The 57,671-nt window shown below is 33.4% G+C and carries 60 protein-coding genes and 7 pseudogenes (1 of these 67 cut by a window edge); 53 read left to right on the top strand and 14 right to left on the bottom strand.

Features of this window, described 5'->3' with window-relative positions; genetic code table 11:
• The first annotated feature begins 16 nt into the window (after positions 1 to 16).
• Together DT250_RS00900 and DT250_RS00895 are read left to right on the top strand one after the other, a co-directional pair.
• Positions 17 to 1,213, top strand: a complete 1,197-nt coding sequence (locus DT250_RS00900; protein ID WP_097889845.1) for an MFS transporter — start codon at positions 17 to 19, stop codon at positions 1,211 to 1,213.
• Positions 1,197 to 1,397 carry an NETI motif-containing protein gene (locus DT250_RS00895; RefSeq protein ID WP_000166305.1) on the top strand — a complete coding sequence of 67 codons (201 nt, stop codon included), beginning with the start codon at positions 1,197 to 1,199 and terminating at the stop codon, positions 1,395 to 1,397. Before DT250_RS00900 ends, DT250_RS00895 begins: the two co-directional genes overlap by 17 nt.
• 105 nt (positions 1,398 to 1,502) lie before the next feature.
• Here the strand turns inward: DT250_RS00895 and DT250_RS00890 are convergent.
• A pseudogene (locus tag DT250_RS00890) lies at positions 1,503 to 1,904 on the bottom strand (DUF4279 domain-containing protein); the annotation flags it as partial.
• 365 nt (positions 1,905 to 2,269) lie between these two features.
• Here DT250_RS00890 and DT250_RS00885 point away from each other — a divergent pair.
• The gene (locus tag DT250_RS00885; protein WP_149212334.1) at positions 2,270 to 2,728 is read left to right on the top strand and encodes a VOC family protein; all 459 of its coding nucleotides are present in this window, start codon (positions 2,270 to 2,272) and stop codon (positions 2,726 to 2,728) included.
• 139 nt (positions 2,729 to 2,867) lie between these two features.
• On the opposite strand, the gene DT250_RS00880 is transcribed toward DT250_RS00885, so the two are convergent.
• Complete coding sequence (locus DT250_RS00880) at positions 2,868 to 3,950, bottom strand: S-layer homology domain-containing protein (RefSeq protein ID WP_149212333.1); 1,083 nt, start codon at positions 3,948 to 3,950, stop codon at positions 2,868 to 2,870.
• Between the two features lie 366 nt (positions 3,951 to 4,316).
• On the opposite strand from DT250_RS00880, the gene DT250_RS00875 reads away from it, so the two are divergent.
• From DT250_RS00875 to DT250_RS00780, 18 genes and pseudogenes are all read left to right on the top strand, one after another.
• Complete coding sequence (locus tag DT250_RS00875) at positions 4,317 to 4,739, top strand: hypothetical protein (RefSeq protein WP_149212332.1); 423 nt, start codon at positions 4,317 to 4,319, stop codon at positions 4,737 to 4,739.
• Between the two features lie 26 nt (positions 4,740 to 4,765).
• Entirely contained in the window at positions 4,766 to 5,071 is a 306-nt protein-coding gene (locus DT250_RS00870) for a WXG100 family type VII secretion target (protein ID WP_149212331.1), read from the top strand.
• A 22-nt stretch (positions 5,072 to 5,093) separates the two neighbouring features.
• Positions 5,094 to 5,813, top strand: a complete 720-nt coding sequence (locus DT250_RS00865; protein WP_149212330.1) for a DUF5081 family protein — start codon at positions 5,094 to 5,096, stop codon at positions 5,811 to 5,813.
• Complete coding sequence (locus DT250_RS00860) at positions 5,813 to 6,139, top strand: hypothetical protein (protein ID WP_048544634.1); 327 nt, start codon at positions 5,813 to 5,815, stop codon at positions 6,137 to 6,139. Before DT250_RS00865 ends, DT250_RS00860 begins: the two co-directional genes overlap by 1 nt.
• Positions 6,140 to 6,172: 33 nt before the next feature.
• On the top strand, positions 6,173 to 8,044 hold the full coding sequence (locus DT250_RS00855) for an ADP-ribosyltransferase (protein WP_149212329.1): 1,872 nt from the start codon (positions 6,173 to 6,175) through the stop codon (positions 8,042 to 8,044).
• A 17-nt stretch (positions 8,045 to 8,061) separates the two neighbouring features.
• On the top strand, positions 8,062 to 9,036 hold the full coding sequence (locus DT250_RS00850) for a hypothetical protein (RefSeq protein ID WP_149212328.1): 975 nt from the start codon (positions 8,062 to 8,064) through the stop codon (positions 9,034 to 9,036).
• A 16-nt stretch (positions 9,037 to 9,052) separates the two neighbouring features.
• On the top strand, positions 9,053 to 9,508 hold the full coding sequence (locus tag DT250_RS00845; RefSeq protein WP_149212327.1) for a DUF6630 family protein: 456 nt from the start codon (positions 9,053 to 9,055) through the stop codon (positions 9,506 to 9,508).
• 663 nt (positions 9,509 to 10,171) lie between these two features.
• Positions 10,172 to 10,870, top strand: a complete 699-nt coding sequence (locus DT250_RS00835; RefSeq protein WP_149212326.1) for a DNA/RNA non-specific endonuclease — start codon at positions 10,172 to 10,174, stop codon at positions 10,868 to 10,870.
• Positions 10,871 to 10,875: 5 nt separating this feature from the next.
• Positions 10,876 to 11,364: an antitoxin YezG family protein gene (locus DT250_RS00830; protein ID WP_000410097.1), complete on the top strand. Its 489-nt coding sequence runs from the start codon at positions 10,876 to 10,878 to the stop codon at positions 11,362 to 11,364.
• A 583-nt stretch (positions 11,365 to 11,947) separates the two neighbouring features.
• Positions 11,948 to 12,055 (top strand): annotated as a pseudogene (locus DT250_RS00820) (recombinase family protein); the annotation flags it as partial.
• Positions 12,056 to 12,239: 184 nt separating this feature from the next.
• Positions 12,240 to 14,003, top strand: a complete 1,764-nt coding sequence (locus tag DT250_RS00815; RefSeq protein WP_149212325.1) for a VaFE repeat-containing surface-anchored protein — start codon at positions 12,240 to 12,242, stop codon at positions 14,001 to 14,003.
• A gap of 276 nt (positions 14,004 to 14,279) precedes the next feature.
• The gene (locus DT250_RS00810) at positions 14,280 to 14,555 is read left to right on the top strand and encodes a hypothetical protein (RefSeq protein ID WP_149212324.1); all 276 of its coding nucleotides are present in this window, start codon (positions 14,280 to 14,282) and stop codon (positions 14,553 to 14,555) included.
• Positions 14,556 to 14,650: 95 nt separating this feature from the next.
• Positions 14,651 to 15,220: an imm11 family protein gene (locus DT250_RS00805; RefSeq protein WP_097858636.1), complete on the top strand. Its 570-nt coding sequence runs from the start codon at positions 14,651 to 14,653 to the stop codon at positions 15,218 to 15,220.
• Between the two features lie 142 nt (positions 15,221 to 15,362).
• Positions 15,363 to 15,797, top strand: a complete 435-nt coding sequence (locus tag DT250_RS00800) for an SMI1/KNR4 family protein (RefSeq protein WP_149212323.1) — start codon at positions 15,363 to 15,365, stop codon at positions 15,795 to 15,797.
• A 102-nt stretch (positions 15,798 to 15,899) separates the two neighbouring features.
• Positions 15,900 to 16,370 (top strand): Imm30 family immunity protein, encoded by a 471-nt coding sequence (locus tag DT250_RS00795; RefSeq protein WP_064459726.1) that lies wholly within the window; start codon positions 15,900 to 15,902, stop codon positions 16,368 to 16,370.
• Positions 16,371 to 16,624: 254 nt separating this feature from the next.
• Positions 16,625 to 17,080: a YrhA family protein gene (locus DT250_RS00790; protein ID WP_088122636.1), complete on the top strand. Its 456-nt coding sequence runs from the start codon at positions 16,625 to 16,627 to the stop codon at positions 17,078 to 17,080.
• Between the two features lie 59 nt (positions 17,081 to 17,139).
• The gene (locus tag DT250_RS00785; RefSeq protein WP_097858638.1) at positions 17,140 to 17,637 is read left to right on the top strand and encodes an ankyrin repeat domain-containing protein; all 498 of its coding nucleotides are present in this window, start codon (positions 17,140 to 17,142) and stop codon (positions 17,635 to 17,637) included.
• 91 nt (positions 17,638 to 17,728) lie between these two features.
• Positions 17,729 to 18,202 carry an Imm30 family immunity protein gene (locus tag DT250_RS00780; RefSeq protein WP_097858639.1) on the top strand — a complete coding sequence of 158 codons (474 nt, stop codon included), beginning with the start codon at positions 17,729 to 17,731 and terminating at the stop codon, positions 18,200 to 18,202.
• A gap of 184 nt (positions 18,203 to 18,386) precedes the next feature.
• Here DT250_RS00780 and DT250_RS00775 read toward each other — a convergent pair whose 3' ends face one another.
• Positions 18,387 to 18,641, bottom strand: a complete 255-nt coding sequence (locus tag DT250_RS00775; RefSeq protein ID WP_000900621.1) for a SunI/YnzG family protein — start codon at positions 18,639 to 18,641, stop codon at positions 18,387 to 18,389.
• Between the two features lie 313 nt (positions 18,642 to 18,954).
• Here DT250_RS00775 and DT250_RS00770 point away from each other — a divergent pair, with 313 nt between their 5' ends.
• Together DT250_RS00770 and DT250_RS00765 are read left to right on the top strand one after the other, a co-directional pair.
• A complete protein-coding gene (locus tag DT250_RS00770; RefSeq protein ID WP_149212322.1) occupies positions 18,955 to 19,287 on the top strand; it encodes a DUF3895 domain-containing protein in 333 nt (110 codons plus the stop codon).
• A gap of 96 nt (positions 19,288 to 19,383) precedes the next feature.
• Complete coding sequence (locus DT250_RS00765; protein WP_149212321.1) at positions 19,384 to 19,740, top strand: Imm3 family immunity protein; 357 nt, start codon at positions 19,384 to 19,386, stop codon at positions 19,738 to 19,740.
• A gap of 252 nt (positions 19,741 to 19,992) precedes the next feature.
• Here DT250_RS00765 and DT250_RS00760 read toward each other — a convergent pair whose 3' ends face one another.
• From DT250_RS00760 to DT250_RS00750, 3 genes are all read right to left on the bottom strand, one after another.
• Positions 19,993 to 20,376 (bottom strand): DUF1433 domain-containing protein, encoded by a 384-nt coding sequence (locus tag DT250_RS00760; protein ID WP_149212320.1) that lies wholly within the window; start codon positions 20,374 to 20,376, stop codon positions 19,993 to 19,995.
• A gap of 76 nt (positions 20,377 to 20,452) precedes the next feature.
• Entirely contained in the window at positions 20,453 to 20,836 is a 384-nt protein-coding gene (locus DT250_RS00755; RefSeq protein ID WP_149212319.1) for a DUF1433 domain-containing protein, read from the bottom strand.
• Between the two features lie 73 nt (positions 20,837 to 20,909).
• The gene (locus DT250_RS00750) at positions 20,910 to 21,296 is read right to left on the bottom strand and encodes a DUF1433 domain-containing protein (RefSeq protein WP_088122631.1); all 387 of its coding nucleotides are present in this window, start codon (positions 21,294 to 21,296) and stop codon (positions 20,910 to 20,912) included.
• A 60-nt stretch (positions 21,297 to 21,356) separates the two neighbouring features.
• On the opposite strand from DT250_RS00750, the pseudogene DT250_RS00745 reads away from it, so the two are divergent.
• The 6 genes and pseudogenes from DT250_RS00745 to DT250_RS00720 all read left to right on the top strand — a co-directional run.
• Positions 21,357 to 22,537: pseudogene (locus tag DT250_RS00745) on the top strand (alpha/beta hydrolase family protein).
• Positions 22,538 to 22,549: 12 nt separating this feature from the next.
• The gene (locus DT250_RS00740) at positions 22,550 to 22,933 is read left to right on the top strand and encodes a hypothetical protein (RefSeq protein ID WP_000968638.1); all 384 of its coding nucleotides are present in this window, start codon (positions 22,550 to 22,552) and stop codon (positions 22,931 to 22,933) included.
• Between the two features lie 187 nt (positions 22,934 to 23,120).
• A pseudogene (locus tag DT250_RS32605) lies at positions 23,121 to 23,299 on the top strand (pentapeptide repeat-containing protein); the annotation flags it as partial.
• 195 nt (positions 23,300 to 23,494) lie between these two features.
• Positions 23,495 to 23,953 carry a toxin-antitoxin system YwqK family antitoxin gene (locus tag DT250_RS00730; RefSeq protein ID WP_149212318.1) on the top strand — a complete coding sequence of 153 codons (459 nt, stop codon included), beginning with the start codon at positions 23,495 to 23,497 and terminating at the stop codon, positions 23,951 to 23,953.
• Positions 23,954 to 24,137: 184 nt separating this feature from the next.
• Positions 24,138 to 24,626, top strand: coding sequence for an SMI1/KNR4 family protein (locus DT250_RS00725; protein WP_149212317.1), 489 nt, complete (start codon positions 24,138 to 24,140; stop codon positions 24,624 to 24,626).
• Positions 24,627 to 24,686: 60 nt separating this feature from the next.
• Positions 24,687 to 24,908: pseudogene (locus tag DT250_RS00720) on the top strand (hypothetical protein); the annotation flags it as partial.
• Between the two features lie 234 nt (positions 24,909 to 25,142).
• Here the strand turns inward: DT250_RS00720 and DT250_RS00715 are convergent.
• Entirely contained in the window at positions 25,143 to 25,760 is a 618-nt protein-coding gene (locus tag DT250_RS00715; protein ID WP_098069137.1) for a DUF4241 domain-containing protein, read from the bottom strand.
• A gap of 663 nt (positions 25,761 to 26,423) precedes the next feature.
• On the opposite strand from DT250_RS00715, the gene DT250_RS00705 reads away from it, so the two are divergent.
• The 11 genes and pseudogenes from DT250_RS00705 (at position 26,424) to DT250_RS00650 (ending at position 32,180) form a co-directional block, all read left to right on the top strand.
• Entirely contained in the window at positions 26,424 to 26,729 is a 306-nt protein-coding gene (locus DT250_RS00705; RefSeq protein WP_048544712.1) for a hypothetical protein, read from the top strand.
• Between the two features lie 78 nt (positions 26,730 to 26,807).
• Positions 26,808 to 27,047 (top strand): annotated as a pseudogene (locus tag DT250_RS00700) (DUF7021 domain-containing protein); the annotation flags it as partial.
• A gap of 50 nt (positions 27,048 to 27,097) precedes the next feature.
• Entirely contained in the window at positions 27,098 to 27,589 is a 492-nt protein-coding gene (locus DT250_RS00695) for an SMI1/KNR4 family protein (RefSeq protein ID WP_149212316.1), read from the top strand.
• Positions 27,590 to 27,747: 158 nt separating this feature from the next.
• Positions 27,748 to 28,986 (top strand): suppressor of fused domain protein, encoded by a 1,239-nt coding sequence (locus DT250_RS00690; protein WP_149212315.1) that lies wholly within the window; start codon positions 27,748 to 27,750, stop codon positions 28,984 to 28,986.
• Positions 28,987 to 29,149: 163 nt separating this feature from the next.
• Positions 29,150 to 29,347: a SecY-interacting protein Syd gene (locus DT250_RS00685; protein WP_000833060.1), complete on the top strand. Its 198-nt coding sequence runs from the start codon at positions 29,150 to 29,152 to the stop codon at positions 29,345 to 29,347.
• Positions 29,348 to 29,371: 24 nt separating this feature from the next.
• Positions 29,372 to 29,926 carry an SUKH-4 family immunity protein gene (locus DT250_RS00680; RefSeq protein ID WP_149212314.1) on the top strand — a complete coding sequence of 185 codons (555 nt, stop codon included), beginning with the start codon at positions 29,372 to 29,374 and terminating at the stop codon, positions 29,924 to 29,926.
• A 64-nt stretch (positions 29,927 to 29,990) separates the two neighbouring features.
• On the top strand, positions 29,991 to 30,254 hold the full coding sequence (locus tag DT250_RS00675) for a hypothetical protein (protein ID WP_149212313.1): 264 nt from the start codon (positions 29,991 to 29,993) through the stop codon (positions 30,252 to 30,254).
• A gap of 105 nt (positions 30,255 to 30,359) precedes the next feature.
• Complete coding sequence (locus DT250_RS00670) at positions 30,360 to 30,905, top strand: hypothetical protein (RefSeq protein WP_149212312.1); 546 nt, start codon at positions 30,360 to 30,362, stop codon at positions 30,903 to 30,905.
• A gap of 4 nt (positions 30,906 to 30,909) precedes the next feature.
• A pseudogene (locus tag DT250_RS32040) lies at positions 30,910 to 31,058 on the top strand (SecY-interacting protein Syd); the annotation flags it as partial.
• Positions 31,059 to 31,086: 28 nt separating this feature from the next.
• Entirely contained in the window at positions 31,087 to 31,509 is a 423-nt protein-coding gene (locus tag DT250_RS00660) for an immunity 22 family protein (protein WP_002203540.1), read from the top strand.
• A gap of 209 nt (positions 31,510 to 31,718) precedes the next feature.
• Positions 31,719 to 32,180, top strand: coding sequence for an Imm30 family immunity protein (locus tag DT250_RS00650; protein ID WP_149212311.1), 462 nt, complete (start codon positions 31,719 to 31,721; stop codon positions 32,178 to 32,180).
• A 67-nt stretch (positions 32,181 to 32,247) separates the two neighbouring features.
• Here the strand turns inward: DT250_RS00650 and DT250_RS00645 are convergent, their stop codons facing one another.
• On the bottom strand, positions 32,248 to 32,955 hold the full coding sequence (locus tag DT250_RS00645) for a DNA alkylation repair protein (protein WP_149212310.1): 708 nt from the start codon (positions 32,953 to 32,955) through the stop codon (positions 32,248 to 32,250).
• 290 nt (positions 32,956 to 33,245) lie between these two features.
• Here DT250_RS00645 and DT250_RS00640 point away from each other — a divergent pair, with 290 nt between their 5' ends.
• From DT250_RS00640 to DT250_RS00625, 4 genes are all read left to right on the top strand, one after another.
• Positions 33,246 to 33,584, top strand: a complete 339-nt coding sequence (locus DT250_RS00640; protein WP_149212309.1) for a DUF4064 domain-containing protein — start codon at positions 33,246 to 33,248, stop codon at positions 33,582 to 33,584.
• A gap of 101 nt (positions 33,585 to 33,685) precedes the next feature.
• Complete coding sequence (locus tag DT250_RS00635; RefSeq protein WP_088122616.1) at positions 33,686 to 34,015, top strand: hypothetical protein; 330 nt, start codon at positions 33,686 to 33,688, stop codon at positions 34,013 to 34,015.
• Between the two features lie 56 nt (positions 34,016 to 34,071).
• Positions 34,072 to 35,028, top strand: coding sequence for a DUF3994 domain-containing protein (locus tag DT250_RS00630; protein WP_149212308.1), 957 nt, complete (start codon positions 34,072 to 34,074; stop codon positions 35,026 to 35,028).
• A gap of 155 nt (positions 35,029 to 35,183) precedes the next feature.
• Complete coding sequence (locus DT250_RS00625) at positions 35,184 to 35,642, top strand: hypothetical protein (RefSeq protein ID WP_149212307.1); 459 nt, start codon at positions 35,184 to 35,186, stop codon at positions 35,640 to 35,642.
• A 144-nt stretch (positions 35,643 to 35,786) separates the two neighbouring features.
• Here DT250_RS00625 and DT250_RS00620 read toward each other — a convergent pair whose 3' ends face one another.
• Complete coding sequence (locus tag DT250_RS00620) at positions 35,787 to 37,037, bottom strand: MFS transporter (RefSeq protein WP_149212306.1); 1,251 nt, start codon at positions 37,035 to 37,037, stop codon at positions 35,787 to 35,789.
• A 224-nt stretch (positions 37,038 to 37,261) separates the two neighbouring features.
• Here DT250_RS00620 and DT250_RS00615 point away from each other — a divergent pair, with 224 nt between their 5' ends.
• Positions 37,262 to 37,843, top strand: a complete 582-nt coding sequence (locus DT250_RS00615; protein WP_088064006.1) for a TetR/AcrR family transcriptional regulator — start codon at positions 37,262 to 37,264, stop codon at positions 37,841 to 37,843.
• Positions 37,844 to 37,924: 81 nt separating this feature from the next.
• Here DT250_RS00615 and DT250_RS00610 read toward each other — a convergent pair whose 3' ends face one another.
• Positions 37,925 to 38,371 (bottom strand): DUF7832 domain-containing protein, encoded by a 447-nt coding sequence (locus DT250_RS00610; RefSeq protein WP_063220963.1) that lies wholly within the window; start codon positions 38,369 to 38,371, stop codon positions 37,925 to 37,927.
• Positions 38,372 to 39,008: 637 nt separating this feature from the next.
• Here DT250_RS00610 and DT250_RS00605 point away from each other — a divergent pair.
• The 3 genes from DT250_RS00605 (at position 39,009) to DT250_RS00590 (ending at position 44,365) form a co-directional block, all read left to right on the top strand.
• On the top strand, positions 39,009 to 40,790 hold the full coding sequence (locus DT250_RS00605) for an S-layer homology domain-containing protein (RefSeq protein ID WP_149212305.1): 1,782 nt from the start codon (positions 39,009 to 39,011) through the stop codon (positions 40,788 to 40,790).
• A 331-nt stretch (positions 40,791 to 41,121) separates the two neighbouring features.
• Positions 41,122 to 41,892, top strand: a complete 771-nt coding sequence (locus DT250_RS00595) for a DnaD domain-containing protein (RefSeq protein WP_149212304.1) — start codon at positions 41,122 to 41,124, stop codon at positions 41,890 to 41,892.
• An 82-nt stretch (positions 41,893 to 41,974) separates the two neighbouring features.
• The gene (locus DT250_RS00590; protein WP_149212303.1) at positions 41,975 to 44,365 is read left to right on the top strand and encodes a penicillin acylase family protein; all 2,391 of its coding nucleotides are present in this window, start codon (positions 41,975 to 41,977) and stop codon (positions 44,363 to 44,365) included.
• Positions 44,366 to 44,593: 228 nt separating this feature from the next.
• Here DT250_RS00590 and DT250_RS00585 read toward each other — a convergent pair whose 3' ends face one another.
• The 3 genes from DT250_RS00585 to DT250_RS00575 form a co-directional block, all read right to left on the bottom strand.
• Positions 44,594 to 46,381 (bottom strand): helix-turn-helix transcriptional regulator, encoded by a 1,788-nt coding sequence (locus DT250_RS00585; RefSeq protein ID WP_149212302.1) that lies wholly within the window; start codon positions 46,379 to 46,381, stop codon positions 44,594 to 44,596.
• A gap of 114 nt (positions 46,382 to 46,495) precedes the next feature.
• Positions 46,496 to 47,074: a sensor domain-containing protein gene (locus tag DT250_RS00580; protein ID WP_149212301.1), complete on the bottom strand. Its 579-nt coding sequence runs from the start codon at positions 47,072 to 47,074 to the stop codon at positions 46,496 to 46,498.
• A 202-nt stretch (positions 47,075 to 47,276) separates the two neighbouring features.
• Positions 47,277 to 48,602 (bottom strand): erythromycin esterase family protein, encoded by a 1,326-nt coding sequence (locus DT250_RS00575; RefSeq protein ID WP_149212300.1) that lies wholly within the window; start codon positions 48,600 to 48,602, stop codon positions 47,277 to 47,279.
• 359 nt (positions 48,603 to 48,961) lie between these two features.
• On the opposite strand from DT250_RS00575, the gene DT250_RS00570 reads away from it, so the two are divergent.
• Complete coding sequence (locus tag DT250_RS00570; protein WP_088063999.1) at positions 48,962 to 49,843, top strand: CPBP family intramembrane glutamic endopeptidase; 882 nt, start codon at positions 48,962 to 48,964, stop codon at positions 49,841 to 49,843.
• Between the two features lie 744 nt (positions 49,844 to 50,587).
• On the opposite strand, the gene DT250_RS32600 is transcribed toward DT250_RS00570, so the two are convergent.
• Positions 50,588 to 50,764: a SpaA isopeptide-forming pilin-related protein gene (locus DT250_RS32600; RefSeq protein WP_157835323.1), complete on the bottom strand. Its 177-nt coding sequence runs from the start codon at positions 50,762 to 50,764 to the stop codon at positions 50,588 to 50,590.
• A gap of 752 nt (positions 50,765 to 51,516) precedes the next feature.
• Between DT250_RS32600 and DT250_RS00555 the strand changes: the two genes are divergently transcribed.
• From DT250_RS00555 to hblA, 4 genes are all read left to right on the top strand, one after another.
• Entirely contained in the window at positions 51,517 to 52,746 is a 1,230-nt protein-coding gene (locus DT250_RS00555) for a helix-turn-helix domain-containing protein (protein WP_088063998.1), read from the top strand.
• A gap of 1,355 nt (positions 52,747 to 54,101) precedes the next feature.
• Positions 54,102 to 55,421 carry a hemolytic enterotoxin HBL lytic component L2 gene (gene hblC / locus DT250_RS00550; RefSeq protein WP_149212299.1) on the top strand — a complete coding sequence of 440 codons (1,320 nt, stop codon included), beginning with the start codon at positions 54,102 to 54,104 and terminating at the stop codon, positions 55,419 to 55,421.
• Positions 55,422 to 55,483: 62 nt separating this feature from the next.
• Positions 55,484 to 56,704 carry a hemolytic enterotoxin HBL lytic component L1 gene (gene hblD, locus DT250_RS00545; protein WP_002128070.1) on the top strand — a complete coding sequence of 407 codons (1,221 nt, stop codon included), beginning with the start codon at positions 55,484 to 55,486 and terminating at the stop codon, positions 56,702 to 56,704.
• A 36-nt stretch (positions 56,705 to 56,740) separates the two neighbouring features.
• On the top strand, positions 56,741 to 57,671 hold the 5' portion of the coding sequence (hblA, locus tag DT250_RS00540) for a hemolysin BL binding component B (protein ID WP_000591974.1). It continues 197 nt past the right edge of the window; only the first 931 of its 1,128 coding nucleotides appear in the window; its start codon is at positions 56,741 to 56,743; its stop codon lies beyond the right edge, outside the window.

Below are 57,671 nucleotides of genomic sequence, written 5' to 3'. Positions count from 1 at the left end.
AAGGAGAGGGAAAAGGATGTCGATGCGTTTTACTTTTTGGATTATGGTTGGAATTGTAGCAATCTCGGGTTTGTCACAAGGGATGCTTTTACCGGCCATTGCAATGATTTTTGAACAAGAAGGGGTAAGTTCAAGTATTAACGGTATTCATGCGACGGCATTATACATTGGGATATTAGTTATTTCACCGTTTCTTGAAAAACCGATGCAAAAGTTTGGAATGAAGCCAATTATCGTTATTGGTGGGTTTCTCGTTATTATTTCATTATTCTTTTTTACACAAACTTTTTCATTTTGGGTATGGTTTATTCTTAGATTTCTAGTTGGAGTCGGAGATCATATGCTTCATGTCGGAACACAAACATGGATTACGACAACATCAGACCCGAGTAAAATAGGGAGACAAGTATCGATATACGGTGTATTCTTCGGAATTGGTTTTGCCGTTGGTCCGTATTTAGCAAGCACTGTGCAGTACGGTCTTGCAACACCATTTATTATATCTACTATACTTTGCTTAATAGGTTGGCTATTATTACTTCCAACGAAAAATGCATTCCCGGCGCAAGATGAAAGAGAAGTGGAGAGTGAATCATCATTTTCTCGTTATAAACAAGTTGTTGGATTAGGTTGGATTGCATTACTAGGACCACTTGCATACGGCGTACTGGAAGCAATGTTAAATAGTAACTTGCCAGTATACGCGCTTCGTAAAGGATGGTCTGTATCAGATGTATCCTTCTTATTACCAGCGTTCGCAGTTGGGGGCATTATTACACAAATTCCACTCGGTATATTAAGTGATAAATACGGAAGAGATCGTATTTTAACGTGGACGTTCAGCGTAAGTACGGGCATTTTCCTACTTGCAGCAGTATTTGATCACTATTACTGGATCGTCTTTGCCTGTATGCTGTTAGCGGGTATGGTCATTGGATCATGCTTCTCACTAGGTCTTGGATTTATGACAGATTTATTACCGAGACATTTACTACCAGCAGGTAATATATTATCTGGAATCGCCTTTAGTTTAGGAAGTATTATGGGACCTGTATTAGGAGGCGTATTTATAGAAAAAATACAGTATACAAGCTTTTTTATTGCGGTTATGATTATAATGGGAATTCTCGCAATGGTATATATGGTCTACATGAAGAATCAATTCGCATCAAGAAAAATAGAAAGTAGGTTAGGGCATGACAAAACAACCTAATAAAAAGAAATTTGAAGTACTCGAAAACGAAACAATTACAGACTGCTTAGCACGTATGGAACAAGAAGGCTATGCACCGTCTCGTCGTATGGAAGAACCAATCTTTCATGAAGTGAAGAAAAACGGCAAAACAGAAGTTGAACCGTGCGGTAGAAAGATTGTCTTTGAGGGGAAATTGAAGTAATAAGTTATATAAAAAATTACTTTCAGGTACAAATAAGATAAAACAAATAGTTACATGAAAAAACGCTGTTGATGCCAATATCAATAGCGTTTTTGTTTTTAGGAAATATATATCAAAATGAATTTCTGCTTGAATGAAACTAGCAAAGTCAATAATGTTTTTTTGTAAATACATTGCCGGTGATTCGTTATTCTCCACTTGAATCACTATCATAAAAAGAAAATGTAAACCATACTTCTTCTTGAGATGTTTTAATTGCTCTGTTTTTCCTTCAAGGGATTTTAGAATAACTTGCAACTGATTATTTATATCGTATGATTCTTGATAGCCGGTGCTGAAAGTCCAATTAGTTTCTTTTCTATATAGGGTTTTGGTGGATACAAGATTCGGATTATCACGTTTTGCAACAACATCACCTTTTTTATAAGTTCTTGTAGGCTCGATACTTAGGGCGTCGGTAATTGCTTCAACAGGGAATATATTACCCGTTGCACTAAAATAAGCCATAACTTTGGTTTTATCCAGAGTGGCTCCTCCTCTATTATTAAGATGTTAATCTTATTACATTATAAAAATTTATGAATGTAAATAGAATTTTTATCCTGCTATTTGTGGGCAGTAAAACTTCTAATGGGAGGAAATTAGGTGAGAGCCAATTATCCATAAAAGTATGATTAGTGTGGGAGGAATAAAACCTCACTAGTTTCATTGTATTAAATTCCGGCGTTGGGATATTAGTTAAAGATGGATACCTATACATTTGTAGGACAGAACAATTATACAAAAGTAGGATGCTTAAAAATATAAATATTTGTATGATAAAAACAAAATATATTTTAAAAATCAGAATGTAGAGGAGAGGGCAATATATAATGATACAAAGCATATATGAAACTCATTTACATGTAAGAAATTTAGAAAAGGCGATAGATTTTTATCAAAATAAGTTAAGCTTAACAGTAGCAAAAAAATTATCGGAAAGACGAGTTGCGTTCTTTTGGGTAGGAGAAAGTAAAGAGCAAATGCTCGGGTTATGGGAAGTACATACGAATGAAGAGTTTGAGATGAAACATTTCGCTTTTCGTGTAGATTTAGAGTTTTTAAATGCTTCAAAAGTATGGTTAGAGAAGCGTGGAATAGAGGTAGTAGGGAGTCAAGGGAAAGGAAATCGAGAACCAATTGTCCAAAGGTGGATGCCAGCTGCAAGTGTATATTTTCTAGATTGTGATGGAAATAAATTAGAGTTTATTTCTATGTTACATGATGATCCAGATGAATTAGAATATGCAACGTATTTAAGTGAATGGGATGCGGAGCATCAAGAAAAATAAAGTTTAAACAGTAGGAGTTATATAGTTTTGGATTATATTAAATAGATAGAGACAAATAAAATCCCTCAAGAAAAAGCATGTTCTTGAAGGATTTTTTATGCTTTATATATTTTATATATTTTATATTGCTTGTAACTTATTAATTGTATTTATTTTTAGATATTTCAGCGCGTTGAATATAACCATCAGAGAAGCTAAAATAAAGAGAATAGCTTCCTCGATTATATATAAAGCCTTTACTAGTCATATCCTCTCCGATTCCATCTGGTTCACCAAACCACTCTTTTAATTCATTGATAGTAATATCCATTTTTACCCATATATATCTAGCGTCCGAAGGGTACATGTCAATATTATAATCTCCGTATACTGCTGTATTAGGTGCATCACATTCTGTACATGGTGCTTGCTTCCAAACATCAGGTACTCCAAATTCTTTTTTCACCTCAGATATATCTTTACCCAATGCATTTAATTTAAATGGACCAAACGTCCCATCCTGTAAAGCTGTTGTTAACATTTGTTTCATTTCTTCTTTTGTATTGATGTTGAAATTATAATCTCTGTTTTTTGCTATTGCATTATATAAAAATTGTGCATACTCCTCACGTTTCACAAGCATGTTGCCATTGTAATTACCTGCCTCATCACCGTAGGATATTCGGTTACTACGTAGCGTATTTACAAATTCATAGGCCCAATGATCTTGAGGTACATCTTTAAAGTTACTTTGTCCTTTTGATTGTAATTGAAATGCTTTTTGTAATACTACTGCCATTTCATAACGAGTTAATGCATCATCTGGACGAAAAGCACCTGTTCCATCACCTGTCATAATTCCAGCCTGTACAATAGCTTTAATATCCTTTTCAAACATATGATTTTTAATATCGTTAAACATATTGCTCTGTTCATTGTTGGCTGTTAAACCTAAATGACGAGCAATTAAAGAAGTTACCTGGCCTCTAGTAATATTATCCCCAAAACCAAATTTTCCATTTCCATATCCGTTAAAAAGTCCTGCTGACGCTAAGTAATCAATAGCACCTTTTGACCAGTGGTCCTTTGGTACATCTGTAAATACAGTGTTCGCATTGCCAGCTACCTTAAAGTTATTCGTAGTTGTTTGTGCGTTTGCTGTGCCTACCATCATTGTAGTTGTTAGTGCTGTGGTGATTAAGAATCCGAAAATTTTTTTAGCTTTGCTTGTTTTCTTGCCCATTTGAGAAAGCCTCCCCAGTTTAATTTAACTTTATTAAATATACGTATTACACATATACATTTAATACAATTAAATGTATACATCGCAATTATAACATGTAAATGATGGTTATTTGTCATTCATTTCCTTAATGTGGATAAAATTTCAATAATCTATATGAAGCTATAATTTTTAGATGATAAATATTCATTGCTATTTAATTGAAGAAAAATGCGAAACCTTTTTATAAAATATGGAAATGTTAAAACCCCTTTGATAAAATAGCAATATGCAAAAATAATTATTTATAAATTCTCAATGTAATGAATATTCATGTTTAAATATACGAATTTAACTACATAGTTATTGTAATAAAGGGGGAGAAAGATGTTAGATGAATTGTATAATGCTTTTTTAAATGCATCCGGTTTTACAGAAAGCGCGAGGAAACGAGATCAGTATGATAAATTACATGATTATTTAAAAGATCAAGAAAGAGAATTAAAGCAATACATTCAAGAGGCTGAATCAGCGAAGAGAGATTATGAGAGTAAAAGTAATGGCTTAGAAGCAAATAAAATTCCAGCAGTGGAATTTGAACAAAAACGTCATGAAAAGGATGAAGACTTACATACAGTATTATCCTATTTTAAAAGTGCATTAAGCGAGGTTGGATCTGCGATAGGTACAGCTTATGCAAAGTATTTGGAATATAAAGCGAAAGCAGAAGCGGAGAAAGCGTCAGCATACGCTGCCGCGACCAAAGCTTTTGAAGAAAAGAAAAAGGAATTTGAAAACTTTATCCATTAAGCATACGAAGAATGGAGGGAATCCACATGAGTGGTAAAGAGGTTGAAATTATAGGAAGTAACACAGCAAGTGCCATTTCTTACGCACAAAACATAGAGAACGGCATGAAGGATTCTTTAAATCAAGCGAAAAACTTAAAAGCATACGTTACATGTGCGAACTGGAATGGAAAAACGAGAGATGCCTTTTTAAGTTATCTAGATTTAATCATTCAATATAACTCAGAAATGGTAGAGGCATTTGAAGGACATACGAAAGCTTTGAAAGAGTTAGATAAAAGTATTCAAACGTACGGCGATATATCGGAAGTAAGGGCGATAAAACAGTTGTGATGGAGAAATGAGGGATAAAAGAATGAGAAAAGAAATAAATTTTGCACCTGCTGAATTATATGTTCTCGCAGGTGCAGCTGGGGTTACGGATATATTTGGATTGCCAAATCGTGACGTAATTATTTTACTTGATGAAGAATGTGTCACGAAAGCAACTGCGAGTTTAAAAGAAAAAGGCTTACTTACAAGTGAAAATGGAATTACCCCTGCAGCTTTTCAAATGATTGAGCTATTAAAAGAATATGAAAATTGTCATGAATACACGAGAATGAATAATGTATTAATTGGATTTTTAAAAGAGGATAAAGACCGAGTGGCTGTATTAACGGAAATTGAGCCAAATAAAAAATACGAGATCGACTACATACCAAAGCCAGACGTATATTTTTCCTTATTAACACGCATCCCTTTCTTATTGAGAGAACCGAGGGACATAGAAGATACATTTTTCTCAAAGAGAATGACAGAAACAGAACAACAAACATTTGAGGAAAAAGATTTATCAAATAAAGATGTTATAGCGATAGAAACGTATAAGAGGCCTCGTAGTAATAGAGGAGGAAAATGGGAATGTTTCTTATATTTCACTGAAGGAGAAGATTACGTTCAAATAGATGTAGAACGTAATCGATATGACTGGGTGAGCCTCTATGCGGTGAATAAGAAATTGTATGACGTGTTAAAAATGCCGTATAAAAAATTAGTTGATCCGAGACAATTTTCGTTAGGAGGTATTGAATAATGCAAGTATCAATGGGAGACGGTGGTTCTGGTGGTGGAGAAGAAGTATTAGTTAATTTTCAAGAACTACTTGATATAGTAATGAAATTAGAAGATATATATAAAATCCATGTAGACGTCATTGGAACGAATATTGAGAGTTTATTAAGCAGTGATTTTTATCAAAAAGGTGAAGCGATGAGAGTAATTGAAAAATATCCTGATATATTACACAAAACACTTGAATTTGCTGAACACTATTCTAGGTCGGCGACACTTGTAAGGGTCGCATGTGTAGAAATGCTTGAAAAGGACGAACAATTACGTGAAATATTAAGTAAGTTGTAGAAATCACCATACGGCTGGGGGGATGAAAACGAAATGGATGTGAAATATAGACCTGAACCATGGCAAAACATGGGGGATGGTATGAATCGAATTACAAAAGATACACTCATAAAATTACAGCGCGCAAATGAATTATTGAAAAAAATTGATGGAAGAATACGAGATTTAGACTCAGATGGCAGTATACATTTTAACCCAAAAGATCAATCGCAAAAAATCGGGGAATTACTTGATAGCTATTCGACATTACAAAGATATTGCGGAGAAGCAGGGCGATTGGTCTCTGAACATATAGATAAACCTTTTTTAGTAGAAATGGATAAATTTGCTCAAAAAATGAGAGATACATCTATTCTTAGCTTCGAAACAAATAACCGAATTGGCTCTACAACAACGACAGTATTACCAGATGCGCATGCAGGGTACGGAAGTGTACCACAAACAATTAAAACAAAAAAAGATAAAATAACAGTAGAAGATATTTTTAAAGATTCACCTGCATTTGATAACGTACTTAAAGAAGAATACAAAGAACTAAAAAAACAAAATCCAGATGCAAAACTAAATTATGAAGAATATAAGAAAGTAGTCCCATCCACACGAGGATTTGAATACAAATCGATAGAAGATGAACAGAAAAAACTAGAAATGGTGCGAGATATAGGAATAGGTCTAGGAATCATCATCACAACAATCCTTTGTCCACCACTCGGAACCGCTGCGGCAGTTGTATACGGCGCTGTACAAATCAAAAGTGGTATCGACGGAGAAGACTGGGGAACACATAGGAAATTGAGCCAAGAAGAGCGGGTAGGAAACATCATTTTTGGCGGATTAGATGCAATCCCAGTTGTTGGAGCAGTAGGAAAAGGAGTAAAAGCATTCAAAGGCACGAGTGAATTAGCTGATTTAGCGAAATTATTAAAATTCAAAGAAGGAATGCCTGGTTTTAATCCAAATTTGGGTAAAAATGTGGTACAATCGCTTAAGGAAAATAATCTATTAAAAAATTTAAAAATACAAGGCTGGAAAACCGTAGATAAGATTAATGATGCAGACTACTTCATTAAAGGTCTAGTGGCAAAAGGTGTGGACTCCGTAACCCCATTCGCTAAAGGTGTAGAAATACTGCCAGATGGAAGTGTCGTTAGATCTGGAACGAACTATAGCGGAAAATTCCAAGAAGCCCATGATGCCTCAAAGGCGAGTATTCAGAGTAAGATCTCGAATTTGGAGAGTGGTGGGGTTAAGGGTACGGGGAAAGTTGGTTATGGCAGTAACATTTCAGACAATATCTCAAAAGAAATTAAAGAGTTAGATAAAGAAATAAATAGATTGAAAATAGAGGGAAATGACAAAGAAGTCAAAAGATTAACGCGAGAAAAAAATAAATTGGCCAACAAGTTGGATACGAAAGATGTTATTAGTGATCATTATGACTTGAAGGTTGCAAAGGAGTATGAAAGAAAAATCGATAATTCTAAATATTTTTCTCATGATAAAGGTGATTTTGGGGAAGAAGTGACAAAAATAGTAGCTAGAGACAGTGATTTAGGTAAAGATGTTTCCGATCTGTTCCAAGTGGGGAGAAATGGTATAGATGCAGCATTCCTATCGAAAGGGCCGCCGCCAAAGTTAACTATTATTGAATCAAAGGCATCAGATTCCGCTAGTTTTAGTTACTCGGATAAACAGAAAAAGGGTGGAGATACTTATTTTCAAGACATGGTTAACAGCGATGATCCTAGGTATGCTAATTTTAGAGATAACTTAGAGAATCTGATGGAGGAGAGTCCGGATCTACAATTCGATTTTATTAGAGTTGAAACAGATATAAAGATTACTGATACTGGATTCGGTGTTGATGAGTTAAAGGTAAAGGACTGGAATAAGAAAATAGATTAATTCATAGGGAGGATGCAATGATGAACCCCAAAAAGTTAGAAATGGCTTTTAAAAGATATAGCAAAAATTTTGTGGATGGAATCAAATTTGAAGATGTTAAAGATAAATATAATGTCAGTAGAAGTAAGGTTGAGAAAATTGTTGAGCAAAATGAAACAGAGAAAGATCATATCCTACTAATAAATTTAAGCAAAATTTTCTCATATCACTTGTCACTATGGAAAAACGATGTATTGATAAGCGGTGGAAACAATGTAGAAGGATTAAAGAACATGCAGAAAGTCTTATTTTACCAGTGCATGGGACAAGATCTTTATAAAATCAGATATCCAAAGATGATTTTGGGGTATACGTTTAGAGAAGTCGTTCTCACATTAGTTCATTTTGCAATGTATGGATGGGAGAAAGAAGAAAATATATTATATGATTTTATGGTTCATCACTTCGGTGGACATTTAATAGATGCTAATGAAGAGAATAGACATATTTGGTTTTTGCTAGAACTATACTCGCAGTATAGAAATAAAACCATCATGGGGACAAATGAAAAATTGCATCTAGTCGTGAAAAGTAAGTTTAAAGAAGCTGAACTGCGATGCGATTTAATCCCTGAAGACCTAAATATATATGATGAAGTGTTAGGACGTTGGTCGACTCGTGACTTAGAAGAAATAGAATATCTAATTTCGATAATGTCTCAGTATCATTCTGCGTTAGCTTCTGAAATCGGACAGCTAGGTGAATTTGGTGATTTCAGATACGGATTTTATCCTTTTGAAATATTATTTTTAATCCATGTAAGGAAACAACTAGGGTTGCCAGTACCTACTCAAATCGATAATTTTCTGATGAATACTCCAGAAGCTAGAATGGTATTTGGGGAACATGAGTCATATCCTGAATGGGATCCCGTACTTCAGATGATTGATCAATTTTATCGTGAAAACTATCCGGAATATATTCCTAACAAGCATGGAGAATTATTTCAATAAAAGGGAGGAAGCTAAGATGCCTGATCAAGGGATAGCGCAGATTATATTTCCTGATAGCAAGGATTTGGAAACATTTTTGAAGGAACAAGGAGGTTATGACTTACATGAAGACCTATTAAAATATGGATTGACAACGAAACAGTTTTTATACGTTGACTATAAAGGTGAGCAATACCAAGAAATTGTCAATTTTATTCTTGATTACGAATTTGCCCACCAAATTGAATTAGCAACACAAGAAGAACTTGAGAGATTAGAAGCATTTAATTATGAATTTTTACCCGATAAGATCAAGATGGCCAACAAAATACTGTCACCAAAGGGATATGGTCTGTTGTTATATCCAAATTCGGGCGACTTTTATGCATTATTCATTGGGAAAATAGAGAATATAACAAAAATCCTGCAAGAAGAGGTGTTGCTTGATGATAGAATTCCTTTTCAAGAAAGGTGTATCAAATATTATAGATAGACCTAAGGATTGTATGCCTTCACCCTTGAATCCGATCAAGATTTTCTTATAAGTTAATATCAAGATTGCATAACCATCTAGAATGTGCTATTTTTGGCCACGTACAATTTTAATAACACCATGTGTTACTACAAATGCTTTTAAACTTTTCACCTCCTGAATTCGAAATAATAAAAATGTTTTGGATTTGGGAGGGTTGATAATAGAGATAGAAAAATAAATTGAGAAATGTGCCTATTTTGTTGGTTACTTGGACGCTGACAAAGGTACATGATTAGTAAAGGAATTCAATGGCAACGTTAGGAGAACGTAGTGGCTATTGAATTTTTTATTTTTACAACTGTATTAGAAAGAAAAGCGTGAGAATTAGGCGAGATGATATTTTATTGAAAAGACATGGAAAGGACACAATAATAATGACCTCGTAAGTATTAATATATTACTTGTTACCATATAAAAAGGTGTCATAATACTGTTACTACAAAATTTACAAATCTAATGCTACTTAAAACAGATGAATTTAAAGCACTTGATTGTCAACTAAAGGAAACAAGTGCTTTTTTAATAGATAAGCATGCTATAAATTTATAAAAATTATTTTTGTGAATTAAGGCTAACCCAAATTACTGGTATTATATAATTGAAAATACATTAGCAAAAGGTGTGGACTCCGTAACCCCATTCGCTAAAGGTGTAGAAATAATGCCAGATGGAAGTGTCGTTAGATCTGGAACGAACTATAGCGGAAAATTCCAAGAAGCCCATGATGCCTCAAAGGCGAGTATTCAGAGTAAGATCTCGAATTTGGAGAGTGGTGGGGTTAAGGGTACGGGTAATCCTCCTAAGATAACGGAAATACAAGAGGGGGACCTTGGGAAGCACATTATTAAAGGGAAAAATGGAAGAAAAGAACTGGCACCAAACGTGCGTTATGTTACCGAGGATGGTTATAAATATACAACAGATGAGCTTGGTAGAATAGTAGATGTTGAGGCAGGAGAATTAATACTTCAAAAAGGAAAACGAAACAAAGGAATGCAAGTGGCAGCAGGCCGTGAAGATAGGTTACCTGATGATGATGATGATGGTGGCCACTTGATAGGAACTCAATTCCATGGTTCTGGAGATATAGATAATTTGATTGCTCAAAATAGACAAATTAATCGCTCTGGTGGAGAGTGGTATAATATGGAGCAAGAGTGGGCTAATGCGTTAGGTGGAAAGCCTCCTAAAAAAGTAACAGTAAAGATTGAACCAGTTTATCAAGGAACGTCATTAAGACCAAATTATTTTGAAATAGTTTATGAAATAGAAGGAAAAGGGATATTTGAGAAAACGATTAGAAATCACGCAGGAGGTTGATTAAAGTGGAAAAAGAAATGAACAAGTTGTATAGAGAAATAGCTGAAACGGTTAATGAAATGATTCCAGAAGAATGGGAGAAATTTTATTTTTATGCTCAGATATCGGAAACTGGAGGGGGAACGTACTTTTTTTATAATACACCTGAAAATAGACAATGCTTTAATTATAGTGTGAAAATCCCATTTAACTATGCTATTGATAAAGAAGAATTTAAAAAAAATAAAAGAAAGCTGTTTGAGTTGAGTGATGAACTAAGAAATGTTTTTAAAGATAATCAGCAAGAACTTTGGTATTCCTTTACAATGACTCTTGAGAGTAGTGGGAAATTTAAGATGCATTATGATTATACAAATTGGTTCGATACAGAATATGGTTTTAGTGACCAAATGATTATTTGGAAAAATAAATACTTAGGAGAAGTACCAAATGATGGAGAATATAAAGCGTTAATCGATAAATATCATAGTGAATTTCCGAATAATCCTATTTAACTAAATGAAAGACAGAAAAAATAATAGGGCGTTTGAAAATAGATACTCCATGATGGTTGTACCATCATAGAGTGTTATGTGCAATGATTGAATAGAAAATAAAGTACGAGCTTAGGCGAGATGACATTTTATTGGGCGATGAATATAAACACATGGAATGGGTATGAAACTAACGAACTCGTACAAACTCGTAAGTTTTAACGTAGTAGTTGTCACGACATATAAAAGGTGTCATACTGTTACTATAAAACTTACAAATTTATGCTACTTAAAAACATATGAACTTAAAGCACTTGATTGTCAATTAAAGGCAACAAGTGCTTTTTTGCGTTTTAGCGTAGAAATTTAACAGAGCAATATACTTTTATAAGTGCATTAAGTGTTAAATTTTTATTGTGGTTTTATAGACTGTAGTGGCTATGTACAGTATACGACGATAGTAGAGGAAAAAATAAAGGGTTGTGTTACTTTTTGAAGTCATCGTAAAGTACGTTTTAACGGATGGACGTTATGCACACGTTATCCGCAAAAAACGGATAAACGTTACAGGGATTGTAATTACTGTAACGGGAGAGGACTCAATATGGAAGAGAAAGTAGTGGGTTATGTACGAGTTTCAACGGAAGGACAAGTGCGTGAGCGGGACTGTAAAGAGAATGAACTACAGCTGCTTCATATATCCGAAGATAAAGAACTAGTAGTTAATCGCTTTATGTCACAACGAATCATTGGCAAATCCCTATAATTAAAATTCGGAAAATTAAAATAAAATGTTAAAGTATGTAATTATTTGTTTTATAATGGAATTGTTGTTTGGTAAGACTATTTTAAATATTGAATTGTTTGTAATCTAAATCAAACAGGAGGGTGTAAATATGGGGAGGAAATATGTAATTAGGATTCTAGCTTTACTCTCTGTCATATCTCTTTTCTTTAACTTAATGTTACCAAAGGCTAGCGCAGAAATTGAAAAGATTCCATCATTGAAAACAACAGCTACAAACAAAGCGGATGGCGGAAAAGAGATGCATGCAAAGGAGTCTATCACGATCCAAGACAAAGTAGAGTACACTAACTTAGTTGTTGGTAAAGAGTACACTGTAAAAGGTAAACTAATGAACAAAGTTATTAACAAGCCATTATTAATTGATGGAAAAGAAGTAACAGCTGAAACTAAGTTTACAGCAAAAGAAACGAATGGTTTTGTAACATTAGACTTTCCTTTCGTTGGTGCAGAGCAGCAAGGAAGAGAAGTGGTAGTGTTTGAAGAACTATATGAAGATGGTGTTTTAGTGGCAACTCATGCTGACATTAATGATGTAGGGCAAACGGTTCGATTTGTAGAACCAACAATCAAGGCAACAGCAACAAATAAGGCGGATGGTGGAAAAGAGATGCATGCAAAAGATTCCATCACGATTCAAGATAAAGTGGAATACAAAGATTTGATCGTAGGAAAAGAATATGTTGTAAAAGGTAAACTAATGAACAAAGTTACGAACAAACCATTATTAATAGATGGAAAGGAAGTAACAGCAGAGACTAAGTTTACTGCAAAAGAAAAGAACGGTTTTGTAACATTAGACTTTCCTTTCATTGGTGCAGAGCAGCAAGGAAGAGAAGTGGTAGTATTTGAAGAGGTATATCAAGACGGTGTTTTAGTGGCAATTCAATCTGACATTAACGATGTGGGGCAAACGGTTCGATTTGTAGAACCAACAATCAAGACAACAGCGACAAACAAAGCAGACGGTGGAAAAGAGATGCATGCAAAAGATTCCATCACGATTCAAAATAAAGTGGAATATAAGGAATTGATCGTAGGAAAAGAATATGTTGTAAAAGGTAAATTAATGAACAAGGTTATGAACAAACCATTATTAATAGATGGAAAGGAAGTAATAGCTGAGGCTAAGTTTACAGCAAAAGAAAAGAATGGTTTTGTAACATTAGACTTTCCTTTCGTAGGTGCAGAACTACAAGGAACAGAAGTAGTAGTGTTTGAAGAGGTATATCAAGACGGTGTTTTAGTGGCAATTCAATCTGACATTAACGATGTAGGGCAAACAGTTCGATTCGTAGAACCAACAATCAAAACAACCGCAACAAATAAAGCGGATGGTGGAAAAGATATGTATGCAAACGAATCTGTCACGATCCAAGATAAAGTGGAATACAAAGACTTAATTGTAGGAAAAGAATATGTTGCAAAAGGTAAACTAATGGATAAAGCAACTAAGAAACCTTTACTAGTAAATGGTAAAGAAGTAGCAGTAGAATCTAAGTTTACGGCAAAAGAGAAGAATGGTTCTATCACACTTGATTTCACATTTAATGCATCTAAACTACAAGGTAAAGAAGTAGTAGTATTTGAAAAACTATATCAAGATGATATTTTAGTAGCAATCAACGTTGATATTGAAGATGCGGGCCATACAGTGAAGTTCAAAGCGGAAAAATTAGGAAAACCGCAACAGGAAAAGCCGCAATTAGATCAACCTAAAACAGGAAAAACATCAAAAGCTGGAACATTACCAGCTACAGGTGGAAATACGTCCTTTATGTGGTTCTCAGTCGGAGCCGGTCTTTTGTTATTAACTCTTGGAGCAATATTATTTATGAAACGTAGAGATGCATAATAATTAACTAGTCTTTTAGACAGAAGATATGGATAGGAAATATAGTCATAAAGAAAGGCTCTCTTTTGATTCGTTTTTTCAAAAGAGGGTCTTTTCTTAGTGACATACTGGTTGGTAAACGAAATGTTACTAAGGAATATATGTATAGAATTAGATACAAGTAATAGTTGAGGAAAGGCCATTGTTGGAGTGTGGAAAATAGAGTTATCCAAATAATAGAATACTATTGAACTGATAATGGAAATAAAATTTGTGCTAATTAAATAGGAGGACATAGTGAAGAAGAAAAGGCAGTTAATTCAACAAGTAAAAGTCGTGATACATAAGTTGGAGAAAGACTATGTGAAAGATATTAATAGTGTTATTTTACAATTAATATATAAAAGATATAAGAAAGCGTTAGAAATATTAGAGAATAACGAGGATATTAAGGGAATAACCATTGTGGGTGGTGTACGTGCATATATGGACAGTCACAATGATTATCCACATGCATTATTAGAGGAATTATATAAAGCTGAAACAATCGCCAAAGAATTAACTAACAGATAGTGATAGAGGAAAAACAAGAAGTGGTAAAATAAGGGGGAGTTTTTATGAAAAGCAAAATATAATTCTTGTAATGCTTGAGAATAAGGAGAGCTATTATGAAGATATGGCAACTTACAAATTTATTAGGCAATGATGAATTAACTACGTGTAATAAAAATGGACAAGAAGTATTTGAAGATGGATTTAAAGGTATACCTATGCTTAGTACATGGAAACCTATTCAAATGAAAACATATAAACATATGGAAAAAGCTGATTTGTTAAGTTTTGAGGGAGAGTCATTTCCTACCCCACCTATTTTTACAAAAAAAGCTATACATATTTTAAATGATTTAATAGAGGATCAAGTAGAGTGTTTACCGCTATTACATGAGACATATAGTTGTTATGCTGTAAATGTAACGAATATTTTTGAGTGTGTGGATCATAAAAAATCGCTTCCTACTAAATATGGTGGTTACGATGAGTTTGTCTTTATCCTAGAAAAAGTGGAAAATCAGCATATATTTCGCAATAGCGACACGCAACATTCGTTAGGAGATTGTCCTATTACATCTGTCGAAATATTTGTATCAGATGCTTTTAAAGAAAGAGTTACAAATAGTGGATTGAAAGGATTTCGTTTTAAATTAGTATGGGAATCTGATGAGAAAAATGATGAATAAGAAATAGAAAATAATCCAATGATACGCCCAACGTCAATAGAAGATTTTAAAACACATATTCAGTAGCATTTGACTTTAATCGAGAGAATACTTGTAAATAAAATAGAATTCAGCCTTTTTTCTAGTATAAGGGGGATAGTTTGTGGGAAAAGATGAAATTGCAAACTTATTAGACAGTATGTTAGATAAAGAATTAGAGGGTTTAGATTCCCCTTCAGATAATGATTGGAGGGAACTGGAGAAAAAATTTGGATGTCAATTTCCTAAAGAATTTAAATGCTTTATTGAACTAATGTCTGAATATGTATTTCCAGGGGATATTTTAAATGTTTCTAGTGGTAAAACGAACGGAAATGATACTATTGAATTTATTTATGATTATGAAATGAAAGAAGGTTTTTGGAAAAACGAACTAATCCCTTTTTATAGTATAGGTAATGGAGATTACTTTTGTCTTCATTCAAAAGAGGGCCAGCAAACGGGAGTTTACTTTTATTTTCATGAAGAACATGGTGTAACTAAGGAAGCGGATAATTTTAAAGAATGGTTAAATCAATTACCAACCTATTTGAATTAATAACTAAAGATAGATTTGTATTCTAGAAGTTAATTCTTGTATTAAACTATAAATTTTTTGAAACTCTTCAATAAACTCTACTCAAAGTATGGAGGGAAATAAATGTCATTAGAAAAAAAGATATTTATTTTAAAAAGAATACGTTTTCTGGATCATGAAGATGATAGTATTGAGCTATTTGAGGAAATCTTAAATGAAATATTGCAAATGGCAGATAATAAAGTAATTATTGATTTGTGCAGTGTATTTCATGATGAAATAGATGAACCTTCGATTGTTGGTGATTTAATTGAATCGATTTTTTATATAATCGAAAAAAATGGAGTTGAAGATGGTTTAAGTAAACTGATTGAAGGGATAAGCATTGTTTTGCCACAAGCTAAATATTGTGCTAAAAGATTCTATAGAAGTCTTCTAGCTTCAGATGATTTTATTATTCCATTTATTAATGTATTGAAGAAGGCTAAAACTACAAATAAAGAAGACGTTATTAAAATTTTGAAAGAAATAAGTGAGAAACAACCACAACAATATTTTGAAAAAGTTGATTTGATTTGTAAAGAGGTTATTTAATACTTTAATTATAATATAACTCTAAAGTTTGCGTGTAGGATCATGAAAATAGCTTTAATATATTTCATTAAAATATCAATCTAGATAAATCATATGGTTAATACTAGCTAGAGTGGCTTCCAAAAATATTTGAATAGCACGCCAAAAGCAATGGGCAATTTGAAACCAATCCTTGTAATGGGACGTACTATTGAGGATAACTTTGTGTAATTCTAGCCTAAAAAAGGATTGAATATTTATTAGAAGGTGAAGTTATGTGGAGAGAGAAGATTAGTCATATATCCAAAATAGGAAAGAAACGAAATCGAAAACTCAATTTACCTATCAACGAAAAGGAGTTATCAAAATTTCGTAAATCTGTAGTAGAAAAATTTGGTGAAGATGTCCTGCCACAGCAGTACTATGAATTTTTACAAACAGTTAATGGAATTGAATTTAATGGATTAATAATATATGGGATTGACCAAAGTTTTTTAGATTTTAAGCCAATAAATCAGGTAGATAGTTTTTTTGATGCTAATGAAATATGGGAATCAATTAAAGACGAAGATGAACTGATTTTTTTCGGAGATTCAGATATAGCTTGGTATTGTTATAATGTTTCCAAAAAGAAATTTGTTGAACTAGACAAGCCTTCAGGCGAGCATATGGAAACTTTTTGCGATTTTGATACTATGCTTAAATCTGCTCTCTCAGCAGCACTTAGCTAAATGTATCGTAGTCAATGTCTAACTGTTTAATCTAGATGAAAATAGTGCAGGGGGATTCTATGGAAAGTAAGGGAAAAGCGATAAAAATCTATGATTTCATTAAAAAAGGGGCTATAGAACAAGCGAAAGAGATCATTATTACTGATAAAAGTTTGCTTGATTTTGTAACGCCTTATGGAACGTGGCTACATGCTGCAGCTAGAGCTGGTGAACTGGATATGATAAAATTTCTTGTTGAATCTGGTATGGATATTAACCTTAATGAAGGTGTACCAAAGTCAGCGCCTATTGCACATGCAGCTAGTGAAGGTGAAATTGGTATTGTAGAGTACTTATTTGATAATGGTGCAATATTAGATGTTAGTGACCCAAATAGAAATCCTCTATTCTCAGCGATTTATGGTGGGCATCTTAATATTGTAAAGTATCTTGTTCAGAATGGTATTGATAGTACTGTAAAGTATACAGGGGATACTATGAAAGAGATGGGAGCTTACGAATTTGCTATTGAAAGAGGAGAAGTAGAAATTGCTGAATATTTAAAAATGTACACTTGAGATGGAAGCCATATATTGATGTAATAGAAAAGTTGAAAACTAATGATCATATTAATTTAATTATCCAATTCATTTAAAAGGAGAAATTTATATGGACTATCAATCTGAGGTTAAGAGATTATATAGTTGTAGATTTTTAAAAAATCAATCGGAATGTGAAGAGTTTGACAGTGTATTAGAAAACTTAGCAGATTGTGATGATGAGAAGCTTATTAAAGAGTTGTGTATAGTATTTGAGGATGAAACACAAGAGGAAGAAGTTATGTTTGGTCTAGTTCATTTTATTGAAGATTTTGAAATGGGAAAATATCTAACAGAGATGCCTAAAGCTTTACCAAAAATGGTTGAGAGTGCAAAAGAGTGGGCAATGCTACTAAACATAAGAATTTTAAATAATGATTTATATAGAAGTGAGTATGCTAAAGTCCTTGTAGGAATGAATCATGATATACAACTAACGATAATTAATTTACTTAATGAAATTATTGCTGATAACCCTAAAAGATTTGAGAGGACTGCCAATGAGGTTCTTAGTCAATTACAAGGAGTTCATAAAAATAAATAAGAAGTGTAGAAATACTGTATTATAGATAAAACTAAGAACACCCTAGCGAAGAGCTAGGGTGTTTGTGTTATATAGTTTCACCATATGCTTCCGAATTAGGAGCAGGAGTAATCAACGAACCTTTTGTAGCGTTTCCTATAATAGAATGTAGGTGTTTAACATTTAAATATAGGAAGAAAAACAATTAAGCTTTTATTTTATTTAAAATGGATACTCTATTAGTAGTGAATAATAAATAATTTTGTTTTACTGTCTTAATTAAAATACGATCAGTTGTACCATATGCTGTTCCAATTCGGATTGTGCTTTTTTCTTCAACACCAGCATATGTATTATCTTCCGTTACCTCAGTGATTTCACATAATGGAATATGAATTTTAGAGAATTGCCATGAAATAATTAGTTCATCTTTTGTTTTTTCAACATGAATACCTAACATATTACCAGAACCTTTCTATAATAAAATTTTACTCTTTTTATTTTATTATACAAATTTATAGATTCTATTTCTATTTTTTTACAGGGGGGATACAACTAACAACGAGAAAAATGTTCATAATTACTTTCATTCCTATTATAACGAATTCTACAATAGAAAACAGAACGTATATTTGGTATAATCAAAATATACTATATGAAACGATGTACATGAGTTTGAGATTTTTGAAAAAAGGTAAGTAATACATAATAATACATACGCTATAGGATTCAGTTCATGTTATACAAATCAATCGTTAGAAAGGAAAAGAAGTATGAATCAAATTTCATTCGAAGATTTATTTGAAGAAGAAAATAAACCAGAAAAGGTGGAGGTAGCTGAGATTCCCGTACCTTTATCGCCCTTACAAAAGGATATTTTAGAGTTAATTAATTGTGAAGAAATAAGTGCACTTGAGTTATGCGAACAATTAATACGAGCTGGTAAAATATCAGATGAAAGATTCACAACGAATAAGCCTAAAGCATATGGGCAAGTATGCTTACTATTAGAAGGTTTTGTTAAAGAAGAAAAGCTTATTTTTGTCAAAAGTGATGAGAAAAGAGATAGAGTATATAAATTGAAATACGAAGATTCTAACGAATAAAATGTATAAAGTATAGTAATGAAATGAGGAAGTCCTCATATTTGTGTTGAAAGATTATTTTCACATAAGCGTGGGGATTTTTTTGAGGGAGGATGTATGAAAGATTGGGAGTATAATGAATTATTTCATGCAATTCGGGAGGTGTATGAAGAGTTATTAGATGAAGAGAGAGGGTATCGATATGCTATAGCAAAACTAGCGGATGAATTTAATAATTTAGGAAAGATTGAAGATGTTATCGTTGATACTGCCATAGGAGAAATAGCAGTCGATCATCATATGGTCTTTGTTGGGCGTATTAAAGGTATAACAAAGAGGCTAAGTATGTTTAACCTTCAAGAGGCAGAAGGTGAATTGACAGTAGAGGAAATAAAAGATTTATCGATAAGAATAAATAATGTAATAGAAGGATTAAAAAATGTAAAGAGTGATTATAAATCTTCGGTTGAATAATTCATGTTTCTGCAAATGTAAGAGACATAGCTAAACAAGAGAATAGAAATCGCTGCATACATAAAACGTAAGATGGATGAGAGATAATAAAGGTTGGAAAAAGAATAAGACTAAAATAAAGAGATTAATAGGCATATGGGTATCAAACATAAAAAAATTTATCTTATAGATAGTTAAGGGGTTATTACTATATTACAAATAACCAACTTTTGTTTTATTTTTTATAGGAGAACAAAAGAGTAATCGTAAAGACTACTCTTGGATTTTTTTCTTTTCTTCATTTTCAATTTCGGAAACGGATTTTTCCGGTTGTTTTATAAGCTGTCCAAGTTCTCCAGAACGCCCAAAATCATCTTCAAAATTCTCTGTAGTACTAATATGAGCTATAAACCATAAATTTTCATCTTTATTGATATACCCTTTTAATTTAGGAACACCCATTGGACTTACACTGTCTTCTTTAAATGTAATGGATTTAACATCTTGAATATTGTAATGAATATACTTTTCTACACGTGCCTTTTGTGCCTTCCAGAAAATTTCTTCTTGTTCTTTTTGTTTTAAGTATTCCAAAGTGAAAAATCCTCCTGCTATGAGCGCCACAACAGATACGACCAAAATAATTACTTTCTTCATTGGAAATCTCCTTATGAACAATTTACGATTGCATTCTTCTTAAAATGGGATAGGCAAGATAAGAGGAGTGCAGAGACTATTCTTTTTTCTTTTCCTTCTCTTCCTTTTCAATTTCGGAAACGGATTTTTCCGGTTGTTTTATAAGCTGTCCAAGTTCTCCAGAACGCCCCAATTTCCTTTCGGAATTATCATTACTATTAAGACCAGCATCAAACCATAATTCTTGATTATCATTTATATATCCTTTTATATGAGGAACGCCCATAGGACTAGTTTCGTGTTCTGTAAATGTAATAGATTTTACATCTTTAACATTATAATGAATATATTTTGCCACTCTTGTTTCTTGTACTTTCCAAAACTTTTCCTCTTCTTCTTTATGTTTTAAGTATTCCAAAGTAAAAAATCCTCCTGCCATGAGTAACAAAGCAGATACAATCAAAATAACTACTTTCTTCATTAGAAAATCCCCTTATAAAAAAATTACCAATGTATTATTCTTAAAAATGGGATAGGAAAGAGTAGTACGAAGACTACTCTTTTTTCTTTTCCTTCTCTTCCTTTTCAATTTCAGATACCGATTTTTCCGGTTTTTTCACATATTTATCATATAGTTCTCCAGAACAAGTGAATTGGTCTTCAAAGTTTTCAGTTGTACTTACACGAGCTATGAAATCTAATTCTTTATTATTATTTATATAGCCTTTTAATCTTGGGACTCCCATAGGACTTACACTCTTTTCTGTAAACGTAATAGATTTTACATCCTGAGTATTATAACGAATATATTTTTCTACTCGTGCTTCTTGTACTTTCCAAAACTTTTCCTCTTCTTCTTTTTGTTTTAAGTATTCCATTGTAAAATACCCTCCTGCTATAATACAAATAATGGATATAAAAATTATCAACTTTTTCTTCATAAGAAATCCCCTTATATTTAAATATAGTTAAAATATACCATGAAATGAGTTGAGAAACATATGAATGAATTTAAAAGGAATACCATTGCAACAGATAAAGATTATTTCGAACTATCAGATCAAGTTTATGATGACCAAGTTTTAGAAAAAGGTAAACTAATAAAAACTAGTAATAGAAAAGCATGGAGGGTTATAGAATCAATTGATGCAGATTGTCAAAAAGTAAAAAATGGATTAGAAGCTATCGCAGTAGTACCAGCAGACAAATATGATAAAAATGCAACACATTATGATGAGATAATCCTAGCATTTCGTGGGACAGAGCCTAACCAATTAGCAGATTTCGAAACAGATATCGATCAAATTACGTTTGGAATTAAAACACATTCTAAAGAATTACTCCAAGTAATAGTCAAACAATAAAACCGGATTCTGCAACATCATTTGATACTGGATTAAAATGGGCAAAAGATGACATCGTAGCAAAATATAACCCTTCTTCTCTTCATACTACTGGACATAGTAAAGGTGGTGCAGAAGCGGACCTTATCGCTGCAGAATTAGATTGTTATGCAACTACATGGGCTGCACCAAATCCTTATCGTTTGCTAAGTCCTGAAGCGAAAAAACGAGTAGATAGAGGAGAAATGGAAAACAAAGCTACGGATTATACACATGAGAATGACCCAATTGGTAACCATACTCAATTCGGTGCACCTCTAATTGGTAAGCAATTTACAGTGAGACAGAATGATACAAAAGAAGATTTTTTTACACGTTTAACTATGGAAGGACACGGCAGAGATACATTTAGAGGAGCATTTCATTCAAATGGAAGCCCCCTATTAAAATTAGAACCTGAAGATATTATAAGACAAGCACAAAAAATTCAAATGCTCAGTAATCGATTATCAGATATAGCAAAAAATATAGAAGAGTTTCAAAGAAGAGAAGCTGAAGCGGTTCAAAAGTTGAAAAGTCAATTAAAATATGAAACAGGACCAGGTGGGAAATATCATCTATTAGAAGCATACGAAATAGATGAAGCCATCTCACAAATTGCCAAAACGAAAGAAGGTGGAAATGACTATTTTCACGATGTACACATAGCAGAAGAATTAATTCATCTTTTAAGAAAAGAACAAAAAAGTTTAAGGAGATTTGGGGATGAAATTAGTGATGCAGCAAATTCACTTAGGGATAAAGATAATCAATTAGCGGGGAATTTTCAGTTTAGATAAGGAGATAATTATATGATGGATTTTATGGGGGAAATTAAAAAGATAGAAAAGCAAATCGAAAGTGTTACAGGAGATTTAGCAGATCAGGTTGTTGAGGAGTTACAAGCTGCTAAAAAACAGATTGAAAGAGAAATGCAGCGTATGATGTTAAAAACAGAAGTAGGGTTTAAATCAATAGATATTATAAAAGAAGATACATATGCTCTTCAAAAAAACATAGGGGCATTTCATGAATTACAAACAAGTCTAAGAGATATAGCAGCAGAATTAGAGAAAAGTTTTGAAAGTAAAACTGGCAGTAAAATCAATGAAGAATTAAAGAAATATGAAAAACAAATTAACAACAACATTTTTAATGAACATGTTCACTTAGCAAACAGTTGTGGGAAAAAATAAGAGAAGAGGAAAAACTAAAGATAGTTTCTATTGCTTTAATTTACTGAAAGAGATGCACTGTGTAAATGAGAGGTTTGGATTGAACAGAAAAGTGTGTCTGGTGATAAGTTATATGAATGAATAGATAATACAAATTGTATAGAAATATATGAGTTCGTTGAAGGTGAGAGTGAATTAAGGGGAAAGGCTAAAGAAGGAAAATTTTGAAAAAGTGTATTTGGGAAATGCAAATTTAACGGGAGCGATCCTTTTAAATGGGGATTTTACGGATGCGAATTTCACCGGGCTAAACTTGACGGTATAGTTTGGAAGGGAGCAAAGATAGAAGGAGCCAAGTTTGAAGGAAGTATGAAAAAGCAAATATGAAACATGGTGAGAAGTAAATGAATTTTGAACACTTAAAGGCCTATGATGGATAGCATACGTTATAAGCAAATATTAGAAAATTCCTCTCATTGTATATAGAAATTACATAATAAAAATAGAAGTATATTACGATAAAAACTTACTTTTACATAACAGAGCTTAACCATTAGCTAATATTGTAAAGGAGGATTGAAAATGTTAAATGGTGTGTTAACGAAGGAGTATATAATACAGAATGGCCTTGAGTTTGAAGAGTGTTTAGAATATGGGGGACCTTATGGGCTAGGAATAGTAGAGTGTGCAGATGATGGTAAAGAAAAATTGTTTACTGGTTTAGCTTATGATGTTTATGAGAATGGAAATATAGAATGTTATTTCTATGTAGAAAATGGTGTTAAACAAGGAGAGTATGTGGAGTTGTATATGAATGGAAATATAAAAAGAATCAGCAATATGAATAGAAGCACGGTTGAAGGCTACCATGTTGAATTTTTTCAAAACGGAATGAAGAAGCATGAGTCTGAATGTATTGCGGGAAGTGAAATGACTTTTAAAAAGTATGATGAACAAGGGAATATTGTAGAACAAAAAATAGAACCTACTGAATTCGATATATTATATGCGGAAAAATTCAGTAGCGGTTTAAACAAGTAAGAAGCACTATATTAAAAATATTGAAGATTAATAAAATAACGAATTATAATTCGATTGGGAGATAGTCGTAGAAAGATATATAGGAAATGTGAAGAGGTATCGAAATATAGAATTATGTTTATGGCGCGAACAAACAAATATAAATGAGAAAAAGACTTGAGGAGATTCAGTGGGGTGGTAGGAGATGAATAAAGTAGAATGGAGATCACCAGATAAGCCTTTATTGCGAGAAAATGTAAAGAATGTGGAAAAGGAGTTGGGCATTCATTTTCCTTTAGATTATATAGAATGTGTAATGAAGAATAACGGAGCACATGTTAGCCCAGAAGTATTTGAAGTTGAGGGGAAGAGAAAAGTTTTTGGTACATTACTAACTTATGATATGGATGATGATGAAAATATTATTGAGATATTCAATGATTACAATGATACATTACCGAGTGCATTGGTGCCATTCGCATTTGATCCAGCAGGAAATTTAATTTGCTTTGATTATAAAAATCATGAAGAAGATCCAATTGTCGTCTTTTGGGAACATGAGGAGGCATGGGAAAAGGAAACATTGATGGAAAGCGAAGGGATTACGGCTAAGGAGGCAGAGGAAGTAGCGAGAGAACATGTATTTTTTGTGGCTAATCATTTTACGGAGTTTTTAAATAAGTTACATGATTAATAGTGGGAAAGGGATTTAAACTTATTTGGCTGTGATAAAGCAAATAAAAGGAGTAGTAAAATGAAACTGAATTATTTTACAATCGCAATGTATCCGACTGTAGCATTTAACGAGGAAGAGATATTGAATCGTCTTCTAGATGTATTTGAATCAAACGAAAAATCCGCTCCTACTCATTGGGGAAACTGTGAAACGGTGCAGGTAGAATATAATCGCCAGGAAATCATAGAAAAAGTAATTTCGGAGCGTAGAGTATCTGAAGTTCACCTCTATCGTGATAAACAGTGCACTATTAACTCTACATCAGTAGAGTTAATAAATTATTTAAATAAAAAACTGTTAATAAACAACGAGAATTAATGACGGGTTATATTCACTTAAGAATATAACCCTATTTATTAGAACCAGTAGTATATAAGGAGATTATTCTACGAGTTATATACAAATATTAGACGAGGAATATTTGACGCTGTAAAAGAAAAAATATTGATTCTTATATCATTATTGATGTTGTCCTCAATTTTCCTCATGTAGCACTTGAAAATCAGTAACAAGTGAAACGATTTTTCCTGCTTCATCGATTCCCCAATAGGAAGGGTAAAATCCATCTCCATAACCTGAACGGAATATAATAATATTACTTCCTGTTTCCTCACACACCACGCAATTTCCCCAATCTTCATCATGTTCTGTTAGTATGTCATCTATAAGATCATCATACAAACTAGTAAATTCTTCTCCTAGTTCTTGTTGTAACCTATCTTCTATTTCTTCTAACTTATCAATTGCTTCAACATCTGCAAAGCACCCTAAGCCTGTATCAACTGGGTAACCAAAAATATATCCGTCTTCCAGTTCACTGACATTTTGTCCTGGTTTTGTTGCCATCTTCCATCCTACCGCTTTTGACTCCGACAATTTCAATTCAGCACCAGCAATGACTCCATCTTCCTTATGCCACCAAGCAACAATTGGATATGTACCGGGCTGAATTGTTTGTTCGAAGTGATTTTTATTAAAAATAAGAGGATCACAAGCAACAATTTTACCTGAAGTAACTTTCAACTGTTCTAGTGCTTCGTAACGTAGGGCCTCACTATCCGATTTAGATAATTCACGTAATAACTTTGACATAATGTTTCTCTCCCTTTCCTTTTAAAATATTTGTTGGTGCTGCCTCCCATATATTTTTACATGAGTTACATTTGTGTTCTGTGGTATTTCTAGCGCTTTTGTATGTTCCTATAACTTCGATATTATCGCCATGAACTTCTAAAACCTCTGCGGCATATCGTATCCACGTTTTTCTAATAGTTCCGCAACATATTCTTCATGCGTTTTACGTTTTCGGATATATTGCTCCCCCGTACAAGTGTAGATAGAACAAACCTTTATTCATTGAAAAATATAACAAATGAATTTGACTTTAAAATTAGACCCAGTTTTGAGGGTGTAAATAATAATCCACCCGTTGATTATATTATTTTAAGGGTAAAAATGAATTAATTAAAAATTCAATAAAAGAAGATCGAACTAGATAGTCTTTCTAGATTGATCTTCTTATTTTATATTCGCAAGGGATATTCCACGTCACTGCAACTCATTGCAATATGTCTACTTCTGTGACACATTACACAATTGTACAGAGATAATGAAGTAATATGAAAAAAATATAAAGATTTAAATTTAATCCTATATATTTTTTATAAATTCTAAAAGTAAATCCCTTATTTTTGGTATGATTGACAGAGACTATTTGATTTCTTATGAATATTCTTGAAAAGGGAGTGATGCTGTATGAAATCAATAAATGTAAATGGGAATATATATCATATTGAATCTATTCCTTTTGAAGATAAGAGTGAGCAGGATGAAGAGGGATACTACGAATATTTTTACAAAGGAGTCAATTTATCGTTTCACTCGGACAAAGAAATAATTAAAGCCCGAATTTATGACGAGGAAGAAATAATATATTTCTTAAAAAATCCATCTCTTGCATTTGGTAAAGATTTTGAAGCTATAAAAGTATATATAATTAAAGAATATGATGTAAATAAATTTAAAATTCCAGGTGAAAAAAAAGCCTATATAGAATTATAGCTATAATTCTATATAGGCTTTACCATGACCAATTATAATAAAACAGGAAAACTCACAAAGTACTTATGCCTGTGGGTGATGAAAGGAATGTATTCGAAATTGAGTAAATCAAGTGAAATAAGTAGATTTGAAAATAGATTCTCAGAAAATGTAATTGAAATAGCAGCTGTCACAGGGGCATTAGGAATCGGTGCATCAAAAGGCGGTGACAACATTTTATGGACTGCGTCAATTGATTTGATTGCGTGGAAAGACTTACATAACAATGAAACGATTACGAAAGAAGACATACGACTCGCATGGTTGGTTGATGATGCAATTAGTTATTTTGGATAAACGTGATGTGATTTGTTAGGAGGTGAAGTTAAATGAGAAATGACTTAACATGGCCAGTACCGGATGAGCCAGTTTCAGCAGAATATATAAACAATGTGGGAAAAGAGATAGGGTATATATTTCCAAGTGACTATGTAGAATGTGCTACAAATAATAATGGTTCAGCTGTATTACCTTATAAATTTGAAATAGATACGATAACAAAGGTATTTGGAACTTTACTTTCTTATGATGTAGATAGTAGTGAATATATCGTTAAAGTATATAACCAGTATATTTCTACTCTGCCAAATGAATTGGTGCCATTCGCATTTGATCCAGCAGGAAATTTAATCTGCTTTGATTATAAAAATTATGAAGAAGATCCAATTGTCGTCTTTTGGGAACATGAGGGGGCATGGGAAAAGGAAACATTGATGGAGAGTGAAGGGATTACGGCTGAGGAGGCAGAGGAAGTAGCGAGAGAAAATGTATTCTATATTGCTAATAATTTTACGGAGTTTTTAAATAAGTTACATGATTAGAAGAAGTTAAATCGTAAAAAAGAAATAGTAAAGAAGATAGTGAGATAAAAAATACATATAAGCAGTGGGCGATAAAAAGCATTAAAGGATAAAATAGATTAGAAATGGTTGTTGACAGGGAAAATGTGTATTTTATATAGAGTAAAAGGCGGAGTATAATGAAAATATGGAAAATTATTGGAGATTCGCAGTTTGATCAATTAGAGTGTGAGAATGAAGAAGGACAAGAAATTTTTAATAACTATTTTCAAGGTCAATCAGTAATTAATACGTGGAATCCATTGCAAATGAAATTATCAAATAAAGGAGAAGTATCTGATTTATTAAGTGAAATACCACTTGTTTTTACAAAAACAGCCATAGAAGTAGTATTTGATTTAATAAAAGGGAAAGTTGAAGTTCTTCCGCTTGTTCATGAAATATACGAATGCTATGCAATACATGTATTAAACGTATTGGCATGTATTGATTATAAAAATGCAGAACCTGATGATTTTGGTGGATTCGATAAATTTGCTTTTATTGCAGATGAAATTAAAGGAGAACATATTTTTTGTACAATGAACACAAAGCATAAATACGGAGATTTTCCAATTGTATCTGTACAAACATTCGTATCAGATGAATTTAAAGATTGTGTTGTGGAAAGTGAACTAAAGGGGTTTAATTTTCAGTTAGTATGGGAATCCGATGAGAAAAATCATGAACAAAAAATAGAAACTAACCCAGTGATACGTCCAACCTCAATAGAAGATTTTAAATCACATATTCAGCAGCATTATGGACTGATTACGAATCATATAGAAGCAAATACAAAAAGGATTACCGATGTAGAATTATATGATGTTGGACCAAATAAAATAGTTGATTACCATACAGTAGTAACATATCGGAATAGCTATTTCCGTATGCCAGCTCCATCAAGTGTAGATAGTGGTTATTCAGAACTTGTCATGCATCTACCGAAGGATTGGGATGTTTCATTAACCGCTTTGGCGAGTTCGAAATACAGTTGGCCTTTGCGTCTTTTACAAGAATTTGGGGAAACGACAAGGGAATATGGATTAGAGCAATGGCTTATATTTCCGAATCAATTAGATGAAGGTAAGGAAGATTGCAATGCGTCAATTCATCCATATAGTAAAGAGACGGAATTTTCTGGTGTTATGATTGTACCACCAATTCCACAGTGTTCAGGGGCATTCAAAATGGAATTTCGTGAAGATGGTAAAAGAATAGAGGGTGACTGGCCGGTTTATTTTTATACCCTATTACCGTTATATAAAGAAGAAATTCAATGTTATTTCGAAGCAGGATTAGATACGTTATTACAAAAATTACTAAAAAATGGTATTGAAGCAGCATTTGACTTTAATCGAGAGAATACGTGTAAATAAGGCAGGATCGATTGAAGAGATTTATAGTGGAAAAGTAATAAGAATCGCTATATAACTTTACTATTAGTATTAAGGTGGGATATGAAATCCAATTATTTTTCAAATATTAATAATTCAGTAGGAAATGAAATCCTATTAATTTATAGTAGAATTTATTCAAATAATGAAACGGTATGAGGAGAGTGAAGGGGGAGAATTTAGGTATATACAGATAGGATTTATCTCTCCGGAAGATAAGGCTATTATTTTTGACAATGAAACAGGAGAAGTATTAATAGAAAACTTTGAAACAGAAGAAAAGGAGTTTCTTTCTAATTCCCTAGTTGAGTTGATAAGTAATTTAAAAATGGAGCAGAGATAATAATATGATATACAGGAGGATAAAATGATCTCACCACAAGATTTTTTAGTGAATTGGAATGAAGAAATATACGGTTTAATTCATTATAATGAAAAAATCATTCACTCGTTTTCCTTCTCGAAAGAAACGAAAGACTTCTTAATTAAAGCAGGTTTTCCCGAGTCTGCTCCCCCATTTCTTACATTTGAATCTGGAGATAACGGTGGCGGGATAAGGTTGAGCAAGATACAAAATGAATTAGGTACGATGTATGATAAGTTTATATATTTTGGATTTACTGGTAGTGGAAATCCAATCTGTATTGATGAATCTAAATCACAACTCGTATATATAGATTATGACAATGAAAATAAAGTCGTTCTTATAAATAGTACGATAGAGAAGTTTGCAGAATCTTTACTTGTCTATCTGGAATTTATAAAAGAAGTAAAGGCTGCCAATGGAAGATGGGCTTATATTGAAAAAAATATACCTGAAGATTTGGTGGAGTGGATTTCTAGTGCACTTCAAGAAATTGATGCAGTTGCTTTAACGGAAGGATGTTTTTGGACAGAAGAACTAGGGAGTTTTAGTGAATAAGTGTAGATAATAATAGATGGTATTTTTATAGTTGTAAAAAGTTATTCTAAAAGGGGTATGTTGGGTGAATCATAGACGCAAGAAAAAGAAGCCGAAACAAATAAGAAAAGAAGCTGTTCAGATAAAACCGATAGTAGAAGAAGCAAAAACACTAAAGAAGAGTAGCAACAAGTTGGTTGACATTCTCCTTGGTATTCTTCTTTTCCCAATTCTTATATGGGCTGTCTTGGAATGTTCTACAACACAAGTAAGCAAAGGGAAGACTCTCCTTATTATCGTTTTCTTTCTCTTAATTGCAGTAGGGTTATCTATGATAGGAGACAAATAAAGGGGGAGTTCAGATGTTTAAGAAGAAGGAGAAAAAAACATTTACGTTAGACTTGTAAACACACAAGGGGAAATTATTCGAGAGTTTGATTGTACAGAAAAAGACTTGCGAAAAGTAAAAGAAAATGGTGCTGAAATTCGTGTGGTTGGAGATAACTCGTATGAGATGGTAGCAACCGATGAACAACTAGAAAAATTAGCAAGAGTCGAAGCGGAAATCGAAGCAGAAATTAAGGCATGGGAAGACGCTTTAAATGAGAGTTTGGATGAACGCGAAGAAAGAGAAGCAAGACAAAAGAAATTGAAAGAAAAGAATAAATGGAGTACAAAAAAGAAAGTGACCATATTTGGGCTGATATTTTTTGTATTTATTGGATTACCTATTATCGAAGGGTATCAGAATAGTAAATTAGTTGAAGAAGGTACATCATTACATGCAGAAATAGTAGGTAGGCATGTAGAGGAGGAATTCATATTTACACACCCAACATTAGTAGTTGAGGTAGACGGTAAAAAGCATAATGTATGGGTAAGTGAAGAGACATATAACGGAGCAGAGTGGTTAGGTAGACTAAAAGTCATCAAAACAAAAGATGGTAAAGTGGAGAAAGATCCTAGATATGAGGGCGAAGACTTAATCACGGGTTATTAAGGGACTAGATAAGATTCCTATAGGGATAAAAGGAAATGGTTTACTAGTTGTTTTAAATAATGTAAGAGGAAAGAACGAATTCGAGGATTTCGAACGTGGGTGTTTATAGAGGTTTCGAATAGTTTAAATGAGTTGATTTCTTGTTTGAGGCTATAAAAATAGTAAAGTAAAGAATGTTTATATGAATTATAGACCGGCTAGATGGGGTGGGAAAGTGGAATATAGTGGAATGGCTTCAGTTTGGTTTGGAATTTCTAAATCACTCCAAAATCTTGAGGAGTATGTCGATATAGATTACACGTTAGATGGTGATTCAGTTCATTCAAAGTTTGGGACGAGCTTTGAATTCGGTTATTATGATGAAGATAATATTGAAATTTGTTTTTATGAGAATAATAAAAGGTACGTTGAACATATTTTAAGTGATTTTTCTTATAGTGAACGAATTATTCCTAAAATAAAAAAGCTAGTAAATGGAGATAGTTTAGCGAACGATATTAACTTTGCTATTGTTCTTTATGATTTTAAATATAATGAAGCGAAAAGAGAAGATATGTTTGATGGTTTAGAGGTTACATTTATTGGTTCTATGCCGTACAGGTAGTTTGTACTATAAGCATTTCTATGAAGAGATCAAATACAAGGTAATTGAAGTAGGTTATCAGGATATTACTTTTTAATTTCAATACGTTTCAATAAACGCTTGTATATTACTTTAAAAATAAAAAAGCTGATTCACTGATGGAATTTATGATAAAGATCTATCGGGACAGTGAATATTTTGAAGATGAAAAAAAGAAAGGATAATCTCTTTTGGATACTAAAGAACATTTAAATCGATTATATGATAACCGTTTGCTAGAAAATGAAAATGAGATACAAGAGTTTAATGAGTCATGCATACGAGTGATTGAGTGTAACGATGTTTCTATTATTCCAGATTTATGTTTAGTCTTTGATGATGATACTGAACAACCTGAAGTGATGTTTAGTTTGATTCATGGGATAGAGGGCTTATATGAAAATTATATAGAAGAGGGATTGAAATGTATTGCTACAGCTGCTCCGTCGATGATGAGCGGCGCTAAAGACTGGGTAGAGATTATACATTACAGAATACTTAATGATCCCCAAATAAGAACGGTGTATGGAAAAGTACTTTCGCAATTTGATTTATCCATTACAAGTAGCATTAAAGAACTATTATTGGAAATAAAAAATGAAGATCCTGATATGTTTAGTAAATCTATTAATGAAGTCATTGAGCTTATCTAATAGTCGAATAATCTCAATAAAAAAGGGTGTCAATCTTTCTCGAATTGACACCCAGATACGAATCTGTTTAACATCTTACATACTTACGTTTAAAACCAAGTCTTCCTCTATCAAGTTCTTTCTGAATACTCTCTGTAGCATGTAACAAACTGCTTTTTTTATTATCACGTTTGATTTCAACTATACCAACTTCTTTTGCAGTTTCGACTGCTTTTTCATGTAGTGGTACATATGAAATTGCCACGGTGTTTAGGAAATTATTCATAGCGGATTTTGTTCGTTCTGGAGAATGATGAATTGTATCTTTCACCATTTCAAGCATATCGGAAATTTTGCTTTCGGAAAACTCGTTGTCTTTGCGATTCCCTAAAAGCCAGCAGTAGCAACTCCAGCCGGCAGACATTTTAAGTTCGTCCCCACTTGCAATCCATGTATCAGCAACATCTTGTGCAATATTTGACTCCGATAAAGTTACTGCTACAACATAATCAGATAGCATATAAAAATATGCACCATCCATCCAACGATTAAAATCCGATTCACTCATAGCTTTTGGATCGGCAATAATGCCTGCAAAATACATAGCATCGTAGTTGCCTGTGGCATAAAGTTCTTCAGCTAATTCTTGATTTAATTTTATTTTTTTAGCGATTGGTTTCATGGCACCTGTAGCTACGCCAAAAACTGGCTCGTGGGCGCCGTTAGATATGTATATTTTTTTCGTTCGTTCCTTACCTAGAGCCTCAAGTTCTTGCATAACTGTTTTAAAATCCATAGCTGTGCACTTCCTTCCTTCATGTAAGAGCCTTTTTCAGTCTTTCATATTTCTTATGTTAATACTAATTGTATTCAAGAGGTATGTCTACTTTCTAAAGGCATCGAAACCAGTTAGTAATTGTGAAGACTTTAATTTTGTAACTACTACAAGCTATATATAATGGTAAGAAGATCACTGTAAGGTAAGGAAGAATGAAAAGTATGTATAGTTTTTCCAATAAATATTTGGTATGATGGTGAATGGGAAAAATATACAAGTTGTTAGTGGCTCATAAAAGGAGGATAGTATTGAAAAGAACGCTTGAATTCGTACTAGGTTTAATTGGTGGCATTATAGGAATTATTATTTCCATACTATTAATAGTTGTAGCGTTTAATATTATGGAAGGTTTTGATTATGGACTTTTAGCTTATTACTCTATTATTTTAACGGCTCAAATAGGGTTGCTTATTTTATCATGTTTAGTAAATAAGGTTAATAATAAAGTTTATGGAGTTTGTATGATTGTGATTCCTATAGTTATGTTATTTATGTCATTATTCTTTTTGCTTATTCCAACAATATTACAAATTATGTCTGGTTCATTTGCATTTAGAACACTAAAGTTAGAATCGAATGTAGGATAAATATAATTATCCACGTCTGAATATTCGGTTTTTTTGATGTTTTCGTTCGCAGTTCAAATTAACATAAGGTACAAAGTTGTACGCTTTAGGAGGAGAAATAGATGATTATTTGGTCTGGTTGGGGTTTTTTAGTCGCAATTATTGTAATTATTAATACTCTTTTGGGTAAGGTTATTTTTGGATCTATAACGGGGGACGCTACATATTTTCAAGACCATAGTTGGCCAATGGCAGTAATGCTTATTATATCAGGGGTTATGTCTTGGTATTTAGGAAAATATATTAATAAGTCAAACGGGAAAGTTTATATAGATGCTGAAACTGGTGAAAAAGTTATGTTTAACAAAAAGCACTCACTATTTTTTATAAAAATGGAATATTGGGGACCGATTTTAGGAGTTATTGCGATTGTAACTTTAATTACAAGATAAAAAAAGAGGATGGGTATAGTAAGAGTAATCTATTCAAGTAGAAGGAGAAATCAGTCATGAATGCAAAGAAACTACTAGGGGTAGCAGTTCCGGTCATGTTGTTATTTGGTTGTGGAGTGTCTGAGAAAACGAACACTTCTAAACAGGAGAAAACGGAAGAGTCTAAAGTAAAAGAATCGAAGTCTAATAGTAAGAAAGAAAAGGTTTCAAAGGAAGACTATCCTAATAAAGTGTATAAATTAGGGGTAGAGTTTGATAAGTTGTTTGCGGAGCATAACAATATTACAAGAGAGGTTTTTGACGGTAAGAAAAAGAAATCAGATATAGTAGATAGTGTGAAAGAATTAAATAAAATGTTAGATAAATTTGAGTCGATAGATCCCCCTGCAGAGTATGTAAATCAACAAAAGGATTTTGAAAAAGCCATTGGTTATTTTAGAGAGTCTTTTTCTTTAATAAATGAAGTATTCACCCGAAAAGAAAAAAGAGAAAAAGGCGATAAAACTGATAAAGAGTTAATCGAGAAATCCGAAAAGTTAGTGAAAGAAGGAGATATTTACTGGCTTAAGGCATTCAAAGATCTTGAAGGGGATATTAAAATCGGTGACGGTACAGTATCTGTGAAAGATTTGAAAGAGTTAGATAAGAAAGCTGGAATTAATACGGATAACGTTATGAAGAATGTGAAAGATGGTACGGAATTAATCGGTAATTGGGGATTCAAAGGAATAGACGGTTTCATTATGTCACTCATTCTAAAAGGTGATAAGACATTTGAAACGTATGGTAAAGGTGAGTATCCAAATAAAAAGAATTATATTGAAGGAACTTGGGAATATGATAAGGAAGCTTTTACAATCTATTTACATCTCAATAAACGTTTAGTAGACGGTGTAGAAGATACAATTCAAAAAAAGAAAATAGCATATAAAGTTCAAGATTATGATGGGGAAAACTTACGATTATTTAATGAGACTTCATTCAATACAATTAAGTATGTGAAGCAAAGGTAAAGTTATGTAGGACCAGGTTTAAATGGCCTGGTCCTTAATTAAATTGTGGGAATGCAGCGAATATTTTATCGTTGGTTTTGCCTATTTTATATCATGTTATGTTTTAATAAATTGATAAACGGAACTTAAATGTAAGTATGGGGAGTTGCTTATAAATGATACAGAAATTTACTAGAGTAGTACTAACTACGGTGATGCCAATTAGTCTTATCATGGGTTGTGGGAACGCTGAAAAAACTAAAGCGCAAGAGACGAAAGCGGTACAATCTGAGAAGAAGGACTATATGGATTATTCATATGGTAGCAAAGGTATATTAGTAAGCAGCAAAGCGAAAGAGCGTCAACAATACGAGGTTGGGTTTATAGATGACAACAAGTTAATAGGAATTGATGAAAATATTGAGGACTGTATGATTTTAGATAATAAAGATGAAGCAAGTCTCATTTGGAAACAAATAGAGCGTGGATCCATTATTGAAGTGCAATATGATAAGGATCGCAATGATATTGTAGGCGTACAATTAGTAGGAGATCGTGAGTCATACGAAATTAGTGATAAGTTTGATCGAAATACGATAAATGAGATTGTCGAAAACGTTAAAGGGAATTTGTAATTGATGTATTTCGATAGTATAGGATCTCTTATCATGAAATTATGAATCAACGGCATTTTTTATATGAAAATGCCGTTGATTTGTATTGAAAAATAAGTGCTATTCTATAGTCTTGTAGAAAAACACGTATTAAACATAAATGAATTATTCTTCGTTCAGCTGTGATGATCGCCGTAAGGTTATTATCCAAAATAAAAGAGCGCAAGCACTAACAGATACACCTAATATACATACTCCATCCCAACCATATTTTGCATACGTATTTGTTGAAAGAATTGCACCTGTTGCACTACCGATAGAGTAAAAAATCATGTAACTGGCAGTGAGGCGACTTCTCGCTTCAGGACGCACTGTGAAAAGCATACTTTGATTGGTGACATGTACAGCTTGCACCGCTAAATCTAAAAGGATAATTCCGAAAATTAGTAATAATAGAGAATGGTAAATAGATTTAATTAGGAGCCATGAAAGTACTAATAATGATAAGGCTATACCAGTTGTTCTTTGTCCGAATCCTTTATCAGCTAATTGTCCAGCTTTAGTAGCAGCTAATGCACCTGCAACTCCAGCAAGGCCGAATGCGCCAATAGCTGTATGAGATAGATTATGTGGTGTAGCACTTAGAGGTAATACTAAAGAAGTCCATAAAATACTGAATGAAGTAAAAATGAGAAATGCTAGTATTCCGCGAACGCGTAAAAGTCGTTCTTCTACAAATAATAAGAGAACAGAGTGTATTAATTTTCGGTAAGACATAGTTGTCACTTTTTTAAGTTCAAGAGTTGGTAAGTTCCGGTGTAACAAAACAGTTACGAAGAGTAAAAGAATAGCGGAGGTGAGATAAACGGATCGCCATCCAGCTAAATCTGTTAATGTGCCTGCAAATGTACGAGCAAGGAGAATACCTATTACAACGCCACTTGTAACGAAACCTACTATGCGTCCACGTTCTGCTGGATTAGCTAAAATTGATGTATATGCGACGAGTGTTTGCGTAACCGTTGCAAGAATACCTACTAAGGCCATACCTATAAAAAGTACGGTGCTTGAGGAAGCGCACCCGATTATAATTAAAGCGAAAACAGATAAAAGCATTTGGAGAATTATTATTTTCTTTTGGTTTAATAAATCACCAAGTGGAACTAATAAAAGTAAACCGAGTGCATAACAAACTTGAGTAATAGTAATTACAATACCGATAGTTGAATGACTCATCTTAAATTCATTTGACAATGAATCAAGTAGTGGATGAGCGAAGTATATATTTGCTACAGCCATCCCACAAGCGATTGCGAATAATAGAGTCATATAGCGAGACATAGTTGCGTGAACAGGTGAATGTATCTGAGTGTGAGTATGTTTTAGAATGGGCATCATTTTTTCTTTACTATTCATAAAAACAGCTCCTTTTTGTATTATTAAAAATAACGTACCGAACGGTATATTATTTTGTAAGTAAAATATAATCTTGAAGAAACATATATGTCAAGTTTATTTTGAGTTAATTATATTTTTTTGACATGTCGTTTATAATCTAATACGATATATAACATACTGATTGGTACGTAAATAGCGTTGTGTAATCTTAATAAATAGATATAGAAAGGATATGGTTTTAAATGGCACGACTACGTGAATTTGATGAAGAAAAAGCTTTGGATGCTGCTATGCAACTTTTTTGGGAGAAGGGATACGCAGCTACTTCATTAAGCGATTTAACTGCAAAAATGGAAATACAAAAGCCGAGTTTATATTCAGCCTTTGGTGATAAAGAGGGTTTATTTGAAGCGGCATTAAGGAGATACACAAATTTACATGCGGCTAATATACGAACAAAACTTCAAAACGAACAATCTGTAAAAGGAGCAATTCGGACGTTTTTTGAAAATATGGTGGAAGAGGAATATAAAAAAGAGTTCAGTAAAGGTTGTTTTTGTATTAACACAATGGTTGAACTTGCTCCTCATAATGAAAAATTTGAAGTACTGACTAGAGAACATCAAATGTATCTTGCAGTTATTTTTCAAGAATTAATTACGAAGGGAATACGGTCAGGTGAACTGCAAAGTGATTTGAACGCTAAAGCATTAGCGCAAACATTAGTCACGTCCTTAATTGGATTAACAGTGTTAATGAAATCACGTCCAGAACGTTCCGTTATAGAAAATTCGATATCGATAATAGTATCGTTAGTAAAATGATCTTTGGGTGAGGTGTTAATCAGCAAATTAGATATTAAGAAAGTCGATTCCTTATTAAAATAAGAAATCGACTTATTATAATTATTTATTTTGTAAGTTGTCTTTCCAAAAATTATAGCTATTATCAATAACGTTTTTTAATTTGAAATAGTTTTCCCAAGTATCTTGCACATGGTAGAGAGTTTCGCCTTCGTCTATAAAAACATCACTGTAATCATTTATATATTTCCAGTCCTCGTCATGGTTAAAGTAGTACTTTGCGAATTGGTTGCCCTCATCATTTAACATGTCGTCTGCTAAAACGCCATCCCAGTTCATATAAATTTCTGTGCCAGTCATTTGTTTAAGTTTAAACTGATTAATTTCGTCTTGAGACTCTTCTTCAAATTCTTCACTAAATAAATTATGTTCAAGTATCCATCCTAAAAACATACCAGTATGTACAAAAGCTTGATCAATTGGTAAGTCCTCAGGGAAATCACCTTGATAATGGTACTTCGCTTTATCATAAACGATCGTATTTAACAATTAGGTCATCCCCTTTAATGTATAATCTAATAAACTTGTATGGTTTGTTTTAATATTTCAACTATGTTTTCAAGCCATTCTACCGGTGTGATTTCTAGCCCTTCAAAATATATCCCATCTGCTGAATTTCGTATGTACTCTCGTTTTTCTTCATCATTTTTTGGTCTTCTTCATTTCAGCTATCAATATGAGAAATCTTTTCCAAATAAAATTCCCTTCAATATAAAAGGTTACATCTATATTATCGCAAAAATGTAAAAATGTTAATATTTTCAAGGGGAAAAAGCACAAAGAAACAGGATTTATTCGATAGGTATGAAAAATCATAAAGATCCTTCTTGTTGAAGAAAATCAGTAAAAGGTATCCTCATCTATTTTTGAGAAGTAGTAGTGTGTATGAGGGGAAGTGTTTTTGACGGCAATTGCAATTGGTTATAAAATAATGTCTGTTAAGGAATTTTATAGAAACTATCATTCACCTGCTGGGGATAAAATGAAAGCATGTAAAAGGATGAATATACATAGATGATGAAAAAAGTTTTGTTACAAGTACATAGTAGATTCATAGTCTTTCACTAATGAGAATATAAAGGGAGGTTGAGATACTACACGAACAGTGTAGGTATCGATTACAGCAATGAATACAATCATGAAAAAAAGAGTAATTGCACTATCAACAAGTTTAGTAATGTTAGGGAGTGCACCTTTAGCAATATCAGCAGAAGAGAGCAAAAACCTTCAAACTGATCAACTTCGTATCGCGCAAGGGGAACGTGGAATGAGCGGATTAAGTTATTCTAATTTCAATCTAGAAACTCCAGATCACATGCAAATTAACGAAGCGGAAGTATCAGAGAATGAGAAAATTCTTCTAGAAGAATATAAACATAAATATGATGAAACAGAAGAGTTACATAAAATGAAAGAAGCGAAAACAGGTCAAGTAGCGGAAGATGAAGCTATTTCAAACATTGAAAAGGCTTTTGAACATGTAGACGGTCGAAATGATGGTTCTACTCGCGAAATGAAGCCGGTTGAAAAGCCAAGAGCCATCCAATATAGTGCATCGATGACTACAAAAAAATATGGAACACTTGCAGGTGTCCCGTTTGTAGAGTGGATTGTTCCAGCAGGAAATCCTGATATTCGCCCGGCTAATCCGATGAAAGCACGTTATATTACAATTCATGAGACTGCAAATACAGCCCGTGGTGCGAATGCTGAAAATCATGCGAAATATTTGTATAAGCAAGCAACGGAAGGTACGTTCCGAACAGCTTCGTGGCATTTTACTGTGGACGATAAACAAATCTATCAGCACTTACCAACAAATGAAAATGGTTGGCATGCAGGAGATGGTGATGGTTCAGGAAACAGAGAGTCTATCGGTATTGAAATTTCAGTTAACCAAGATGGAGATTATAATAAAGCGTTAGAGAATGCGAAGCGACTTGCAGGATACTTAATGAATAAAGAAGGAATTAGCACGGATCACATTTATAGGCATCAACAATGGAGCGGAAAAAACTGTCCTGATATTTTAATTTCTCGTGGAAATTGGAATGGCTTCGTACAAGGAATTCAATGGTATGCAAATGTTAATGCGCAAATTGACTCGCCTTTACAAGAAAGAAACGAGCTATTTGATTCAAATGAATTTAATCCAGCTGAACCTAGCATGGAGCTAGTCGTTAATGGTGACGGTATAAATGTACGTAGCGGTGCGGACCTTGAGCATCATATTGTTCGTAAAGCTTCAAAAGGTGACCGTTACAAAGTGTTAGCAGTTAAAAACGGTTGGTACAAAGTAGGAAATGGAGAGTGGATTTTCTATAATCCGAGTTGGATTAAGATTAATTACAATGTACCAAAAGAAGAAGTACAAAAGCCAAAAGATGATATTACAGGTGGCTGGTTTGAGGGACATATTCGTAAACTACACAGTCTAGGTATTATGCACGGAGAAGGAAATGGTGTATTTGCGCCTTATCGTAATGTAACGAGAGCTGAGTTTGCTGCATTAATTTCAAATGCTCTTCAATTACCAGAAGGAAATAAGTCATTTGTAGACATTAACAAAGCGCATCCGTCACTTCATAATGGTATTAAGCGGAGTGCAAGTGCAGGAATTATTAGCGGTCGTGGTGGAGGTATTTTTGACCCGAATGCACCAATCACTCGTGAAGAAGCATCGGTTATGATTGACAAAGCATTACAGTATAAAGGTGTTACAGGTAATTTAGTCACATTACCATTTACAGATCAACATTTGATCGCATACAAACAGCCTGTTCAGCGATTATACAGCTTACAGGTAGTTACTGGTGTTGGAGATAACAAGTTTAATCCTAAAGGTACAACAACTCGTGGTGAGGCAGCTGCCTTTTTAGTGAAGATGTTAGACTCTATGCAAAAATAAAAATGGTATGTAAAAGTTTGTACTGATGCAAGAAAAAGTAATAAGGATGTTAAAGGAGCTATCCAAAATGAAAATTTGGAACAGCTCCTTTTTATTTTAGCCCCTATGAATTCCCTTCCAAGCCCCTCATAAGCACCTACCAAGTAATAAATCACTAAGAAAAAACAAAACAAAAACAACTACAAGAACAAAAAAGCGCGAAAAAATAAAACTGGCGTTGTAGTAGTTAAAAAAATTTGGAATTCAAATGCAAAAACAAAGCCCTCATTCCTATATGTATATTGAAGGGTTGAATTCTGCCTTTTTATGAATAAAAGGAGGAGGGAAATATATGGCGGTGTACCGTAATGTGCAGGTGAACTTTTGGCAAGATGAATTCATATTAGATTTAACGCCAGAGGAGCGTTATTTTTACATATACTTGTTAACTGGTACGAAAACGAAGCAATGTGGAATTTACGTATTACCGAAGCGTGTGGCAGAACTGGAAACAGGCTACAGTATGGAGACTGTTGAGAAGCTGTTAAATAGATTTGTTGCATATGGGAAAATTTTATACGATGCGGAAACGAAAGAGTTATACATACTAAATTGGCTACACTATAACCCTATTTTAAATACAAATGTAGAGAAGTGTGTGTTACGTGAGTTAAAGACTGTAAAAAATAAAGAGTTCATACATATGTTTTTACGTAAATGTCTTGAAGAAGAATGGAAGATTCCATTGTTATTACAGCATTTTTGTATGCCAAAAGGAGAGGATAATAGTAGTTTACAAGAAGTTGTTGAGGAGAAGGAAGAAGAGATAGAAGAGATAGAAGAGACAGAAGAGGATACATCGCATAGTGAAGTTTATAAGTTTTACAAACAAAATATAAGTAGTCTATCTCCATATATCGTGAAGGAATTAAAAGAGTGGATACAAAAAGCTTCAGGAGAGACAGTACTAAAGGCACTTAAAGTTGCGTTTGAACAGAATAAGCGAACGCTCGCTTATGTGAAGGGGATTTTGAGGAATTGGTGTAAGAAAGGGCGAGTAGATTTCATTGAAAGAAAGGAAGGCGTACATAAGAGAGCGGTATGTAGTTTGTATGATCCATAGTATGAGAAAGTATGGATTTTTCAACTTTTCTAAAAGGCGTTTCCTTAAATAGAAGCGAATAGTTTGAGAAAGGAGGGGTTATATGGAAGTTGTCATAAAGAAGAAACGAACTAGAGGTAAGAGGATTTTTATTTGGTCTAGTAGTGTCGTTCTTTTGTTAGTTATTTGTACAGTGATTTTTTTGAACATATATACGCTTAGTTCTGTGCCAAAGATAGATGGGACGATAAAGCTAGAGGATTTACAACATGCTGTTCAGGTAAAGAGGGATAGTAAAGGGGTACCGCATATTAAAGCGGAAAATGCACATGATTTATATTTTTCGCAAGGGTATGTACAAGCGCAAGATCGTTTGTTTCAAATGGATTTAAGTAGAAGGCAAGCTTCTGGGATGTTGAGTGAAGTTGTAGGGGAAGCAGCTGTTGATCGAGATAAATTGTTTCGAACACTCGGTTTACGACGAGCAGCCGAAGCGTCTGTTAGTCAATATGATGGGGAATCGAAATATGCCCTGCAGTCATTTGCTGATGGGGTGAACGCTTTTATACGCGAGGCGAAAGAGGAAAAGAAATTGCCAGTTGAGTTTACTATATTAGGATATGAGCCTGCTGAATGGTCCATTGTTGATACGTTAACGATTGGAAAGTATATGGCGTTTGACTTAGGCGGACATTGGCACGGACAGGCGTTTCGATATTGGGCACTGAAAAATTTACCGAAAGAGCAAGCAAATGAGCTATTTCCTACATATCCGAAAGATGCGCCTAGATTGCTAGCTGAACTGGAAAATACAAATGTGGACGTAGCACAAAGTTTTGCAAAAACGATTATTCCGCCAGAGTTTAACGGTAGCAATAACTGGGTCATAAGCGGTGAGAAGAGTGTGTCTGGTAAGCCGATTTTAGCAGATGATCCTCATTTATCTCTTGCGACGCCTTCTATTTGGTATCAATCGCAACTTGAAATGAAAGATTTACATGTGAGTGGCGTTATTTTCGCAGGAGTACCAGGTGTTATATTAGGTCACAATGACAAAATAGCATGGGGCGTTACGAATACTGGCCCTGATGTACAAGATTTATATATTGAGAAGCGAAATCCTAATAATGAAAATGAATTTTTGTATAACGATAAGTGGGAGAAAGCTACAGTTGTTGATGAATCTATTAAAGTAAAAGGCGGGAAAACAATTCCGTATAACGTTACTGTTACGAGGCATGGCCCAGTCATTTCAGAGTTTGCGGATAAGGGGAAAGAGAAAACGAAAACAGTATTCGCTTTGAAATGGACTGCTTTGGAGCCTTCCGCTGAGTTAAAGGCTGTATTAAATATGAATAAGGCGAAAGATTGGAATGAGTTTGAAACGGCACTTCAAGATTTTCATACACCAACTCAAAACTTTGTATTTGCATCAAATGACGGCACAATTGCTTATAAAGCGAACGGAAATATACCAGTGCGTAAAAAAGGTGATGGTAGTTTACCAGTGCCAGGATGGACAGATGAATATGAATGGGAAGGGTATATCCCATATGATCAACTTCCAAAAGTAATAAATCCAAAACAAGGGTTTATTTCAACTGCGAATAATAAAATTGTGGTTGATAATTATCCGTACCATATTAGTAATACGTGGGCACAGCCATATAGGCAAATGCGTATTCAAGAATTTTTACAAGAGAAAGAAAAGTATACGGTGAAAGATTTAGAAGAGTTACAGATGGATCAAAAAAATTTATACGGGAAAGAATTTGCCCCTATATTTTTAAAAGAGTTAAATAAAGCATCTTTAAATGAAGTAGAGAAAGAAGGCGTAAAACAATTAACAAAGTGGAATTTTTATGATAGTAAAGATGAAGCGGCACCATTACTATTCCATTTATTAATGAAAGAGATTTCGAATACGTTATTTTCAAAAGAAATACCGAAAGATGTGATGGGGTTATTTGAAGGAAAGTCACAAGTTGTTGATGAATTGATTCGAAAAGAAGTAGCAGGAGAAAACGGCGCTTGGTTTACGAAGTACGGAGGATTCACAAAAGTTGTGCATACATCGTATGAGAATGTAATGAAGAAATTGCAGAAGGAATATGGACCCGATGTTGCGGAGTGGAAGTGGGGCGATTACCATCAACTGGCGTTCACACATCCAATTTCAAAATCATCTAGTATGTTAGCACTACTTGCATTTAATCGTGAAGCACCAGTTCCAATTGGCGGAAGCCAAGTTACCGTTCAAGCAGCGAGTTACGGAGAAAATGGTATTGTAAATCACGGAGCTTCTTGGCGATTCGTTATTGATACGAAAGATATGTCAAACGGTTATCATATTGTAGGGCCAGGACAATCGGGACATTTTAGAAGCAATTGGTACCATGATCAAATCGATGATTGGGTAAACGGAACGTATCATACGACTACATTGAATACGGAGGGGATAGAGGGGAAAGTGTTAAATTTAGAGCCGAAGTGATAATATTCCCACTGATGAAAACTGTTAAATTAGAACATAACCAAGTTCTTAAGTAATTTTAATAGCCTACTATCAGTTAATTTGATAGTAGGCTTTTGTATTTTAGAGGATAAGATTCAATGATTTTATTATGACAAAACAGTAAGTGTTTTAACATTTACTTATACGATAACGAGCCTTATTTACTCTGTTACAGTTACTCATTTTTATATACCGCAAAACATTTTGTTATTCAATAATTCCAATTTCTAGAGCCTTTTGAACGGCTTCTTCTTTGTTACGGACTCCTAGCTTTGTATAAGCTGTGGAAGCATAATTTCTGACCGTACCACTCGATAAATATAATCTTGATGCTATGGTAGTGTATCGAAGGCCTTTTGCTACTAGCTGCAATATTTCTATCTCCCTAGCTGTTAGCTCATAAGCGGTTGCTTTTGATTGTGGTGTCTCTTTTTGCACATCAAACTTCTCAAATATTTTGTGAGACATTCCCTGATCAATTAGTGTCCCACCTTTGTGAATAAGTCGGATCGTATTAGCTAGCTCCAACGTTTCAATAGATTTAAGTAAAAAACCATCCGCACCGTTGCGAAGTGATTCCAATGCCTGTTCGGTATCTTGAAACGTTGTAAAAATCAATACGCGGATATGTGGCCATTGTTGCTTAATCTTTTTGGTTGCTTCGATTCCATCCATGTGCTGCATATCTAAATCCATAAGTATAACATGGGGTTGAAGGCGCCCACACAAATCGATGGCTTGATTGCCATCCTCAGCCAAGCCGACTACATTTAAATCTTCATATCTATCGAGTAGTGTCCTCAAACTTTCCCGAACAAATGGCTGATCGTCTACAATTAACAAACGAATAAGTCCATCTTTTATTTCAGTTTGTCGCGGTATGGTGCATGTAACAAGCATTCCTTCCTCTGGCTTTGTATATACAGACAATTGACCTTGCAAGTTCATTGCCCGTTCTTTCATCGCATTCATACCGAAGCCTTCCTGCCATTCTACATTTCCTTTTCCATTATCTTGAACTTCTAATCTCGTATATTGTTGTTCAAACTGCAATGAAACTATAATTTCAGTTCCCTGTCCATGACGTACTGCATTCGTAAGGGACTCTTGTAAGTAACGAATGAAGGCTATCTTCGCTTGCCGAGACAATTCATATTCCTCTCCGAATATCCTAAAACTTACATTTACCTGAGCGTGCTCCTGAAATTCGGCTCCAAGATTTTGTAGAGATTGAATTAAGGAAGGCGATTGACACGGAGAATCCATTTGATGTAGGTAACCTCTCACGTCCTCGATGCTTTTCCGTCCCATTTCAAGCAGAGAATCTAGCCTCTGTATCCCCATTTCAGTAGCAAGTTCGGTACGCAATGTTTCCATCCCCATAATAATAGAAGTATAAGCGTGACCAACTGTATCATGAAGCTCACTCGACAGTCTGTTCCGTTCTTCTGCCAGTGTAATGCGTTCAATTTGAGACATATATTGCTCAAGTACCGCGTTTTGTTTACGAATTGCTTCATTTTGCTTATGATTGACGATTAATAAATGGAAAGCAAAGCCCATTACATAAGCAAGTCCATAGTTGGTAACCATAATCCAATAGCTATTACTTGGCGCAACCGCATAGAAAATTCCAGTTGTTATAAAAACTGTTGTTGGAGCTGTCCAATAATAGGACAAATGCTGACTATTCGCAGCAATCAGAAAAACCGATATAAGAAATGTAACGTTAGCTCCCGGAAATAAAGAAGTTAAATATATACACAGTCCACCATATAGCAGTATTTCTGTGAACAAATAATATTTATAATTGAATAGTAAGGCTACCCATGGAACAGAGAAGGCAATAATTTCCCAAAGAATAATAATCCAAATTGGCAATGTTAAACTATCCTGAAAATCGAATGTGGTTATGGCGATAGAGACACTAACAAGTATACGGACTCCTAACATAATCCAATCGTACCAAAACCAATACTTAACCATATCTAACAAGTCATTTACCCCCTAAGTAGCCTACCTTTTTACTTCCTATATTATAAATTAATCCTTCATACATTGTTATACTTTTTAATTTTACACTGCAATTCTCTTACAGAAGGCAAACTTCTATTGATTTAGTTTCCGGATCATGCTACGTGTATAGCCCCCAATTTTCTTTGTTAAACCATCTACTATTTTAATACTTATGGCGGTAAATACTATACCCATAAACATTACAAAGAGTGACTTGGCAAACGTATCTATCTGTATGAATATTATATTCATTTCAATGTAGCGATACAGTAGTGGTGCTAACAGGAACATAAGTGGCATTACATAAAAAATGGTTGCACTAATGAGACTAAAAATGCCAATCGCAAATTTCTGCATTAACCAATAGACAGCAGACCAAGTGCGACGATCAGTAAGCACTAATTTCACCTGAGTCCAGTTCGATGTATCTATTGTTATACTTTTATCATAAGAGTCTGTTGAAATATCTGTATAAATTTTCGTCTGTATGCGCTCGAATTGGATAAAAGGTGTAGTAGTCTGTAGTACACGTATAACTAGTGGAATCCCAATTACCGTAAATGAAAGGGTGAAACTGAATAGCAGAGCTATTAGATAAAAACAAAAATAAAACAATCCTGTAACGAAAGTTAGCAATAAAAAATAACCATTCTGGATGAATCTTGATTTCATAAAGTTCATCGCTCCTATCTATGTAATAACCGAATTGTACTGCTTTTTTTGTCATTCTCACTAGTGTAAAAGTGTCATATGACATTTCTAAATGATGCTAAAAAGGGGAGAGTAACCTACTTCTGGTTAAAAAAGATGCTTATATGAATCACCATAAAACAATCCCGTTCTTGCAGATGCAAGAAGGGATTGTTTTGTACTTTTATTTAATATGAGATGGACTCGTTTTTCGAATGTGTAAAATAATATCAAATTGCTCAAGCAATGACTTATCAAAGTATGCCAATTGGTTCGGTAAGAGTCGTGCCCCTATACTTAGTAATGGTCTTTTTGCTTTAACCCATTTCTCTGCCGGTCCTTTAAGGTGACGGTTATCCAATAAAAACATTTTATATGGTACTTTTCCGAGGGTATAATTGAAACTATTTACATCTTGTGGAATCGGATCTGTTATAATCTTATCTCCGGTGTCGTTGTATAAGGTGAAATTCCCCTCCGTAGTTGTACTGCCAATTGTGACATAATTATTGTCTAAACGTTCCTTCAAATTCTGCCCTGCAGCATAAGGGTATAATTCCTCATCGATAATTCCTTTAGCTATATGAATATTGTGTCCCCATACCATCGTTTTACCACCCAATGTCTCTTGTGCCCACATTGCATGATCGGCCAAGTATTGCTCATGTAGCTTTAACATACTTGGATAGTCGTTAGGAATTAGCATTGTTGTATATTTCTCTATTGCACTTGCCGTTGCTTTCGCCCAGATGTACTCGGGTGAAGCCATTTCTGTGTTGGCTTGCCCATTCTCATCTTTTAGTAATTGGGCTACTCTCTCAGCGTTTGCTTTGAACTTTTCTTTTATTTCAGGAGCGAGGTCCATATATTCCTTTGTACTTCCATTAAAAGCCGACAATTCTTTATAATTTTCTTCTACTTCTGCCAGCAAATCTGGTCGATGCAGCCTTACATAATCAATTACTTTATTAAAGCAACCTTGGTCCATCTCCTTTAAGTCAAGCCCAATAAATTGTATCTTTTTTTTATTGGATGGATTAGCATTATAATCTTTCATCCACTCAATCATGGCTATAATTTCATCAGTAGGATATAAATAATTTAAAAATTCCCTAGGGTTTCCTTTTCCTGTTTGGATATATTCATTTAGTTTTAAGCCGTTTCCCCAATCTTCTTCCATTGTGAAATTTGTAAAGCCCATCTCAGTAACCAAATATTTCACAAGGCGAAACTTCATAGTGAAAATTTCAGAGCTTCCATGAGTAGTCTCTCCTAATCCTACATATTGTGCGCTCCCAATCATTTTCTTAAGTGGTTTTAAATCCTCAAATTTTTTTGACGGCTCTATCGTTTTTAATGGGTAAGCCTGTGATTGTATGGATTTAACTATATTTTTTTGGATTGATTGATCTGAATTTTCGACTGCTACTGTTTGAGCCTTTCCTACTTCTACACATCCTGTGACTAATAAAGCTGTACTAACCATTGCAATTATTCTTTTCTTATTCATTTTTTCCACCTCAATTGAATTATTTGTAAAAGCAAGATTGATTCATGTACTTGCACGAATCAATTGCCTTAATTCAATTGTTATCTATCCCATATCATATTTTCTAGTTACATATTGTCATAAGGTTAATTGACACAGGTCATAGACTAATCATTACACTTTTGTACTATCGGCTATGACAACTTATAAATAATAATTACATTGATGAGTCGTAAGTAAGACTAGATTATAAATTGGGGAGGGATTTTAAAGATGAATGAATTTGTATACAAAAATATTTTTATTCTAAGTTGTGTCTGTGGAAATGACAAGAAGTATATTCGATAAACAAGTGAATTATAGGGGAAGGGCGGATTACAATGATATTACACGCAAAATCGTTCCACAATAAAGATAAAATCCAACGTGCTAAAGTAGGACTTCAACTTTTTCTGAGTATCTTAATCATTACTTCAATTATCCTAAATGTAGTAGTAATAATTACGAAAAGTATGCCGCTTATTGTGGTATATATGTTTACCCCAGCATTATCTTCTATTTTGACTCGCATAATACTGAAAGAAGGGTTTAAAGATGTATCTTTTAGTCTCGGTAACTTAAAGATATGGAAGGGGATTGGTTTTGCTCTGCTAATCCCTATGATTATTTGTGGAATTACTTATTCTATCGCCTGGTTGAGCGGAATTGCGGGGTTTCAGCATCCCGAAGGTGGTATGTTAGAACCGATCTACAATTTACTTGGGCTTCAGTATGTAACGGCACCATTCAGTTTCATTTATCTAGTAGTATTGAGCGGCATTTTCGGAAGTTTGCTTAACTTAATCCCAGTTTTGGGAGAAGAAATGGGTTGGCGAGGTTATATGCTCACAAGGCTAGTCGATGCAGAGTTTTCACGGCCTATCCTTATTAGTGGATTGATTTGGGCAACGTGGCATGTTCCAATAGTTATTGCTGGTCTATATGTAGAGGGACCATCTGTCGTTCTTTCAGTACTGGGCATCTATCTTTGTATTGTACCATTCGGTTATATTACAGCTTATTTACGACTTATCACAGGTAGCGTTTGGCCTTCGGTTATCATCCATACTACTTGGAATGCCATTATTCAAGGACCTTTCGCACGTGCAAGTACAGGGTATCAAACTGAGATTTGGATTGGAGAATCTGGCTTGATAACCGCTATTATTATCTTGATTACGGCAATAATTGTGTCTCGGATAATAAGATTTACTAAATATTGATTTTTCACATAAATTTTTAAAAAATGATTGTTAATCAGAAAAAACGGACTCTCAGATTGCTTTTTAAGGGTTTTTAGCGGTCGTGTGAATGTCATATGTATCGATAAGGATTAAATTTCACACGATTGAAAACAGGGTGTTTAAACGTTATTTTGTTTTTATTCGTAATTTTAAATCTGAAATACTGAAGCCAATGTAATACAATTTCATTGGCTTCAGTATTTTGATTCTTAACTAAAAATAGAGTGGAAAATTAAGGGTGTCATATATATTAATTAAAAGTAGCATACAAAGAATGCTTAAGTGACATTTCTTTTGTTATAGAATAAACAAATCCTGATATTGCAGTAACTATTATTTTGAGGTCAATTTACTGTGAAATAAGTGTCTAATGTCTACTATTAATTTGGATCTATGTGACTGCATCTCTTAATTAGGGGTGTTGTTTTTGTTAAGTAATAGCCATTGTACTTAGAAAATAAATAATATGTTTATGTGATGGAGTAATAAAGCTAGGTAGCATAAAGATTGATACTACAAAGATTAACAACATATAAAAAAAATATTTATATGTTGTGTCACCGCTGCTATCCCTAATAATTTTTGAATCTATTTATTTCTTCCGCTTTTGCGGAAACTAAAACTAATGTTGCGACCAGTAATATAGTGCCAATTAGATAAAAATAGTTGGCACTATATCGTCAGTATTTTTAATATTCCATTCGCTTTTTGTGTTTTCTATTTTTATTTTTGTACTGATGATAAGACCTTTCCCTCAATTAGATCTTTAAATAACGTAGACCTATTTGGTGCTTGAATTTCTTCCAACGTGAATTTTCCGAAGCACAGTGGTTCAGAAATAGCTTTATCATTTTCATCTGCTGTTAAATTTTCGACTTCTTTATTATCTTTGTCAAAAATTTGGAATACAGCAGTTTATCAGTTTTATATTCGAATTTGCAGCATCCACTTTTTTAATCTCAGTTTGTCCAAGTGATTGAATTTTTGGCTGTTAGTTCTTACGGTGATACAGTATCTCCTTGGACTTTCACTGTATTTTGAATCTTTTTTCCAGCTTGTCCCTCGCATGGAGTACCATTGTATGCCACTCTGTATGTGTCACATCCCAAAATTCTTCGTTTTCTTTTCCTACATTAAATTTACTTTTGTCTGTATCGAATTGTATCTGTCACTGTTTAGCCTACTATTTGTAATGTACCTGGGGCATATTCTAGTTCGTCTGGCAATGTATCCGCAAAGGCTAGATTTTTCGCAGGATTAGCAAGAAGTTATTACTTACTAGAGTTGTATACTCCAATCATCCCTTGTTTCTGTATTTTGTAGGTTCTTCACTGTTTTCCCAAGTTCTATGATTAGATCTTGGAGAATTAAGAAACGACCTCAGCTCATTTCATTGTCGTTTAGAAAATTATAAGAAAAGAATCTATTTCTTTCACACTTTTCCTAACTACTCTGATATTTAGATGCTACTTACAAATAAATAATATATGATTTTCATAAAAAAAATATAGTAATATTTTGTCGTGAATTGTACTAATTTGATATTTTATAGTAATATTTTGTCGTGAGTTATACCTGACGGAAAATAATTTATGAATTTATACAGGAACGATGTAAAAATTTATCAGTAATCTAATTAAGAGGAGAAGGTAATGAATAATTCAATCGATATACAACACTTGTGTGATCTCGCACATAAAGCCTTTAATGTACCTGTTCACATTTTATCCACAGACAAAAAAATCTTATATCATTCTAATTCTGAGGATATTTGTAGTCCTTTTTATTCTTCTAAAGAAGAATATCTTAGTGACATTTATCAAGAAAATGATCCCTATAATTTGCCCCTTTTCAGATGTAACAGTTATCTTGAAAATTTCATCCTAATTCATATAGAAAATCATGATTATATAAAAGGGACTATAATAATTGGCCCCACTATACATCCAAAGGGATCGGATGATGTAACCTTTAAACTTCGAAAAGAATTTAACTCAAATGATAATATTCAAGAAAGACTAACCTATTTTCAATCCCTACCTGAGGTTAAAAAAACTTCTTTAATTGATATGGGAATTTTATTGCATTACATGATTTTCAATGAAAAGTTAGATGTTGATATTGTGGTAGAAAAAAATAAAGTGTTAGAGGAAGTTCCCTATAAAATTGTGAAACCTGATCTATATATTTTAAAACGTCAACAAAATAAACCAAAAACTCACAACATGGCATTAGTACATAATTATTTTTCAGCAATCAAAGAGGGAAATAAAAAGAAGTTGTTGCAATATATGTATGCAGTTTCGCAGGAAGATACGGAATTAATTTTAACAGCGGATCCACTCAGAAACCAAAAAAACCATGGGATTATTGCGATTACTTTAGCAACTCGATATGCGATAGAAGGTAATCTCCCACCAGACATTGCTTTTGCTCTTAGTATTTTGTATATCCAAACCATGGAACAACTAGAGAACGTGGACTCTGTAAGGCGATTGTCAGGAGATGCCTTACGTACTTTTGCAGATCGAGTGAAAGAATTCAATGCGCAAAAATTTTCAAATGCGGTTACTACATGTATGAACCATATTAGTAAAAATGTTTACGATGGAATATCTCTCAATGAACTCGCTAATCATTTGGATATTACGCCTACTTATTTATCTAAATTATTTAAAAAAGAAGTGGGAATTCCTTTAAGTGAATTTATTCAAAGGGAACGAGTGGAAGAAGCAAAAAAATTATTAACACTCACTACATATCCACTATCAGATATTTGTGCTTGGCTTAATTTTAACGACCAAAGTTATTTTACAAGGGTTTTTAAAAAATCAACTAACATGACACCTAGACAGTATCGTGAAAAATATACCGTAATATAAGCTTAGTATCAGTTTCTTGTGAAAAAACTTTAATATACGCGCAAGTAACTCTAAAACTTGAGCATACTGTTTCTTTTACTCTAGAAAGGGTATGTGATTGATCTAGAAAAGGAATATGTATTCAAATAGATCTTGAAGAGTCTATGAAACATTTAGTGAAGCCAAAGGACAAGGGTAAGATTTATAACATGTTGTTAATTTTAAAGAGTACACTATCCATTATTTTTCTAAGGAGATAAAAAAACAGAAGGCTGCAAAGGTTCTTTTCGAGAAAGCTTTGCGGCTTTTTTTATATTTTAAAACCCATAGTTATAACGAGGAATAAGTTTATAGATTAATATCTTCATGTTAAGTATTTAATAATAGTGATATTAGGGACTATTACATAAAGTTTAATAATATAACATATATCACTTGATATATCTATATTATATGCAATTATACATAACCAAATAAAAGGAAAAAAGTATAAAAAAACCTATTAAATTATTCTATAAGTATTTTTTTTAAAATAAAATTGCTTGGTTGAGCTAAAATGGTTATTTACTAACCGTATACACTTTAATTTGTAATCATTACAATTACAGAGCTGTAATTCTTAATTAATTATATTGGTATAATTAATTAGACTCGTATTTTTACTTAATAGTTAAATTATCGAGCTCAATCGACAAAATTTTGCTATTTACGCATTGGAAATTTAATGTTTTAATGAACAACATAACTGGTATGACCACACAGAAGGGAGAAGAGCAAGCTAATAGAGATAGAGGTTATTAAATTTGCAAGTAACATTATGTTGTGAATAATTTTCTTAATAATCAGTTTATTTTTAAGGTATTTAGAATCTCAAAAGTAGTATTTTTGTAAAAATGGGTTTTAAGTTTCTACATAGCAAAAGTGAATTTATTCCGCAATAAAAGTATAAGCAATGTACAGTATAATTTCATCTTTTGTAGTCTTGTAAGGCTATTGCTGACAAAACTAAAAACCATATTATGAAATTGATATTAAAAAAAGGTCATGACAGGATTAACTCTAGAAGCAATGGTTATCTATCTTCACGGATCTGTAAGTTAAACAGCAGCTCTAAGGGGGAAATAATATTTTACTACTCATTGGGCAGCTAATTCAAATATAGCTGATGAATTTTTATCGTTTACTATTTGAAAAATAGAGTATCTAAATGAGAGGGAAGTAAAATCCTTAGATCCTCTTAGAAGTAAATAATAACGATAACACCCTATCCGAAAGACTTCCCATTCCCCATGCGTGTGCAAGGAGAGAGCCTAGCGCTAGGGCGTACAAGTTATATGAATCAAGTTATAAAAAACAATGGTAAAGGAGTGTACGGAATGAAAAATAAAATAATGACAGGATTTTTAATAACATCCATTGTAACTGGAGCAACTATTCCTATCAATACTCTCGCAGCACCAATCGTTCAAGCAGAAACTCAACAGGAAAGCATGGATATTTCTTCATCATTACGAAAATTAGGTGCGCAATCTAAATTAATCCAAACGTATATTGATCAATCTTTAATGAGTCCTAATGTACAGCTAGAGGAAGTCCCAGCTTTAAATACCAATCAATTCCTAATTAAACAAGATATGAAGGAATGGTCATCGGAACTCTATCCACAGTTAATTCTATTAAATTCAAAAAGTAAAGGATTTGTAACGAAATTTAATAGCTATTACCCGACATTAAAATCGTATGTAGACAATAAAGAAGATAGAGAAGGGTTTTCGGATAGACTTGAAGTTCTTCAAGAAATGGCTATGACGAATCAAGAAAATGCGCAACGACAAATTAATGAATTAACAGATCTTAAATTACAGCTTGATAAAAAATTAAAAGATTTCGATACTAATGTGGCAACTGCGCAAGGCATATTAGGTACAGATGGAACTGGAAAAATAGATCAGTTAAAAAATGAAATATTAAATACCAAAAAAGCAATTCAAAATGATTTACAACAAATTGCATTAATACCAGGAGCTTTAAATGAGCAGGGATTTGCTATATTCAAAGAAGTTTATAGTCTTTCAAAAGAAATTATTGAACCGGCTGCTCAAGCAGGGATGGCAGCGTATAACAAAGGAAAAGAAATTAACAACTCTATTCTAGAAGCGGAGAAAAAAGCGGCGCAAGAAGCGACAGAACAAGGTAAAACTGCTCTAGAGATTGAATCGGCCAAAAAAGCAGCTCGTGAAGCAATTGAGAAAAGCAAACAAGGTGAAATAGCTGCAGCTGCAGCCGCAAAAACGCAAGAATATGACCTGATGAAAGCCGTTGATACTGAAAAGATTAAGAAAACATTTGGTGTCTTCGCAGAAGTAAATAAACTAACAGCAGAGCAGCGAGCATATTTAGATGACTTAGAGAAACAAAACCAAAAAATATATGATTTAACAACGAAACTATCAATAGCAGATTTACAAAAATCAATGCTTCTTCTTTCACAAAATGATTTGCATACGTTTGCAAATCAAGTAGATGTAGAACTTGACCTACTAAAGCGCTATAAAGAAGATTTGGATCTAATAAAAAATAACATTACAAAATTATCTACTAATGTTGATGCAACTAACGAGCAGTCTCAAAAAGATACATTAAGACAATTAAAAAATGTAATAAGTTACCTTGAAGAACAGGTATATAAATTTTGATATTACGTTTTTCAAAAAAACTATAAAGATTATAAGAATCTAGCGAAAGAAGGAGAATAGTTATGAAAAAATTCCCATTCAAAGTGCTAACTTTAGCCACTCTGGCAACGGTTATAACTGCTACTACTGGTAACACTATTCATGCATTTGCACAAGAAACGACCGCTCAAGAACAAAAAGTAGGCAATTATGCTTTAGGTCCCGAGGGACTGAAGAAAGCATTGGCTGAAACAGGGTCTCATATTCTTGTAATGGATTTGTACGCAAAAACAATGATTAAGCAACCGAATGTAAATTTATCTAATATCGATTTAGGATCAGAAGGAGGGGAGTTGCTCAAAAATATTCACCTTAATCAAGAACTGTCACGAATCAATGCGAATTATTGGTTAGATAAAGCGAAGCCACAGATTCAAAAAACAGCTCGTAATATTGTAAATTACGATGAACAATTTCAAAATTATTACGACACTTTAGTAGATACTGTACAAAAGAAAGATAAGGCAGGTCTAAAAGAGGGCATAAGTGATTTAATTACTACAATTAATACAAATTCAAAAGAGGTTACAGATGTAATTAAGATGCTACAAGACTTCAAAGGGAAACTATATCAAAATTCTACAGATTTTAAAAATAATGTTGGTGGTCCAGATGGCAAAGGTGGATTAACTGCAATATTAGCAGGTCAACAGGCAACGATTCCGCAACTTCAAGCTGAAATTGAGCAACTTCGTTCTACTCAGAAAAAACATTTTGATGATGTATTAGCATGGTCAATTGGTGGTGGATTGGGAGCAGCTATTTTAGTTATTGCAGCTATTGGAGGAGCAGTTGTAATTGTTGTAACTGGTGGTACAGCAACACCAGCTGTTGTTGGTGGACTTTCAGCTCTTGGAGCAGCTGGTATCGGTCTAGGAACTGCGGCGGGTGTCACGGCATCTAAGCATATGGACTCCTATAACGAAATTTCTAACAAAATCGGAGAATTAAGTATGAAAGCAGATCGTGCTAATCAAGCAGTTCTTTCGCTTACTAACGCGAAAGAAACATTGGCATATCTATATCAGACTGTAGATCAAGCGATCTTGTCTCTAACAAATATTCAAAAGCAATGGAATACAATGGGCGCAAATTATACAGATTTACTGGATAATATCGATTCTATGCAAGACCACAAATTCTCTTTAATACCGGATGATTTAAAAGCTGCTAAAGAAAGTTGGAATGATATTCATAAAGATGCAGAATTCATTTCAAAAGATATTGCTTTTAAACAGGAATAGAACTGAAAATTAAAACCTAAATTGGAGGAAAATGAAATGATAAAAAAAATCCCTTACAAATTACTCGCTGTATCGACGTTATTAACTATTACAACCGCTAATGTAGTTTCACCAGTAACAACTTTTGCAAGTGAAATTGAACAAACGAACAATGGAGATACGGCTCTTTCTGCAAATGAAGCGAGAATGAAAGAGACCTTGCAAAAGGCCGGTTTATTTGCAAAATCTATGAATGCCTATTCTTATATGTTAATTAAAAATCCAGATGTGAACTTTGAAGGAATTACTATTAATGGATATGTGGATTTACCTGGTAGAATTGTACAAGATCAAAAGAATGCAAGAGCACATGCTGTTACTTGGGATACAAAAGTAAAAAAACAGCTTTTAGATACATTGACTGGTATTGTTGAATATGATACAACATTTGATAATTATTATGAAACAATGGTAGAGGCGATTAATACAGGGGATGGAGAAACTTTAAAAGAAGGGATTACAGATTTACGAGGTGAAATTCAACAAAATCAAAAGGTTGCACAACAACTAATAGAAGAATTAACTAAATTAAGAGACTCTATTGGACAAGATGTTAGAGCATTTGGAAGCAATAAAGATCTCTTGCAGTCGATTTTAAAAAACCAAGGTGCAGATGTTGAAGCCGATCAAAAGCGTCTAGAAGAAGTATTAGGATCAGTAAACTATTATAAACAATTAGAATCTGATGGGTTTAATGTAATGAAGGGTGCTATTTTGGGTCTACCGATAATTGGCGGTATTATAGTGGGAGTAGCAAGAGATAATTTAGGTAAGTTAGAGCCTTTATTAGCAGAATTACGTCAGACCGTGGATTATAAAGTAACATTAAATCGCGTAGTTGGAGTTGCTTATAGTAATATTAATGAAATGCACAAGGCACTTGATGATGCTATTAACGCTCTTACTTATATGTCCACGCAGTGGCATG

Source organism: Bacillus sp. AR2-1, assembly GCF_008368755.1.
Classification (GTDB): Bacteria; Bacillota; Bacilli; order Bacillales; family Bacillaceae_G; genus Bacillus_A; species Bacillus_A wiedmannii.
The sequence above is the reverse complement of the archived record's forward strand: the minus strand, read 5'-3'. Positions and strand labels throughout refer to the sequence as shown.

What these genes read in the sequence shown, in the direction of transcription:
- DT250_RS00865 (WP_149212330.1), top strand. Translation starts at nt 5,094, where the DNA reads ATGAGAAAAGAAATAAATTTTGCACCTGCTGAATTATATGTTCTCGCA.
- DT250_RS00645 (WP_149212310.1), bottom strand. Translation starts at nt 32,955, where the DNA reads ATGGATTTTAAAACAGTTATGCAAGAACTTGAGGCTCTAGGTAAGGAA.
- hblD (WP_002128070.1), top strand. Translation starts at nt 55,484, where the DNA reads ATGAAAAAATTCCCATTCAAAGTGCTAACTTTAGCCACTCTGGCAACG.
- DT250_RS00695 (WP_149212316.1), top strand. Translation starts at nt 27,098, where the DNA reads ATGAGAAATGACTTAACATGGCCAGTACCGGATGAGCCAGTTTCAGCA.
- DT250_RS00740 (WP_000968638.1), top strand. Translation starts at nt 22,550, where the DNA reads ATGATGGATTTTATGGGGGAAATTAAAAAGATAGAAAAGCAAATCGAA.
- DT250_RS00660 (WP_002203540.1), top strand. Translation starts at nt 31,087, where the DNA reads ATGAATTATAGACCGGCTAGATGGGGTGGGAAAGTGGAATATAGTGGA.
- DT250_RS00805 (WP_097858636.1), top strand. Translation starts at nt 14,651, where the DNA reads ATGAAGATATGGCAACTTACAAATTTATTAGGCAATGATGAATTAACT.
- DT250_RS00715 (WP_098069137.1), bottom strand. Translation starts at nt 25,760, where the DNA reads ATGTCAAAGTTATTACGTGAATTATCTAAATCGGATAGTGAGGCCCTA.
- DT250_RS00575 (WP_149212300.1), bottom strand. Translation starts at nt 48,602, where the DNA reads ATGAATAAGAAAAGAATAATTGCAATGGTTAGTACAGCTTTATTAGTC.
- hblC (WP_149212299.1), top strand. Translation starts at nt 54,102, where the DNA reads ATGAAAAATAAAATAATGACAGGATTTTTAATAACATCCATTGTAACT.
- DT250_RS00620 (WP_149212306.1), bottom strand. Translation starts at nt 37,037, where the DNA reads ATGAATAGTAAAGAAAAAATGATGCCCATTCTAAAACATACTCACACT.
- DT250_RS00705 (WP_048544712.1), top strand. Translation starts at nt 26,424, where the DNA reads ATGAAATCAATAAATGTAAATGGGAATATATATCATATTGAATCTATT.
- DT250_RS00685 (WP_000833060.1), top strand. Translation starts at nt 29,150, where the DNA reads ATGAAACGGTATGAGGAGAGTGAAGGGGGAGAATTTAGGTATATACAG.
- DT250_RS00860 (WP_048544634.1), top strand. Translation starts at nt 5,813, where the DNA reads ATGCAAGTATCAATGGGAGACGGTGGTTCTGGTGGTGGAGAAGAAGTA.
- DT250_RS00885 (WP_149212334.1), top strand. Translation starts at nt 2,270, where the DNA reads ATGATACAAAGCATATATGAAACTCATTTACATGTAAGAAATTTAGAA.
- DT250_RS00765 (WP_149212321.1), top strand. Translation starts at nt 19,384, where the DNA reads ATGAAAGATTGGGAGTATAATGAATTATTTCATGCAATTCGGGAGGTG.
- DT250_RS00770 (WP_149212322.1), top strand. Translation starts at nt 18,955, where the DNA reads ATGAATCAAATTTCATTCGAAGATTTATTTGAAGAAGAAAATAAACCA.
- DT250_RS00570 (WP_088063999.1), top strand. Translation starts at nt 48,962, where the DNA reads ATGATATTACACGCAAAATCGTTCCACAATAAAGATAAAATCCAACGT.
- DT250_RS00680 (WP_149212314.1), top strand. Translation starts at nt 29,372, where the DNA reads ATGATCTCACCACAAGATTTTTTAGTGAATTGGAATGAAGAAATATAC.
- DT250_RS00625 (WP_149212307.1), top strand. Translation starts at nt 35,184, where the DNA reads ATGATACAGAAATTTACTAGAGTAGTACTAACTACGGTGATGCCAATT.
- DT250_RS00580 (WP_149212301.1), bottom strand. Translation starts at nt 47,074, where the DNA reads ATGAAATCAAGATTCATCCAGAATGGTTATTTTTTATTGCTAACTTTC.
- DT250_RS00850 (WP_149212328.1), top strand. Translation starts at nt 8,062, where the DNA reads ATGATGAACCCCAAAAAGTTAGAAATGGCTTTTAAAAGATATAGCAAA.
- DT250_RS00795 (WP_064459726.1), top strand. Translation starts at nt 15,900, where the DNA reads ATGTCATTAGAAAAAAAGATATTTATTTTAAAAAGAATACGTTTTCTG.
- DT250_RS00900 (WP_097889845.1), top strand. Translation starts at nt 17, where the DNA reads ATGTCGATGCGTTTTACTTTTTGGATTATGGTTGGAATTGTAGCAATC.
- DT250_RS00615 (WP_088064006.1), top strand. Translation starts at nt 37,262, where the DNA reads ATGGCACGACTACGTGAATTTGATGAAGAAAAAGCTTTGGATGCTGCT.
- DT250_RS00880 (WP_149212333.1), bottom strand. Translation starts at nt 3,950, where the DNA reads ATGGGCAAGAAAACAAGCAAAGCTAAAAAAATTTTCGGATTCTTAATC.
- DT250_RS00815 (WP_149212325.1), top strand. Translation starts at nt 12,240, where the DNA reads ATGGGGAGGAAATATGTAATTAGGATTCTAGCTTTACTCTCTGTCATA.
- DT250_RS00855 (WP_149212329.1), top strand. Translation starts at nt 6,173, where the DNA reads ATGGATGTGAAATATAGACCTGAACCATGGCAAAACATGGGGGATGGT.
- DT250_RS00590 (WP_149212303.1), top strand. Translation starts at nt 41,975, where the DNA reads ATGGAAGTTGTCATAAAGAAGAAACGAACTAGAGGTAAGAGGATTTTT.
- DT250_RS00870 (WP_149212331.1), top strand. Translation starts at nt 4,766, where the DNA reads ATGAGTGGTAAAGAGGTTGAAATTATAGGAAGTAACACAGCAAGTGCC.
- DT250_RS00750 (WP_088122631.1), bottom strand. Translation starts at nt 21,296, where the DNA reads ATGAAGAAAAAGTTGATAATTTTTATATCCATTATTTGTATTATAGCA.
- DT250_RS00785 (WP_097858638.1), top strand. Translation starts at nt 17,140, where the DNA reads ATGGAAAGTAAGGGAAAAGCGATAAAAATCTATGATTTCATTAAAAAA.
- DT250_RS00725 (WP_149212317.1), top strand. Translation starts at nt 24,138, where the DNA reads ATGAATAAAGTAGAATGGAGATCACCAGATAAGCCTTTATTGCGAGAA.
- DT250_RS00730 (WP_149212318.1), top strand. Translation starts at nt 23,495, where the DNA reads ATGTTAAATGGTGTGTTAACGAAGGAGTATATAATACAGAATGGCCTT.
- DT250_RS00755 (WP_149212319.1), bottom strand. Translation starts at nt 20,836, where the DNA reads ATGAAGAAAGTAGTTATTTTGATTGTATCTGCTTTGTTACTCATGGCA.
- DT250_RS00605 (WP_149212305.1), top strand. Translation starts at nt 39,009, where the DNA reads ATGAATACAATCATGAAAAAAAGAGTAATTGCACTATCAACAAGTTTA.
- DT250_RS00875 (WP_149212332.1), top strand. Translation starts at nt 4,317, where the DNA reads ATGTTAGATGAATTGTATAATGCTTTTTTAAATGCATCCGGTTTTACA.
- DT250_RS00635 (WP_088122616.1), top strand. Translation starts at nt 33,686, where the DNA reads ATGATTATTTGGTCTGGTTGGGGTTTTTTAGTCGCAATTATTGTAATT.
- DT250_RS00595 (WP_149212304.1), top strand. Translation starts at nt 41,122, where the DNA reads ATGGCGGTGTACCGTAATGTGCAGGTGAACTTTTGGCAAGATGAATTC.
- DT250_RS00630 (WP_149212308.1), top strand. Translation starts at nt 34,072, where the DNA reads ATGAATGCAAAGAAACTACTAGGGGTAGCAGTTCCGGTCATGTTGTTA.
- DT250_RS00895 (WP_000166305.1), top strand. Translation starts at nt 1,197, where the DNA reads ATGACAAAACAACCTAATAAAAAGAAATTTGAAGTACTCGAAAACGAA.
- DT250_RS00780 (WP_097858639.1), top strand. Translation starts at nt 17,729, where the DNA reads ATGGACTATCAATCTGAGGTTAAGAGATTATATAGTTGTAGATTTTTA.
- DT250_RS00555 (WP_088063998.1), top strand. Translation starts at nt 51,517, where the DNA reads ATGAATAATTCAATCGATATACAACACTTGTGTGATCTCGCACATAAA.
- DT250_RS00690 (WP_149212315.1), top strand. Translation starts at nt 27,748, where the DNA reads ATGAAAATATGGAAAATTATTGGAGATTCGCAGTTTGATCAATTAGAG.
- DT250_RS00775 (WP_000900621.1), bottom strand. Translation starts at nt 18,641, where the DNA reads ATGTTAGGTATTCATGTTGAAAAAACAAAAGATGAACTAATTATTTCA.
- DT250_RS00790 (WP_088122636.1), top strand. Translation starts at nt 16,625, where the DNA reads ATGTGGAGAGAGAAGATTAGTCATATATCCAAAATAGGAAAGAAACGA.
- DT250_RS00845 (WP_149212327.1), top strand. Translation starts at nt 9,053, where the DNA reads ATGCCTGATCAAGGGATAGCGCAGATTATATTTCCTGATAGCAAGGAT.
- DT250_RS00760 (WP_149212320.1), bottom strand. Translation starts at nt 20,376, where the DNA reads ATGAAGAAAGTAATTATTTTGGTCGTATCTGTTGTGGCGCTCATAGCA.